Consider the following 57,671-nt stretch of genomic DNA (forward strand, 5'->3'; position numbering starts at 1 on the left):
ACGTGCCGATAAGGGCTACGACTTCGACGTCCATCGCCGCTGGCTGCGTGCTCGCGGGATCGTTCCTCGTATCGCCCGTCGTGGGATCGAGGACCAGAATGGTATGTGCGGGAAGGGACGCTGCGGTGCTGGCCCACATCTCCCCGGCGCACAGTGAGAACATCAATTTCTTCGGCGCCATCGAGGTCCACATCGACGCCGAGCTCGCCCAGCTCGGCCCCACCGGCTACCGGCCGCTACGTTTGCGCGACACCCTGGTCTGATCGGCGCCCGGCCCGGGCACGTGCTGATCGTGAGCGGCACGTCGGCATGGCTCTGTGCAGCCGTTCCAGCGGTTTATATGGGCATGCCGGCCGATCGCGGGGCCGAGGGACCGGAGCACGGCGCGGTCAGGAGGAGTTCGGTCTGGGGATCTGGATGCCGGCGGAGCGGAGTTTTGTCTCGGTGAGCGCCGTCAGCCGGGCTGAGATCGGTGCCCGGTCCTGCCGGTGGTTGTTGATCAGCCTGTACTGGGTGGAGGCATTGGTCCAGATATGCAGGCCGGTGGGATTGCCCAGCAATGCGGGGTTGGCGAGGTAGTGTTCGGCTATGGCGGCTGCGAGTTCTTCGATTCTCGGGTCGTCGGGTCCCCAGGTCTCGGCTTCGGCAGCGCGTTTGGTCAGGTCGATGTAGGCGGGGTCGTCGAGCCGCTGTTCGAGCTGGGCCAGGAAACTGTCGAAGCCTTCCGGCACCAGTGCTCGGGTCAGTACCAGGGCCTCGCGCTGGGCTGCCACGTAGTCGGGACCGAAACCGACGGCGGACATGCGGTCCAGGATCGCGCAGGCCCGGTCGGGCAGCAGGGCTCGGTCGCTGTCGGCGAGCCGGTGCAGCGTGTCACGCCGGGCGATCAGTTCCACGATCTGATCAGTGAGCCGCCGTTCAGCGGCGGCAACAGCGGCGGCGAACTGCTCGGCGTCGGCGTCGAGCAAAGGCCCGATCTCGGCCAGCGGTAGACCGGCGGTGGCCAGTGTTCGGACCTGGACCAATTGCAACAACTCTGCCGATCCGTACCGCCGGTATCCGGAGCGGTCGCGTTCGGGCTCCTCGACCAATCCGAGCTTGTGGTAGTGCCGCACCGTCTTCACCGTGACGCCGACGAATGCTGCCGCCCGCCCGATCGTGACTCCGTTCCTCATCTGCTCAGCCTGCCTTGTGCTCGAGCTCAGCGACCGTGCCCACCGCGGCCGACGGGACTTCCACCGCGACGACCGTACAATATGTCGGCGCCGCACAGTCCAACCACCGCGCCACTAGAAGAGGTCCAGCGCAAGGGCGACGGTGAGTAGCGTCGCCATGATCGAGGTCACGCCGACGTGCATCCCGATCGACAGCCGGATGTCCTTGTTTCGCCAGGCGAACCAGAATCCCGGGAAGGTGAAGATCACCCGCGACACGAACGCCCACGGCGACCAGAAGTGGTACAGCGAGAACAGGACGGTGTTGACAACCGGCGCCCACCTGCCCAGGTGGGCGATGCGGGGTAGCAGGAATCCGCGGAAGTACAGCTCCTCGATGAGCGGTAGAAGGATTCCGGCCAGCGGCAGGCATATCGCCCTCGTGGTGAGCGTGATCGAGTGCGAGTATCCGTCGAGGTATGTGTTGTTGCCGCTACCGCCTGTGTCCGCGTACGGGACCCATGTGAAGAGGTTTTCGAAGAAAAAGTTGTTCACCGGCATCAGCGCGAACCCCAACACGATCATCCACGCGATGAGAGGGATGACCATCACCACAAGCTTCCCACGCGAGATCGGTTTGTCGGTGTAGTGCAGCACGCCGCGTAGCGAGAGGCGGCCGTTGTGTTTGCGGCCCAGCCACAGCAGCCCCAGCTGGACCGGTATCAGGACCAGGCACAAGGCGATCACCCAACCCATGTAGGCCGGATAGTCGATGGCCTTCGCGAACGGTTCGCCGACGAGCAGATAGGCGGCGACGATCAGGGCGCCGGGGACAAGATGTAGCACAACCGAGAGCGGTAGGGAGTGGCGATCGCCCAGCAGCCGCTCGGCTATGCCGTTCGGTCGCGTGTCTTCGCAGGCGCGCATGACAAGAATTCCTCATACGGTTCGTGAACGGGTAGCTGAAATAAGTCGGAATGTGCCCACAGCCGGGCAGAACTCGGCAGCCAGGACATCGACGAGATCCCGACCGGTTGCTGAAGTCACCGTTCGTGTTCGTGACGATGGTCTGCCGACTGTCCCAGGTGCCGATGCCCAAGGTCCGGGCGCTGAGCGGGTTCCGCGGGCAAGCGCCGGGGATGGTGCGGCCCCGGTTCGCGTTCTCGAGGTATGACCGGAAGGGGTCGAATCCGAGGCATACGGGCCACAGGCGTTCAGTCCGCCGACTGAGCCGAATCGGCCGACCCGCCGCAGAACACTTCGTTGACGAGCCTTTGCTGGGCGTTCTGGAACGCTGTTGCCCTGGACAAGTCGGCGTCGTCCACATAGTTCAGCGCTGCGGTCAGCGTCTTGCCGCCGTCAGGCGTGCTGTACATCAGCGCCGCGGAGCCCACGGTGCCGCCGTTGTGGGAGATGACGGTGCCTCCGCAGTCCGTGGTCACCACGAACACTCCCAGGCCGTAGTCCATGTTCTGGATGCCCGTCGGGTGCGGTGTGCGCATTTGGGCCAGCAGCTCGGCCGACAGGAGCTCGCCACTGTTCAGGGCGGCGATGAAGGTGTGCAGGTCTTGGGTGGTCGAGATCATGTCACCGCCGGTGCAGACCCAGGAGGGGTTGTAGCGGGTGATGTCGGTCGTCTTCTGCCGGCCGGCGTCCTCGTACTGGTAGTAGGCGTGGGCGTGCGGCTCGAGGATCTCCGGTGAGGTGTCGGGCACGACGGTGCCCGACAGTCCGAGCGGCCTCAGAATCCGCCGCTGCATCTCCTCGACGAGCGAGCGGCCGGTGACCTTCTCGATCAGCAACCGGGCCAGCACGTAGTTGGTGTTGGAATAGCTCCAGCCCGTGCCCGGCTCGAACCGCGCCGGCCTGGACAACGCCAACTCCACCAGATCCTGCGGCCGGTAGGTCTTGAACCGGTTGTCCACCCACTCTTTGCCTGTGGTGCCGAAGGGTATGGGGATCCCGTGCGCGACTGTCCCGTCGGCGTAGACCTCGCCGGTGAAGTTGAACACCCCGCTGGTGTGCTGCAACAGCATCCGCACCGTGATTCGCTCGTCCAGCCCGAACTCGGGCAGATAGCCCGCCACCGGGGTATCGAGCCCGATCCTGCCCTCGGCCACCAACTGCAGCACCACGGTCGCGGTGAAGGTTTTGGTGTTACTGCCGATCCGGATATGCCCGTCGACCGGCGGCTTTGCGGTCCCGCCCAGCTCGGCGACGCCGGCGCTGCCGACCCACTCGCCCTGCTCATCGTGTATGCGCAGCGTAATCCCGGTCGCACCGGAGTCGACGATCTCCTCGATCGCCTTCTGCAGCTCCGGGCGATCCGGCCCGGCGGCAGCCGCCGACACAGCCCCACTGTGCGCGGTGGCCACCCCGGTGGCATCGAGAGATGCCGTGTGCTCGTCTTGGCCGGAAATGTTGATGGACATGGCGGTTGACTCCTTCGGATAGGTTACGGCCAGGTCGGCGTTGCGCCGATGCGACGAGCCTCCACCCTGACTCAGGGTCAACCTCAACTGTGATACATCTCACGGCAGCATTCTGGCGAGCTCGGCACAGATTCGGGTGACAGTTGAATCTCGCGCGGGCCTGATGGTGTTCCGTAAGGCGATCGCTCAACGGAACAGTACAGCCCCAGAACTCAGGCCCTGGTCACGGTGTTCCGTAGAGGTGTTCCGCGAACTGTTCCGGTGATCCCCTGTCATATGGAACGATCGGACGGTGATCGAGCCCTGCCGCGTCGGATACGTGCGCTGCTCCACCGACGAACAAGACGTCGAGATCCAAACCGACCAGCTGATCGCCCTCGCAGTGCCACGCGAGTGGATCTTCATCGACAAAGGATTCTCCGGCGCCACCCGCCGCAACCGCAACCGCACTGGTCTCGACAACGCGCTCACCGCAGTCACCTCCGCTGCCGCAGCGGTCACGGACCGCCGGGTTGTGCTGACCACGACGAAGTTCGACCGGTTCGCGCGCAACATGGCCGAGGCCGGAGAGATCCTCACCAGCCTGCGCGAACAAGATGTCCTGTTCGGGCTCGGCAGCCAGACCTACGACTGGGCCGACCCGTTCGGCAAGCTATTCATGCAAACCCTCGCCATGGTCGCCGAATTCGAGGCCAACCTCAACCACCTGCGCACCCGCGAGGGCATGGCCAACGCCCGCGCAAAAGGCCGCCTCAAGGGCAAACAGCCGAAATTGCCTTTGGCAGCACGGGAAACGATCCACCGCCGCTACCGCGACCCCGACGACAACGCGAGCCTGGCCGACCTCGCCCAGGAATACAGTGTCGGCCGCTCCACCATCCACCGCATCATCAGCGGCACTGCACCCCGGGCATAGCAGCCACGGCACCCACCTACCCGGCACCCCGAACCCAGCCATCGCCGCTGGTCAAGACAACTTCGTTGTTTTTCGCGCGATTACTACCGAAACCCCGCAAAGGTGGTCCGGAGTGTCCGCGCCCACCTCGGGGCCGGGTTTCCGTGGATTGATCCGCAACAACCGCGGCTGGTCCCGGTTGGAGCCTTCGCTGAGGTGGGTGGGCGGTATGACGCCAGGATGGGCACCGTTCATGGTGATGCCGGTGCCCGCCAACCGGAGGGCCGGACCGTAGACGGACATCGCGTTCATGTTCTTGGTGCGCGCATACAAGAGGAACAGACGAAAACTCGACGGCATCCCGGGAGCCTGCATTTCCCCGCGCCGAGATCGTTCAGATCCACCGGCGTCCTGCGTAGCCCGTCCGGGTCGGCGCCGACCACCACGAACCCGGCGGACCTGCCGGCGGCGGCGAGTGATTCGCCCAAGGATCGCAGTAGTAGGTAGGGCGCAAGATGGTTGGTCGCGAGCATCCGCTGAACGCCCTCGGCGGTGCGATCATCCAAATCGGTGATTACCGCCGCATTGCTGATCACCGCATGCAATGGTGTGCCGCGCGGTTTGTCGGCGAGGGTAGGGAACATCTGCCACCAGCGAGAGGTCGGCCACGGCCGGGCGCCAGGTCGGCCTCCGGCACCGCGCCGCGGATCTGCTACCGCGCCGCGGCCATCCGTCCACTGTCGCGCCCGACCATGATCACCGTCATCCCCTCGGTCGCGGGCGCGCGGGCGATCGCTTCGCCGATACCGCCCGTCGCCCCGGTCGCGACCGCCGTTTCATTGTGTTCCATGTTCGCTCCCACCGAACCCGGCCTTCATTGACAATTGTCAACCTAGCCGGGTTTGGTTGACACCGTCCACCGCCCGCTACTATCGCTGCATGACCGCGAACACTCGCTCAGCGCTACTCGCTTCGGCGATGCGACTGCTCGACTGCGGTGGCGCCGAGGCGGTGACGCTGCGTGAGGTCGGGATCGGCGCGGGAGTATCGCACAATGCGCCCTACAAACATTTCGCCAGCAAGGAGGCGCTGCTCGCCGCCATCGCTGCGCGCGAGTTGACCGAACGGGTCGCCGAGCTCGCCGAGCTGTCCCGTACCCGATCGACTTCGGTCGATGCGCTGCGCGATGTTCTGCATTCCTACATCGCCTGGGCCGTGACACATCCGGCCCGCTTCCGGCTGGTATTCGGCGGCTGGAGTATCGATGCTCCCGAACTCGCCGAGGCCGCCGACGTTGCGCAGGCCGCGCTGACCGACCTCGTCGCCCGCGTTCAGGCCGCCGGGTACCTTCCGACCGGCGACCCCGTTCGCCTCGCCGCCCTGCTCCGCGCTCTCGCCCACGGTGCCGCGGACCTTGCCGCCGCAGGCCATCTCGCCGCCGACGGCAAAGGCAGCACGGATCCCACCGACTTGGTCAATGACATCTTGGCCTATCTCCGCCCACAGCCGCGACCGAATGAACGGGCAGGATAAACGGGCATTGCGTGTAACGGAGTTCACTCGTGCCTGCCTTGATGGCTCGCGAAGAATCTGCAACTAGTGTTCTGCGCCGAGTGCGGCGTCGAGGTCGTCGTATCTGTCGGCGCCGATCATATCGTTGTTGACGAAGAAGGTCGGGGTGCCCTGTACGCCCAGGCCGATGCCGTCGGTGAAGTCGGCCTGCACTCGGGCGAGGGTAGTTGGGTCGCTGTAGGTGGCGTCGTAGGCTGCCATGTCCAAGCCGAGGTCGGCTGCGGATTCGCGGAAGACGTTGTCGAGAGGGGCGCGTTGTTCGCCCCATCCGGCTTGCGTTTCGCACATGCTGGTACATCTGCTCGAGGCGCCCTTGTTGGGCGGGGGCCTCCACGGCCCGTGCGGCGTTGAAGTGCGAGGGGGTGGGGAAGTAGCGCACGACGAAGGTGACTCGATCGCCGTATTCTTCGCGAAGTTTCTCGACGGTGGGATAGGCCGCCCGGCAGGCTTCGCATTCGAAGTCGAGGAATTCGACGAAGGTCACTCGCCCATCGGGAGCGGTTGAGAGCCGGTGGCTGTCGGGTCGCACCACGGAGGCCGGGGCAGTTCCGGGGTCGCCTTGGGCGGCCCTGTCGTCGCTGCTGTGGGCTGCTGTGATCACCGCAGCGGTGATCAGCACGGCGAGGGCGGCGGTGAGGGCGGCCAAGGTCCGCAGTTTTCGCGAAGATCACGCTGGAGCGGTCATGGCGTCACGAAACCGGAAAAGTGGACAAATCGGATAACATGCCGCACACGGCACCGATCCCATGCCGATTGTCCAATTTCGGGTGAACGCAGATTCTTGTGTACGCAGGGTGGCTTTGTGCCGGCGGGACGAAGTGTGCGGCGGCTGGTGGACGGAATTTGGGACCGGCCAACCTTCGGAATCGTTATTGCCCTGATCGCAGGGCTGATAGCCCTTGTTGGCTGCAGCAGTCTGGCGTGCCCATGTGGACACAGGCATCTCGGCCCGGTCGTAGGCCATCCGCTTGTCGGAGAAAGTGGCACCGGGAGGGTCCGCCACCGGTTTGGTCGGGCTGCCTGGTCGCCGAACCGGGAGATGCTATCGGCGGAAAGCTGTTCGGCGCGCGGAGTGAAGGTGGGCGGCAGCGCACCCGGGGCCGGGTCGGATTCATTGCGGTGATCGCTGCGGCCTCGGCTTGGGTCAGTTTCACGGTGACCGTGCTATCTGAGGGTATTACTGATGCTGCTGCCGCCGACGCGCTCGTCAGCAGGAGGCGGCCGAGAGGGGCGGTGAGAACGGTCGGTGGGGCGAAGAGTTTCACAGTATTCCTGGCCGTGTCGAGGACGCGGGGCCCTATCTTCTATATCGCCTCGGTGCGGGCCCGCGCCCGGTCGAGCGCTGAGGAAGGGCCGAGGCGGGTTCAGAACGAGTGGAACGCAGCCACCGCGCGCCCACACTGCATCCAGGTCCGCGTGGGCCGGGAACCGGTTCGCCAGTTCGAGATCCACCAGCCCGTGCGCGATACCCCACAACGCCCGGGCCACGACCTGGTCGCCGTTCATCATCTGCAGCAGCGGTGCGGCCGCGGCGACTTCGACCCCCGGCGCGATCCGTTCCCGGGCCAGCGGCGTGCGGGCAGCGAACTCGTACAGCCTGGGGTGTTCCAGCGCCCACCGGCGATAGGGCGCCGCGAGAGCCGGTAGATCTTCGGCCGGTTCCAGCGCGGCGGCGAGGCGTTGCAGCGCCCGCTGCTGCAACGCCGTCTCGATATCGACCTTGCTCGACACATGCTTGTAAAGCGACGGCGCCCGGATGCCCAACTGCTCGGCCACCCGGCGCATGGTGACCCCGTTCGGACCATCCCGCTCGAGCAACCGCTCGGCCACATCGACGATCTCCTCGCGCTGGCTCATTCGCGGCCACCAGGCGTCCGGGCCGATACCGACACCCAACCGCGGCAGAGCGGGTAGGTGACGAGCAGGACGACCGACAGCCCGCCGTCCCAGGCAAGGATCGCTCCGGCGCCCTCGACTGCGCCGTTTCGGCTGTAGACGAGCGCGGTCACGGTAAGCGCCACCTTGTGGAGGATGACGAGTTCCCAGACACCTCGGTAATCGTTGGGCCGCAGTGTCAGAAGCACGAACAGACCGGCGAAGACCACGTAGCCGTACGCCCGCCAGGTCTCGACCACCTTCACCGCCGGCTCCGCAGCCGCCACCCCGCCCACTGAGCTCGCCGCTGCCGCTGCCGCACCGATTGCCGCCGGCCAGAGCAGCGTGCGCCCGAGACGACTTCGGGTACACCCGGTTATCCTATCCCGCTGCCGATGGGTCGGGCTCTCGGCGACAGTCGTCGACACGGCCATCCCTCCTTCGATTCGGCTAACGCCGTTAGCCCGATAACGGCTAACCGCGTTAGCCGAGTCGAGACCACCGACACGAATGGCCGCACGGGTCCTGATCGCGCCCGAATCTCAGAACACGATGCACCGCCCACGGCAGCGGCGGCCGCAAGGCCCGAAGGTGCCGTGGCGGCCGGCATCGGCGAGGCAGGACCAGTGCACTGTCCGGTGCCGGGACGAGGCGCTCGACCGGACATTGCACGCCCTCGTAGACCCCACATGCTAGGGCCGGTAGCGCCAGATTGTGCGTGGCGCTCTTCAGTTGGATGGTCGCGTATCATCGCACTTCGACTGGCAGTGCAAGTGGTCCGCGGTGCCGGAAGCCGTTGCGCCATACAATCCGACTCGGCTCATCGGTGACCCGCAGACCGGGCCAGCACGTGTATATCCGAGCCAGTACTGCCACAATGACCGGACGTACGAGTCCGGTCCCGACGCAAGCGTGGGCACCGTAACCGAAGCCCAGGTGGGGATTCGCAGTTCTTCCCACATCGAGAAGGTCTGGTTCGTCGAATACCGCAGGATCGTGGTTCGCCGACGCAAGGCTCAGCAGGACCGTCTGCCCGGCCCGGATCCGGCGACCGTTGATGTCGAGGTCCTCAACCGCGAACCGTGGACTGGCGGTCACTTGCGGTGACAGGAACCGAAGCAGTTCGTCGACTGCCTTTGCCCGGTCCGGCACGTCGAGGAACGCAGCGAGCTGAGCCGGCTCCTCGGAGAACGCCGCCACCGAACCGGCTATCGTGTCGGCCAGGATTTCGTACCAGACGAACAGCACATAGAACAGGAGTCCGACGATCTCGTCCCTGTTCAGCAGATCGGTCCGCACCAGCCGTGCGATCACCGAACCGTCGGAGTCTCGCCCGTCTGCTGCACCGTCGATGATGGATTGCATTGTCTCCAGCGTGTCCCGAGCTCGGACACCGACGTCGGGGCGGAACGCCGACTTCGCCCAACGTCGAAGTCTCTCGGCTGTTGCCGGTGACAGGCCGAGGAGATGTTCCAGAACGGCGGCTGGCAGCGGAACCGCTATCCGCTCGACGAAGTCGAACTCGGCAACCGCTCCGACCTGCTGCAGAAGTGGCGAGACCAGGGCATCGACCTGCTCTGCCCGGGCACTCACACGCCCGGGGTGCAGTTCGGCCGTTACCGACCGCCGTAGGCGCATGAGCTGCTCGGCGCTGCTGCGAGCGAACACATCCATGGGCGGCGGAACGGCGAAGCCTCTGTAGTCGTTGCCTTCGGCGTACTGCAGGTTCGTCACCAGGCGACTATCGAGCAGACCCGAGCGCACGTCGTCATACCGGGTGACCAGCCACGCTTCCGGGCCGTCCAATGTCGCCACCCGGTGCACACCGCCGTTGTTCTCACGCAACTCACTCAGCACAGGCCAGGGATTGCGCGCAAAGTCACCACCGAACACATTCAGCATCCTGTCATCGTCTCGGCTCCAGCCCGCAATCCCTCGGCACGAGACCATTTCGACGATGCCGCCCCGCTGGGCAAGGATCTGATCCCACCCCCAGGTGCACGGACGGATCGACTACCGGCCCGATGCACTGGTCATCCTCACAGACGACAACGGCAGGCTACACACAGCATCGCATCGGTGCCCGGTGGCGGGAGAACGGCCGTATCACCAGCCGGTGCTCAACGCCGCCGGCCCGGGTAGCGCACTGTCCGCGAGCTCGGGTTCGGTCATATCCGCGACCGGACCGGGCCGTGTCGTGCATGCCGAGGCCGAGGTATAGATGAGCCTGTCGACGAGTTCGGGCTGGCGGTTGGTTGTGTCGATGATCGTCATAGCGCCCAGGCCGGCGCCCACCAGGATCACCAGCCCGTGCTCTTGCAACCGGGTCACTGCCTCGGCGACCCGGTCCACGTCGTCGTTCAGGGCTCACTTCGGCCGGTGCCGAGGCCGTGACGGCGAGTGCCGCCAGGTCCTGCGATGCCTGATACGACGCCGGATAGTGCGCTTCGAGACCGTAACCGGGAAGACCGACAGCCTGGGAGCGCCGGCCTAGTATTGCCAGTTCATATTGCAGGGCGCCCGCATGAACGAGTTGGGTGCCCGAGCCGTGCACGAGAACGAATATCGTTCTCGTGGAGCTGGATACAGCGGAGACACAGACACAGTGAGTCCTTCACGCGGCAGTTCACTCCTCGTCGGCGATACATCTACCCGCAACTTTCGGCGGTTCGGAACAGTGTCCGACCCACGGACCAGATGAGTGCGCCGACTGTTCGGGGCGCACGCGCACGAAGAACAACAGCATGGGCCACGCGGTGCACACCCTGATGGGGTGGCGTCGACCTCACCCCGCACCGATCGTCCCGCCGGTAGCGCGAACGTTCGATCTACGGCCCCGATGTCGATCATTCTGCGGCAGAGAGATACTGGAGATCGTGTCAGATTCGCCGACCCGGCCGGGCGAACGCGTCGCATCAACGGCTGCGGTTTATCCCACGGCGACATGATGTACCCCGTGTGGCAGGGAAATGCGTTGTACCGGTGTCAGTCCGGGTGATTCGTCCGGCCCGACGCGGAACACCTGGAGCCCTGGGCCGGGCCCGTTGGCATCATGTCCCTGAAAAACTGTGGCCAGGAAGTATTCGCCCGAGGTGTCGAAGGTCCCTCCCTCGGGCAACGCACCGTCGAGGGGGTAGTCGCCGATCTTCGTCAAGGAACCGTTGTCGGGGTCCAGTTGCAGCAGGCTCACCGAGGCTGTCTCGTCGTGGCCGGCGCTCCAGGGTGGAAGGGCGGTACCGCGCATGTTGACCGTGGCTATGTGACGGCCGTCGGGCGAGATGGCCAAACCCTCGGCGGATTTATCCGATTCGACCGAGCCGATGTGGCGATGTTCGGCCGTGGTGCCGAGTTCGCCGAGCCGGATAACGCCGACCTTCGACCGGGTCGACGGCATGCGTTCGGCGAGTGTGGTGGAGTTCAGGTCCCGGCCCCAATCCGATGTCACATAATATCCGCCGTCGGGAGTGAACCGGCCGACGAAGGGATCGGCGCCGGTCCGCACCGGCACACCCCACGGGCGCACGGCCACCGCACCCGACGACGAGATATCGACGCTGAAGAACGCCACCCGGTTCTGAGTGGTGATGTTCACCGCCAGAGCACGGCCGCTCGGATGCCACTGCACATTGGTAGCGAGTACGCCGCCACGCGGTCCGTTCTTATCACCGGTGACGCCGAGGGTTGCGAGGTCGTACCGCACCGGTTCGCCGAACCTCGAGCCATCCCATGGCACCAGTTGCAGCAGGCCGGCTTCCGGTGTGTTGGAGACCACCGCGATATATGTTCCTTCTGGATGCACCGCAAGAGCTTCGGGCGCGGGGGCGACGGTGACGGTGTCGACCGTCGTGGGCGCGCCGGCGTCCGGGAGAGCGAGGGCGAAAAGGCGATTCCCTGGCAGCAACTGCTCGGCTCGGGTGTCGCCGTGGCGGCGTTGCCCCAGCCGTTCGGCGACAAAGGCGGTGCCGGCCTCCGGTGTGAGGGCCAGCACCTCAGGCGCCGCAGTCACCGAGTTGGAAACTTCCACATGCTCCACCTCGACCTCCCCGTTACTCATGCGGATCATGCTGAGAAAATCGCGGTAGCCCGAGTCAGCGGATGCGAGGTTCCCATCGGCATAGGTGCTGGCCAGATAGTCGCCGTCGGAGATCGTGACGATTCGGTCGATCATTACGCCACCGCTCTCCCGGTCCTGCGCACCGCACGCGGTAAGCAATGCCACCGCCAGACATGCCGAGATGATCCTGATTCCGCTCATACAGAAATTTTCAGCTGTGTTGTGATCGATGATCAATCGCCATTTCGACAGCTGTGATAAGGAAGTACGATCACAGCGTGGATCTGCGGTCGATCGAATGCTTTCTCCGGGTAGCCGAAACCCTGCATTTCGGCCGCGCAGCCGAAGAACTGCATCTCAGCCAACCCGCACTGAGCCAACGCATTCGAACCCTCGAACGAGACGTCGGCGCTCCCCTGCTCGATCGCAACCGCCGAAGCGTCAGGCTCACCGCTGCCGGTCGAGCATTTCTCGCGCCTGCCCGAGCCACCCTCGCTCGTGGACAACACGCCGTCGAATCGGCGCAACGAGCCGCGAGAGGTCAGCACGGCCGACTCCGTCTCGGGTTCACCGTGATCGCCTCGTACACATCACTGCCGCAGGCAGTGCAGGCATACCGCAGCAGCTACCCCGAAGTCGCGATGGACCTGGCCGAAATCAACTCTCCCGCAGTGGAAGAAGCGCTCGACCGCGGCGATATCGACCTGGGCGTATTGCATCCGCCGCTGGAACGCCCTCATATGTGCACCATGCCCTTGCCCGCCGAACAGCTGGTTCTAGCAATACCGGCCGGTCACCGGCTCGCCGGATGCCCGAGCATTACCTTCGCCGACCTGGCCGACGAGCCGATGCTCACCGCGCCCCGCAGTGTGGGACCGGTACTGTTCGACAAACTCATATCCCGCTTCCACGACGCCGGCATCGAACCACGCATTGTGCAGGAGGCCACCCCCGTGACAACTCTGGCCGGACTGGTGGCCGCGGGCGCCGGAGTCGGCTTCGTCACCCGCGGTGTCGCTCGATCGACCCGGCCCGGAGTTCTGTTCCGCGACGTCGCCCGCGCCCCTGCCGTACCGATGGCAGCGGCTTGGGTTCCTACCGAACCCGAGCCCACCAGCCACCGATTCCTCGAGATCCTCCGCGGCCACCTCCAGCCCGACGATGTCCGGTCGACCACATGATCAGGCGACCACGCGATGTCACGCCGTATATCGATTCGGTGACCGTGCGGACGAGAGTGGGCCCTGGTGCCACTTCCTGTCGCTAGCACGTCATCCCCGAACCGGCCCAATCTCCTGCGGTGCAGGAGTCGCGGTGGGTACGGTGTTCCGACATTTCCCCACGAAAGCCGCGCTTATCGAGGCGGTGTTCATCGCACGACTCCAACAGCTCACCGCCATGGCGGTGCAACTCTCTCGAGCCGAAGACGCCGGTAAGGCTTTCGTTACGTTCTTCACCGAGTGTGCGGAGCTGGCATCGGCGAAGTTTGCGGTTCGCGGACGCCCTCACGCAGGATGGCGTCGATGTGCGTGCGGCCGCCAGCGATCAGTACACCCGGGTGCGGGCAGAACTCCTCGCTGTCGTCGAGCTGCTGTTGGTTCGGGCCCAGGCGTCCGGGTGCATTCGGACAGATATGACTATCGATGAGATAGATGCGCTGCTGATCGGGGCCGCACGCGCCTCCGAATACGCTGCCGACCGTCCGGATGTCGGTCATCGAACCTTGCAGATAATGCTGCGCGGTCTCGAAAGGGAGACCGACAAGAGGTGATCGTGAACAGCGCTGACCGTCCGACACCATCTCCCGATTTCGGTATCTGCTGGTGCGGCCGGAGTCAGCATCTGCTCGGGGAACACCTCCGCGCGCATTCTTCAGTGTGCGGTTACCCGAGATCGAGGCCGCAGGAGCCGGCGACCCATCTTCTGGGGGAATTTGGTGACCGAACCGTGGCCCGCCGGTGAGCAATTCGACTCGAATTGCGAATCCGGCGACCCGACCGCGACTCGGCGACGGATCCGGTCTCGGAGGTGTGGACCGTGGGTGCCTTGTCCAGGTGTCCGGGATGTCCGCGGAATTGGTGCTGAACTGCACCGGTCTGTGGAGCGCATTCCACACCGACCGTATCCTGGAACGCATACACGGCCAAGGTTATCCGGTGCCTGACACCGATGCGAGCGGCAGTCGGTGTTCATCCACACCCACATCGGCATCGGCATCGACGGCCATTACGCCTCCCCGCCTGCCCGATCTCGGCGGAACTCACCGCCCGTTGCACGACCCCGATAGTTCGGACCGACTTGCCCCTGAGTATTGGATACCGGCAACCGGGCGAAGTGGGTGGCGTCGGATAGGCGCACGACACGGACCTCCGGCGCACGAACCAGATGCTCTGCCAGTCGTTCGGTATCCTCGGCCGACTCCAGAATCGTGCTCACTGAGAACGATTGGTACGGCGTCGGTGATGGTGGCGGCGTGCCACGGTTGACCGCCGATAGGCGGATAGAAGCTGTCCTGGAGTCCCCTGTGGGGGCCCGGACACTCGGTGGCGTGCGGCCGTTGCTGGGCGGTCCGACTCGAGCGCGGCCATGATGTAGGCATCGGCGATGAAGGGATCCCGCCAGATCGTTTGTCCGGCGCCGGTACGGCGTAGTTCCAGGGTCACCGTGCTCGAGGCGGCCGCCCAACCACTACCTGCACTCGTGCTGGACAATATACCCCCGCAGGGACTTCACGAACCAAGGTCGCCGAGTGAGACCGGGAGCCGCACCAGACGTGCGCTCTCCTCCCAAAGGCGGTCGCAGCGCGTGGTGTCGGTCGTGTGGTCGGCTGTGGGAACCGATCTGCGTTCGACGAAGAACTCGCCACTGATACCGGACACCTCGGGCGCGGTGGCCAGCCAGACCGGGGTATCCGCACCCACCTCGGGGCCGGGTCGGCGCGGGTTCCGCCGCAGGAGCCATGTGTAGAACCGCAGCAGACCACGGTTCGAGTCGGCACCGAGCCGGGTGGTGGGGATGACGCCGGGATGGGCGCCGTTCACCGTGATACCGGTGCCCGCTAGCCGGCGGGACAGGCTGTGCACGAACATCGCGTTCATATTCTTGGTGCGCGCATACGAGAGGAATGGACGGACACTGGGCGGCAATCCGGGCACTCGCAGCTTTGCTGCACCGAGATCGTCCAGGTCCACCGGCGCCCTGCGTAGGGCGACCGGGTCGCCGCCGACCACTACGAAGCGAGCGGATCGTCCGGCGGCGGCGAGGGATTCGCCTAGCGAGCGCAGCAGCAGGTAGGGCGCCAGATGATTCGTCGCGAGCATGCGCTGGATGCCCTCGGGTGTATGGTCGCCGATATCGGTGATCACGGCCGCATTGCTGACCACGATGTCCAGTGGTGTACCGCGCAGTTCGTCGGCGAGTGCGCGGACATCTGCAACCAGCGAGAGGTCGGCGAGCGTCGGGCGCAGCGCGGCACCGGGTATAGCGGCGCGGATCCGCTCCTGCGCACCAGTCATCCGGCCAGCGTCCCGACCGACCATGATCACCGTCGATCCCGCGGCGGCGAGTGCTCGGGTGATCGCTTCGCCGATACCGCCCGTTGCCCCGGTAACGACCGCTGTTCCGATGTGTTCCATATCCGCTCCCAGCACGTTAGGTTGACACCGTCAACCTAACCGCCCCGGTTGACGGTGTCAACCAGGTGCTGGGCTTACGGGGCGTCTTACGTGGGTGTAACTCGTTGTCCGGCATGATGTGACCCGTGGTCGACAGGCTTGTTCAGCGACTGGTTCCGGATGCGTTGTGGGACATCGTGAAACCGCTGCTTCCGGGGTTCAGTCCCAGACCGCAGGGCGGCGGGACTTCGCCGGTGGACGAACGCGCCGTGTTCACAGCGGTCGTATTCGTGTTGACCAGCGGCTGCGCATGGCGGCACCTGCCACCATCTTTCGGGGTGAGCCTCCCGACCGCGCATCGACGGTTCATGGTGTGGGCCGATGACGGGGTGTTCGACGCACTGCACCGCGAGATACTCGACCGGCTCGGGGCCGTCGGCGACCTCGACTGGAGTGCGGCAATCCTGGACGCAGCGTCCATACGGGCGAAAGAGGGGGATCGCTGACCGGCCGCAGTCCTGTCGATCGCGGAAAGAAGGGATCGAAACCTCACATCATCTCCGATGCGAACGGAATCCCGCTGGTCACCGGCGTCACGGCCGCCAACGCTCACGACTCGGTGATGCTACAACCCACGGTCGAACGGATTCCGCGGATCCGCTCGAGGCGAGGCCCACGCCGCGGGAAACCTGCGAAACTGCGCGCCGACAAAGGCTACAACTACGACATCCATCGCCGCTGGCTGCGTGCCCGCAGGATCGTACCCGCGGATCGCTCGACGCGGGATCGAGGATCCCACGAAGCTGGGCCGTCATCGGTGGAAGAGCGAGCGCACGATCGCATGGCCGGCGGGCGCTACTCGGGTCGCGGGGGAATACCGTCGTACTTCCTCTTCGAGGCGTGTGACGAGGGCTTCCAGATCTGCCAGGGCAGCATGGGCCTTCTCCGGATCGAATTCCATGACTCCTTCGTTCAGAGGGTGAGCGCTTTATCCGGCGGAGCGGCGTCCGATGGTTCCGAAATATGTTCGGCGGAGCCGACCACGGGCAGCGATACCCTGGCGATACTTCCTACGACCTCGTCGCCGTGATGACTACTTATCAGCAGACCTCGCAGCCCGTCGGCCGTCTCCTCCCCAGCGGCGCGACCGGCCATACCCGCGGCTCCGGACATCGGCACGAAGCCGGGGCCGGTCATTGGAGAACTGGCTGCGGTGCGCACGGCTGCCGAGGAGGTTCGACCGGCGCTGTCTCCCACGTTCGGATTCGCTCCAGCCGAGCCCAACGCTCCTACTGCGGGGACACCCCCGAACGTCCCCATGTGTCGCGGAGCGGCCGCTATCGCACCAGCCCCGAGCGGTGCGCCGCTGGCGATGGATCCGACCGGTGCAGACCGCGTGACTTCCTCCCTGTCTACGGCGTCTTCGTCTTCCTCTTCGCGCGAATGCAGGGTCTCGCTGATAGCCTGTGCGGCACTCGCAGCCGTTCCGGTGAGCGGGGCTACCATTCCCAGTACTTGTGCGATCAACTGCGTGCAGTCGGTCCCCGAGGCCGCGTTGGTGACCGGCACTTTCTGTCCGGTCTGTGTCATGGCTGCGCTGTGCACCGCCAGTTCGCCACGCGTTTCCGCGACCACGGCGGTTGCTTCCGCGAGCGCTTCGGCCGACAACGCAAGGACGAACGTCTGGCCCGCGGGTGTGACGAGGAGTGGTGCGGCGGCGGTCAGCGACGTCAAATACCGTCCGATGATGATCGACATGGCCGTCCCGCCCCGGAATACACTCTCGGAAGCCGAGGTGACCTGCGCCGAAGTCTCGGCGCTCTGGGCGGATATCGCCGCTCCGTCGGTCGCGGCCTGGGCGTTCTTGTCCGCTGCAGCCGTCGCTCCTATGCCCTGCCAGAGCGCCAGCGCCGCTTGCAGAGAGGATGATCCGAGGGTGAGTGCGGTCTGCACCACTGATGATGCCTGGTTGAAGACCTGAGCCGGATCGACCTCTGGTTGGGTGGCGGGTAGCTGTCCGGTACCGAATGTGGCGGCAAGATCCGTAAGCGGCTTGGCCAGGAGGGAAAGGTCGAGAGCCGGCAGTGGCGGCAACTCCGGCGCCGACGGCAACATCGACAGATCGGGCAGTCCGGGAAGGCCCATCTGCATCAGAACATCCTCCACCGGGCGGTCCAGGGCCGGTCCGATCGCGCTGCGCTGGAGGAGATCCAGCACAGACTGATCCGGCTGCGCGTTCATCGGTCGACCGATGCGAAGGCCCGTACGCCGATCTCCTCGTTGAGGACGTGCGCCGCGGTGGCATCCTCTGCCGCCATACCCATCGTGCCGTACACATGAGCAAGTTCGGCGACCGACAGCAGATTGTTGGCCTGCGTGTATGCGAGCGCCATCAGGAAGTCCTGCCCGATGAGCCCGAACACCGGAATGGTGGCCGCCATGACAGCTGCCTGATCGGTCGCGGCCACGGCTACAACATCATTGGCGGCCTGAGCGCACGATGCGCCGAAACCATGGATGACGTCGTAATCGGCAACGATCTTGTCCATCGAAACTCTCCTCGTCTGCGACAGGGTGCTTCCCCGCTGACGAATGCCGACATTCTCGATTGCTCGCAGGGGTTGTGAAGCAACAACTTCCGACACTAGGCAAGACAACCATCTGGGATCACCAGCGTACGCAGGTGCTTCAGGAAAGTCTCAGTATGGAGGGGGATGGCCGGTTGTCGTATGACTGCTAGCGAACAGCTGCGTGGCGATTGCGCTAATGTGAAGGAATACTGAAAATGCCTGAATTGCAAGGATCGGTGGGGCTGTGGGGTGTTAAAAGACCGTTCGTCGAGAATGCGGTATCACATCCGAACACGCCGTCAGAAGTTATGTGAACGGCCGCTGCACACAAATATGTTGAGCCACCGAGGCGCGCGCGATCGGTAGTCTGGTATCCAGATATTCGTTCTCTCTACGCCTATACAAGAATTCGGGGAGCGCCTGCAATGACCGGCAACCGCCAAGCTCAACGCGCATTCGACGCCGGGGTTCTGTCGCTCGGATTGTCCATCGAGGGTCAGGAGTCCGCCCGCGACCTCGAGTACGCCAAGCTGGCGTTCCAGCGCGCCACCGAATGGGATCCCGGTATGTGCGACGCCTGGCTGGGCCGGGCGGCCGCCGGCGAATTGACCAAGGATGTGCTGTTCAACCTGCAGAAGACCTGTGACAGCACGCTGTATCGGGAACAACACCGGGTGGGTCTGCGGCCGCGGGAACTGGCGGGCCGCTTCCAGCCCGGCCTCTACATCGACTACCCGCTGTCGAGCCGCACCGAGATATCCCTCGCCTGGGCCGCGCAGCTCATGGCGGACAATGACTTCGACGAAGCGGAGCGCACCCTGGACCAGCTGGACGAATACCGCAGGGGCGAGCTGGGCGAAACCGAACGCGACGCCGACAACCGGATCGCCGCGTATGTGCGCGCGGTGTTGCACTACACCGCCCAGCGCTGGCCCGATGTCATGTCCGTCCTCGCCGGTTCGGCGGAATGGGACGATCCCTACCTCGTCGCCGGCGCGCATGTGATGGTCGGAACGGCCTGTGCCCAACTGGGTTTGTTCGCCGAATCGATCCGCCGGATGCAGGCCGCCGAACAGGGTCCGATCCCTGCCGCCCGGTCCACCGCCATGTTCTGCCGCGGCCTGTGCCTGCGCGAAACCGGTAACGAGGACGAGGCACAGGCCCTGTTCGAGAAGGTGTACTCCCAGGCACCGGATTTCGAGGCGAATGCTTCGGCCATGCGCGATCGCACCTTCCGGATAACCGTCACCAGCCGCGATGTGATCGCCGCCCGCACAGATAAATGGGACCCGGCCTCTTCACCCACGATGGAGCAGATGAACCGGGCCGAAGTGCAGGACCGGGCCAAGGAAACGCTGGCCGAAGCACGCGCGGAGCTGGATTCGCAGATCGGCCTGGTGTCGGTGAAAACCCAGGTCGCCAAACTGCAGTCGACCGCGCAACTCGCCAGGATCCGTGCCGAGAAGGGGATGGCCAGTGTGCCCCGCGGCCAGCACCTCGCCTTCACCGGGCCACCCGGTACCGGTAAGACCACCATCGCCCGGGTGGTGGCCAAGATCTACTGCGGTCTCGGTCTGCTGCAGACCGAGAAAATGGTCGAGGCGAAACGTGCGGATTTCGTCGGCGAGCATCTGGGCAGCACGGCAATCAAGACCGATAAGCTGATCGACGGCGCGATGGACGGTGTGCTGTTCATCGACGAGGCCTACACCCTCATCCAGACAGGTCTCTCCGGTGGTGACGCGTTCGGCCGCGAAGCGGTGGATACGCTGCTCGCGCGGATGGAGAACGACCGGGATCGCCTGGTGGTCATCATCGCCGGCTACGACGGCGAGATCGACCGGCTCCTCGCCGCCAACGACGGCTTGGCCTCTCGATTCGCCAAACGCCTGCAGTTCCCGTCCTACAGCGCAACCGAACTCGGCCGGATCGGTGAGGTGATCGCGATGAAACGCGATTCCGATCTGTCCGAGGAGGCACTGAAGGTGCTGATCGGGGCATGCGACCGGTTGTACGCGATGGAGAGTACCGATCAGAGCGGACAGCCGCGCCGGGGCGTGGACCTCGCCGGTAACGGCCGGTTCATCCGCAATGTCATCGAGGCGGCCGAGGAGGAACGCGAGTTCCGGCTGGCCAACGACGAGAACCTGGACCTCACCGATATCGACGAGGCGGTGCTGCGTCGCATCGAGGAACCCGATATGCGGCTCGCGCTGGCCACGATCCTGGACTCGCTGGGGATCGGCGGATCCGTTCCCGCTTGATGTGCCGGTATCGATGAGCACCCTTGTGGCGGATTTCGTACCGTCGCTGTACTCCGACCGGGAAGGCCGAATCGGTTGAGGGTTTCGGCGACGAATCAGCAGACCCTGATATCTCTTGCACACGAATTGCAGCACCGTCCGAGAATCGGACCGGCCATCACCGATGAAATTCCGGTGTAGCCGATGAGCGTGCTATCGAGAAGGACAAGAACCGTGAATGATACGACGAGTACACTACCGCCCGACACCCCGGGCGCGGATCCTCGGGACTTCGAGGATGCTCCAACGCCCGCCCGGTCGGCTTATGACACTTTACGGGACCCCGAATTCTGGTTGTTCCGTATATTTCCACTTCGAATTGTTGTTCCCGGCGTTCTCGCCGCGGCGACGATCGCCTGGATCGTGCTCGCCATCGGCAACTCGGTCTGGTATTCGCTCGGTGCCGGGATCGTCACCGGCCTCATCGGTCTCGCCCCCATCGGCGGCCGGGCAATGATCACCCGTATCGGCGGGATACTCGGCCGGCGCGGGAACATTCCCGCTGAGCGGCTGGAACAGGCCGCGGCCTTCGACGTGCCGCTACCCGAGGGCGGCGGATACGGGGTGCGCTGGGACGGGGATCTGCTGCTGACCATGCTGCGGATAGATCCTCCGCCGGACACACTGACCCTGCTGCGGCCGGGATCGCTCACTACCGAGCAACTGTTGCCGCTTCCCGAGATCGCCCGCTGCCTATATCAATTCGATCTGACCCTGGCCGGTATCGATGTGGTGAGCACCGGTGCACGGACCGCGGGCACCGGAATCGCCGCACACCTCTACGACCGGGTACTCGGGCCTCTGCCGGCCATCGCCCACCGAACGTGCTGGCTGGTGCTGCGGTTGGATCCCCTGGCCAATGCCGAGGCCGTCGACAACCGCGGGGGCGGCGGGGCGGGTGCGCTGCGTGCGGCCATCATCGTGACCCGGCGAGTGGCGAACCGGCTGGCGGCGCACGATATCGCCGCCTCCGTGCTCACCGCGACCGAGATGAACACTGCCGTCCGCGAACTCACCCACGGTTTCGCGGTGGACCAGCTCACCGAACCACCGAAATGGCTGGAATCCCAGGGCCGGTATCTGGCGCTGTACCAGATCGATGCCGATATGGTGGGGCCACGCGGGCTGGCCGACATCTGGGCGGTGCCCAGCCTGTCGACCACCGTGACGCTGCGGTTGCGGCCCGGTATCAACCGGGACGATCCCCATACCGAACTGGCCGATGCCGTGGTCCTCAATGCCGTGGTCCGCTTCGATACGGTCGAGCCGCCCGAGAAGCCCCCGCTGGAGGGCCTGCGCGAACTCTACGGAAATCAGCTGCGCATCCTGCTCGATACGCTACCGGTCGGCTTCACCGGGCGCTGGGGGCGTGATGTGGCCTACCGCGGCACCCTGGCCGCGCTGACCGAGTTCACCGTTCCCACCGCGGGGTGTGGGCAGCTCATCGGCGCCGACGACCGGGGCCAGGGAATCGCTGTACCGTTGATCGGCGAGGGCACCCGCCAGCTGGAGGTGATCGGCACCCTGGACCTGGCACAGCAGGTGATCCTGCGCGCCACCGGCCTCGGTGCACACGTGATCGTGCACACCGCGCGGCCGGAGGCATGGCAGACGATGGTCCGCACTGTCGATACCCCGCAGATCCTCACCATCGCCCCCCGAGCCGCGGGTGCCAGTTATCACCCGCCGGGGCCGCCGCCGTTACCCACGGCGCCGTACCCGAGCACCACAGTGCTGGTGTTCGACGGGGTCCCACCGGTGTCCCATACCGGTGGCGCGACCATCGTGCATGTGCGGCAACCCCACGAACCGCCGGGCACGGTCGACGCGGACGTTTCGCTGATCCAGGATCCCGCCACCCTCAACCGCATCACGGTTCGCACGCCGGCCGTGACGACGACGGTGAACATGGTGACGACCCGGGAGGAAATGCATTACATCGGCGAATCACTCGCCGCTCGCTGATCCGGCTGGGTGGTGTGCTCGGACGAAGAGGCGGGTGTGGGGAGAGCTGATCATCCTCGGATGGCTGGGATCATCATGATCGGTCTTGGACTGTTCTCGCTGCGGGGTGAGAGCGACAACTGTATGAGGACCTTGTGAAGAACGGTCGATCGCAGTGGGCCGTATGTGGTCAAGGACTTACTGTTTCTGACGGCGCCTATCCCGCAAGGGTCGATCGTCATGGTCCTGGAATGGTGAGTGGAGGAAGGTTCAGCAGGTGATTTCGGTTCCAGCAAACACTCGTGGCGGCGGAGTTCTGGTGGAGACGACAGGGCAAAGCCCACTCACCCGTCTGTGTGCGGAAACCATTGAGTGGCAACGAGACCCATCCGAGCTCACTGATGCGGTCGAGTCCGAAGTCGAGCCACAGACCTGGCTGAAACCGTAGTGAACACAGGAGTCCGATAATGAAACCGGGTGATGGGCGCACTGGATGCGGGGCCCCGCAGGGGGTCGGATCCGATCCGGGATTTCGGCGGGGGTGGACAGCGGTGCGAGTTGGGGAGACGTCCGCCGAATGCGTGGTGCCGGTGAACGGTGGGGGGCGCTCGTTGCGCTGGGTCTTCTGGTCGAGTCTGCGGCATGCGACTGGCACGGTTCGAACGCGGTATTTGCCGTGAAGAAACACGATAATGGGGAGTTTTTACGCTCGTGACCGATCCGAGTATGCGGACGGTATCCGCTGTGCGTCCAGAATTATGCCGAGTGTCTGTGATCGGCGGCAATACACAAGTGGATTTGGCGCTGCCGGCCGCTGTTCCTCTCGCCGTGTTCATTCAAGAAGTTGTCGAGCTCATCGCTACGCGTGATTCGGACCCCACCGAGCCCGACGAAGATACCCCCTTGCAGACCGAACAATGGACCCTCGCCAGGCTCGGCCGGGATCCGCTCTCCCTGAACCACACCCTCACCGAGGCCGGCGTCACTGACGGTGCATTGCTGGTCCTGCGGTCGGTGACCGACCGGGAGTCACCCGCGCTGTTCGACGATGTGATCGACGCTGTATCACGGCTGACCAGGGCCTCGTTTCGTGGGTGGTCGCCCACAGCGGCTCGGGGAATGGGATTGTTGACAGGGCTGGTCGCGCTGTTGTCCGCGATCGCGTTGTTGCTCGATGCGAAATGCCGTGGTGTGGGTATCTGGCCCGGGTCGACCACGCTCGTCGCCGGTTCGGCGGCCTTCGTCGTCGCCGCCATCGCAGCGCGTCGGTATACCGCCGAACGCACTGCGGCCGCGTTGTCGGCCTACGGTGTGGTGCTGGCCGGTGCCACGGCTGTGCTGCTGGTGCCCGCGAGTCCGGGTAGTGCGCACCTGCTGCTGGGAGGCGTGACCGTACTCGTGACCGGGATCGGCGCCTACCGGGTCGTCGGTGTCGGTGCAATGGGTACAGCGGCCGCAGCTGTGCTGGGGGTATCCGGGGCCTGCGCCGCACTCGTACACATGGTGTGGGGATCACAGCTTTTCCAGATCGGCGCGGGGCTGCTGATCGGTGCATTGGTGTTGATCAGCCTCGCGCCGCGACTCGCCGTGGCCGCGGCGCGGCTGCCGGTGCCGCCTGTACCGAGTGCGGGGGAGGCGATCGATCCCGCCGATCACGAGCCACGACCGACTGTTCAGGATATCGGCGTGGTCGGTGTGACCTCGCTCCCGTCCGCGGTCGGCCTGGAGTCTCGAGCTCGCACCGCCAATCAATTCCAGTCCGGCATGTTGCTCGCTGCCGCGGTTGTCGCGGCGGCGGGAGCGGTGCTCGCCGCCGATCCGTTGGGTGCCGCCGAGTGGCAGGGAATCGTCCTGTCGGTGGTAGCCGGAATGATCATCTGTTTGCGGGGGCGGGTTTTCGCGGATTTGGTACAGACCTCGGCGCTGGTCGCGGCGGGCGCACTGATGCTGATAACGGTCGCGCTGGCCCTGGGATTCGGTCAACAGTGTCCGATCCCGGCGGGCGTTGCACTGTTGGTGGGATCGGTAGCGATGGCGGGGATGGGGGTGGTGGGCCCGAGTATCGAAGTGTCGCCGGTGATTCGGCGTGCCGTTGAGGTCCTCGAGTATCTGCTGATCCTCACCGTGGTGCCGCTGGTGTTGTGGACCATGGATGTGTATTCCGCCGCGCGGAACCTGTGACCGGCCGATATGTCTGATATCACCAGTGCTCGGGCCTTCCGCCTGCTGCTCCGCCTGGCAGTGGCGGGATTGCTGGTCGCAGTGATGAGTGGGGGTCGGCCACACAATGTGTTTGCGGTGTCGCCGCCGCAGATAGACCCTGCCGCATTGGGTGTGGCCTCAGCGGTGCAGGGGCCACTCGAACCGACCGAGCAACGCTGGTTGTGTGCCGAACCACTGCTGACCGGGAGTCCACCGCGGGATCTTCCGGCGGCGCAGCGGATGTTGGAGCAGTCGCAGGCTTGGCAGTTCAGCACGGGCGCAGGACAGAAGGTGGCGGTGATAGATACCGGTGTCAATCGTCATCCACGACTGCCGGCATTGCAGCCGGGCGGCGACTTTGTTTCCGATACCGATGGGACGGTCGACTGTGATGGGCACGGGACGCTGGTGGCCGGGCTGATCGGGGCACGACCGAGTCCGGACGACGGGTTCGCAGGTGTAGCCCCAGATGCGGAAATCGTTGCCATCCGGCAGTCGAGCGAGGCGTTCGAGGCCAGGGGTAACTCACCGGCCGACCCGTCGGGTGAAATCGTGGCCGGCGGTTACGGCAACGTGTTGACCTTGGCTGCCGCGATCGTACGGGCAGTGGATCTCGGCGCGACGGTGATCAACATCTCGGAGGTCGCATGCGGTCCTATCGGCAGCGCACCTCCGGACGCTGCTCTCGGAGCAGCGGTCAAACACGCATATGACCGCAACGTCGTAGTGGTAGTCGCGGCCGGCAATCTCGAGCAGGGCAGAACATGCTCGCAGCAGAACGAGGGAAACGGCTGGGGGGCGGTGCAAACGGTAGTGAGCCCGGCCTGGTTCACGCCTTATGTACTGGCTGTCGCCTCGGTGGAAGCCGACGGCACAGCCTCGCCGTTCTCCATCCGGGGGCCCTGGGTAGATGTGGCGGCGCCGGGACGGGCAATTGTGTCACTGGACAGTAGACCGGGCAGCACCGGACTGGTGAATTCCATCCCGAGCGCCGACGGACCGGGAAACATCGATGGGACGAGTTTCTCGGTGGCGTTCGTCTCTGGGCTGGCCACATTGGTACGCGCGCGATACCCGGAACTCAACGCACAGCAGGTGATGGACAGGATCGTCCGCACCGCGCAGGCGCCCGGGGCAGGCCGCGATGATGCGATCGGACACGGCTTGATCGATCCGGTAGCGGCACTCACCGCCTACCTGCCCGACCGACCGGAAACTGCTGCCGTGACCGCTCGAGCGATCCGACCTCCGGCTCCACCGCCCTCTATCGATCCGACGCCGAGGTACGTGGCAGGTATCGGCAGCGCGATCCTGCTTGCCGGCCTGGCTGCCGGTCTGGGACTGGCGCTGCTGTGGCGTCGGCCTGGGAACGAGCCGATAGATCCCACTGATACCTGAGCAGGATAGGATATGGCAGCCGAAGGATTCGCGCGTAAACCGCGTATTGCGCCACCGCGTGCGCCGGGCGGTGAGGTAGCGCTCACCGCTCCACCGGAACTCGCGCGGCCGGTGCCCCCAAATTTGCTGATGCGGTTGATGCCGCTGGTCATGGTCGTTGCGGTAGTCGGGATGATCGCGATGATGGTGATGATGGGGCGCAATCTCCTTGCGAATCCGTTCATGATGATGTTCCCGCTCATGATGCTCATGTCGATGGTCGGCATGATGGCAGGGTTCCGCGGCGCCGGCGGGCAGAAACAGGCCGCCGAACTGAACGAGGAGCGTAAGGACTACTTCCGTTATCTCGATCAGGTACGCAAGGATGTGCGGCATACCGGAAGTGCACAGCGTGCGGCACTGCTCTGGAGCCATCCACTCCCGGCCGAGCTGCTGTCAGTGGTCGGGACCCGACGAATGTGGGAACGCCGACCCAATGATCCCGACTTCGGCCACGTTCGGGTCGGTGTGGGAAGTCATCGCTTGGCAACAAAGCTGGCCCGCCCGGAAACCGGCCCTTTGGAGGATCTGGAGCCGGTTTCCACGGTTGCGCTCCGGCGATTCGTCCGTACCCACTCGGTGGTGCACAATCTGCCGACAGCGATATCGTTACGAGCATTCCCGGCCATCAATATCGGGGGAAATCCGGCGCAAGCTCGGATGCTCGTACGGGCCATGCTGGCGGAGTTCGCGGTGTTCCACGGCCCCGATCATGTGGCCATCGCCATCATCTGTGCCGATCCCGACGGAGTCGATTGGTCCTGGGCAAAATGGCTACCCCACGTGCAGCATCCGGTCGAGCGTGACGGAATCGGCGCGGTGCGGATGATCTACCGTTCCCTGGGTGAGTTCGAGAGTGCGCTGGCGGAAGATCTGCGGAAGCGCGGGCGGTTCATGCGCAACATTCAGCCCACACCTGGTCGAACCCATCTGCTGGTGGTCATCGACGACGGCTACGTCGAAGGTAGCCAGATGATCGTGAGCGATTCGGGTCTGGACTCGGTCACCGTGCTGGACCTGACCGCCCCCGCGGCCGGTTTGGCCGTGCGTCGTGGTCTGCAATTGCTGGTGGACGATGGTATGGTCGCGGCGAAATCTGCGGCAGGAGTGGAGGAATTCGCCGCTGCCGATGCTTTCGGTGTGGCCGAGGCCGGTGTGCTGGCTCGGAGGCTGGCGAACTTTCGGATCGCAAATGCGCTGCAACTCGTGGAAATGAGTGACCATCCCCGGCCGGTCAGTGATCTGATGGATCTGCTGAAGATTGCAGATGCCGGACTGATCGATCCGATGGATGTGTGGCGGTCCCGCAGCGATCGGGAGCGACTGCGGGTTCCTATCGGCATCACGCCCGACGGCGTTCCGGTCGAGCTCGACATCAAGGAGTCGGCCGAGAACGGGATGGGTCCGCACGGATTGTGTATCGGCGCTACGGGGTCCGGGAAGTCGGAGTTTCTCCGGACATTGGTGCTGTCCTTGGTGACTACGCATTCGCCCGACCTGCTCAACCTGGTCCTGGTGGATTTCAAGGGCGGTGCCACGTTTCTCGGAATGGATGCGCTGCCCCATACAGCGGCGGTGATCACCAATCTCGAGGACGAACTTGCGATGGTCGATCGAATGAAGGATGCATTATCGGGGGAGATGAATCGCCGGCAGGAATTACTCCGTGCGGCCGGTAACTTCGCCAATGTCACCGAGTACGAGAAGGCGCGAGCGGCGGGAGCTCGTCTGGACCCGCTGCCCGCACTCTTCATCGTGGTCGACGAGTTCACCGAATTACTGTCGCAGAAACCAGATTTCGTCGATCTGTTCGTTATGATCGGCCGCCTCGGCAGATCTCTGCGGGTGCACCTGCTGTTGGCTTCGCAGCGGCTTGAAGAGGGCCGCTTGCGTGGCCTCGACAGCCATTTGTCGTATCGAGTGGGCTTGCGGACATTCTCGGCAAATGAATCCCGGGCGGTACTCGGCATCACCGACGCGTATCATCTACCCGGCGTCCCGGGTTCCGCGTTCCTCAGGAGTGACGCCGCGGAACCGTTGCGGTTCAACGGCTGCTACGTGTCGGGCCCGTATGTTTCCCCGATGAGCGGAAGTAGCGGCGATGCGGATATCGATGGTATGCAATCGCCGGTCGTCTTCACCGCGAGCGAGGTCGAACTGCGCGAAGACCTGATCGCGCGGCCTTCTGAAAACCTGGGGGTGAGTGGTGCGCAGCAACTGCCACCGCCCCCCGGGTTGCCCGAGCTGCCGCCACCGCCTGTCCGATCGGAAGGCGCGGACCCGGAGACTGTTCCCGGCACATTGCCGCCAACGCTTCTCCAGACGGTGGTGGGGCGGCTCACAGGACATGGCCGGTCGGCTCACGAAGTCTGGTTGCCGCCATTGGACGAGTCACCGTCGGTGGATATGCTCCTGCCCGAACCGGATTGGCGTTCACCGGTCAATCGGCACGGAGAACTGTGGCTGCCGATCGGCGTGATCGACAAACCGTACGAGCAGCGGCGAGACGTGCTGATCGTCGACTTGTCGGGTGCGCAGGGAAATCTGGCGGTGGTGGGTGGTCCGCAGGCCGGAAAGTCCACTGCCTTGCGGACTCTCATCGTATCCGCGGCAGTCACCCACACACCGGAACAGGTGCAATTCTATTGCCTGGATTTCGGGGGCGGGACATTGGCCGGTCTGGCCGAACTCCCTCATGTGGGATCCGTAGCAGGCCGTCGTGATATCGATCGGGTGCGACGTACCGTGGCCGAGGTGACGACGCTGTTGCGGCGACGGGAGGAGCTGTTCCGCGAGCTCGGTATCGAATCGATACAGGAGTTCCGCCAGCGCAGGGCGACATTGCTGCAGGCACCGGACTACCCGGACGATCCCCTGTCCGAGGACCTGTTCGGTGACGTATTTCTGGTCGTGGACGGGTGGGCGACCATTCGCCAGGAGTTCGAATCGTTGGAACCTTCCTTCCAAGCCATCGCCGCGCAGGGTCTCTCCTACGGCATACACCTGATGATCGCTGCCAATCGGTGGCCCGAGATTCGGTCGGCGGTCAAGGACCTACTGGGCACACGTCTGGAGCTGCGGCTGGGTGACCCGGGGGATTCGGAGATGGACCGCCGTGCGGCCGTCCATGTTCCGCTGGGACGGCCAGGGCGGGGCATCACACCCGATCGATTGCATATGCTGATAGCCCTCCCACGCGTGGATGCCAGTTCCGACACCCGCACTCTGTCCGAGGGGATCGCGGACGTGCGTCGGCAATTGGCCGACATCTACCGCGAGCGGAGCGCTCCCGAGGTTCGGATGCTACCCGCTACGATTCCGCGCGACGAGGTTCTCGCCCTGACGGAAAGACAAGGAGCCGAGCAGGGCCCGACCCGAGTGGTTGTCGGGCTGGGCGAATCCGAATTGCAGCCGGTGGTTCTGGATTTCGATATCCAATCGCATTTCATGGCGTTTGCAGATGTCGAATCGGGCAAAACGACCCTGCTGCGCAATATCGTCACCGGGATCGTCGAGCACTCCGACGCCGAGACCGCACGGATTATTCTCATCGATTACCGGCGGACGCTTCTCGGTGCGGTCGAGGGCGAGCAGCTCGCCGGGTACTCGACGTCGGCAACTACCGCGGTACCGATGATGCAGGAAGTGGCCGCCTATCTGGCCAAACGGCTTCCCGGCCCCGATATCACGCCGCGTGAACTGCGGGAACGCAGCTGGTGGAGTGGACCGGAGATCTACGTGGTGGTCGACGATTACGATATGGTGGCGACGTCGTCGAATCCGCTGGAGCCATTGCTCGAGTATTTGCCCCAGGCTCGGGATATCGGGTTTCATCTCGTAGTCGCCCGGCGGTCCGGTGGTGCCGCGCGGGCGCTGATGGACCGTGTGCTGGGGCGGCTCAAGGACCTGTCGGTGGACGCTTTGATCATGAGCGCCCCGAAGGACGAGGGAAAATTGCTGGAAGTGAGGGCCGGCCGCCTGCCTGCAGGCCGGGGAACACTGGTCTCGCGAAGGCGGGAGCCGGAAGTGATCCAGGTGGCACATCTCGAACCTCTGTGAAGCCCGCGACAAATTCCGAGCTGTTCATACGTCAGGAGGAATAGCCGGCGCAAACCGCAACGAATGAGAATGAGCTTCCCCACCGGAGTGGTTACGTCGATCCGGGAGGCGTCCGATACCTCTTCTCACTTGCGCCCTTGGCGGCAAATCAATATCGCTCATCCTTGATGGCGCGAACCACCTTTGCGATGGGCTCGTTGATCAATGCGATCATTCGGCGTCTGTCCGCGGGAACGGCGCGCAGGGGAGAGCCATCGGCGATTCCGTATCGTCCGTCGCCGATAACATCACGCCAGCCGACCACCACTGCCAGCCGTCCCCGGGGCCCGAAACGTGAGTTACCCTGGCTGATCTCGATGAGTCCGATACTCGCCACCGGCAGCCGCAGGAACTCTTCACTACGGTGCCACACCGGCTCCTCCGCCGCTGCCCATACCGGCGACGTCCCCACCGACCGATCGACCTCGTCTCGCCAGTTGTCCGCCTGTGTGAGAACCACTTCCGAGATCTTTCCCGCATCCTGAGCAGGAAGTTCGTCGACAATGGCCTCCGCGATGGATAGCGGGTCGCATTCGGAGACGGTGTACCCGCCGCTGTGATCGATCGTCTCTCCCGGTAACTGCGTCAGCAGGTAACCCTCGTGGCCACGGCGTGCGGCGAGCACCCTGAGACTGTCCTTCGGGTCGGTGGGGCGGCGCCCATCGAATCCACGCATCATCACACGAATATCCGGGCGGGCGACAGCGTCCAGCACTGTACGGAACCCGTCCCCGACCCGCGCCCACGCGACTTCACCGGCATCACGTTTCTGCCGTTCGTAATCGAGATGGGGATGTGGCCGAGCTGTGAAAACGAAAGGTGCGGGTAAGAACACGTCCCGCAAGGTCTCCCAGATGGCGACGAATTCGAGATCGCTGAACTGCCAGCTACGTGTCATCGGCGTTCGATCACAGGACGAACCGTCAATGGCTCGGGTGTCTCATCGACGAGATGATCGACCGAGTCGAGCCCCTTCGGCCGCTTGCGCTCACTCTGGGCCTGGGGGCCCTGTCCCGCGGCGCCCGGGGGCCCGGCCGGACCGGCCGCCATCGGCATACCCGGCGTTATCGATGCTCGGCCCGGTGCCAACGAAACAGGGTTCGCGGTATTGGCTCGCGGGAACGAACTTCCCTGCGGTGCACCGATACGGCCGAGTGCCGGCGACGAACCTGCCCCGGCAGGAAGCCCGGCGCCCCGTGGGCCACCCACATCGGTACCCGGACCACCAGGAGTGCCGGGAAGGTCGCCCAGCTTCGGTAGGTCACCGGGTCGCGGAACAGCCGAATTCATCGCCTGCTGTGCTGCATTCGCGGCCTGCGTCATTCCGCTCAGTCCTTGCATAGCTTGGGAAAGCTGATCGAGGCCTGCCCCATGCCCCATGCCTTCTACGGGTTGGGGCTCACCTGCACCGTTTTCGGATTCAGGAGTAGCTGAGGACGCACCACCGCTCGGCAAATCGCCGGCCAGCGAACCCGGATCCACAGTGTGCGAGAAACCGCCGAGACCGGTGGTTGCGGGAAGGGCGCCGGCCCCGCCGAGACCAGCGGTTGAGGAGAGCCCGCCAAGACCGGCGCCTGGAGTGGAATGCTCGATCCCCGCACCCGATCCACCGGTGCCGCCTCCACTCCCGCCGCGGTCATCATCAAATCCGCCGCCGGCGGGCCTGTATTGCGGCTTAGGAAACTTTGGAAGGTACGCCGCCGACTGCTCGAGTCCATCATGGTAGGTGTAGCGGTACAGCTCTCGATACGCCGGAGTATCGTCTCTGAAGTACTCCATGGCAGATGATCCGTCAGAGGAGAATGTGGGTGTGAAGTAGGAAACCGCTGTGTAGTCATTGGCCGGATTGTCTTGAACTGGAGGCATCATTCGTTGTGTTCTATCCAGCCAGAGTGCGGTGAAGCGCAGATTCTGATGAAATGCCAGAATCCCTGCCTCCAGTGCATGAACATCCCTGCGGTACGCGACCCTTGCTTCGCGGACGCTGTCCGCGCCGATTCCCTCCCACCCGTCTTGGCTGTTGTGGTCCAATACTGCATCGAATTCGCCTAGGGACCTTGATACTTCATAGGCCATCCATCGTACGATTCCGGATTTATCGGCGATATGTTGTGCGGACCCTTCTATCCGAATCCGCTCGCCGAGATTGTATAAGTCCTCGAAGAAAAGTTCTTCGGGTGCCTCGATCGTCACGAGTCTGCCCTCGAACTCGAATGGAATAGGATTCGCCAACTCCGACAGCCTTCGCTCACCCGCGTTTCCGCCGCCCTGTAGCCCTGTCTCCAGACCCCCGATCGACTCGGGGTTCGACAGGGTCGTAGGTAAAGGTCCGAGAAGATCGGCTTCGATCCCGTCGTAGTGCCGTAATTCGATGCCAGGGACCTGTCCGTCGCCAGGATCGATCTCTCTGATATCGAACCCGCCCCTATCCGGGTTGTAACGCAATTCGTACTCGTCGGTTGCGGCGAAATAGGATCCCGGCAGCGAGGTAGGGGGGGAGTATTCCTCTGCCATAGTTCGGGTTCTGTTGTGAAGTGATGCCATTGGTGAATCGTCGAGACCTTCGGGGTGCCAGATGGGAGTTGTCGACGGCCAGCGATCCGTGCCTTCGGCGGCTCCCACCCACCAGTTTTCCCCGGCGGACCTCGGTGTAGTGATCCCGCCGAGGCTCTCACGTGCCCGGAGCATGCCAGCGGATTCGTCCTCTGTACGCGCGTATGCCAACCCTGCATCCACAAAGGTATCGAGCAGACTGCGCAGCACGTCAATATGCGCATCGATACTGCTCGCCAGCCCTCCTGTCGGCTCACCGCTGAGCGACTCTCCTCCCAGCTTGCCGCTGAGCGACGTGGCGAAATCGCGCCCGGACATCAAATTCGAGATCGGTCGAATATTGGCTGAGTCGATGCTCAGCGCCCGAAGTCCTTGCATGCGTTCGATAAAGTCGGCGCATGCCCTGGCGCAAGCTACCGCGTTTTCCGGATGAAATGAGACCCCGTCGAGCACCGCCCGTTGTATCGTCCCCCACGTGGCCGACTCTTGCGCATCACTCGGACCCGGCTGCGCAGCGGCCAAATCGGCCATGAGTTCGTCATCCGACGACATTTCGTCTCTGACCTCCGACTCAGCAGTTCCCAATGTTCTCACCGTAGATCGTGCACCAGCCGAGTGGGTAACCGCATAGCTCAAAGAAGAAAATTTCAGGTGACTTTCACAAGTGGAGCCGGGATGGCGCCTGCCGGGCCGACCGGAGAATTGCCGACAGTGCTGGTAGCGAGTGGGACCCGGTTGGGATCCGATGGCGTCCGCCCGCTCAGTATTTCTTCAGATTTTCGGTACCTTTTGTCTGGCACACTGAACGTAGTCACAAGATTGCGTCACCCGCATGCTACTGCTGCCTTATGGAAGGACTTCGGTGATGACCACCCAGGGTATTGATCTCGATCTCGAAGGGGTCAAGAATGCTACCGGCGAAATGTACCAGGCCATAGAGAACCTGCGGCTTTCGGTCCGGGCCGTGGATTCGGCAAGCGACGCGGCTCGCGCGGGCTGGAAGGGCGATGCCAATGCGTCGTTCGTGACAACTTCGCAGGCCTGGAGTGACGAATCCGACAGGATCAACCACAAGCTGGACGAGCTGACCAGGGCTACCGAAGACGCCACGCAGTCCATCCTGAGTATGGACGAGGACTCCTTCATCCCAGGTGGCGGTTACACCAGCTTGTGACCGGCCCGACCGCACCATCACCACACGACTCGATCGAGAAGGAATGCGAACATGAGCGATATTTTGTACGACAGGCCCACCATGGAAGCGCTTTTCGATGCGTTGAAAACCGAGGGTAGCAAGATTCAGGGTGAGACCGAAGCCCTGGCCACCGCCAAGAACAACTTCCTCGCGGCCATGGCCAGCCAGGGCGCTCAAGATGGCTTCCAGGCCGCCCATGGCAAGGTCAATACCGAATTGGAGGACACGCTCCACAAGCTGGATCAGCTCGCGGTCGCGGTCCACGACGCGCTTCACCGTGCACTGGAAACCGACAAGAGGATCGGCGACGGTTTCGCCGCATTTGCTTGAGTTGCATGCCCTGATCGGTCCCCCAAAGGGATAATGGCGCGCAGCGGCTTCCGGAGCCGTTGCGCGCCACTGCTGTTTGCGGATCAGCCGCCCAGCCACTGTATTGCGTCCGGCCGAAACGCGTTCGGTCCGCCGACGGTGCGCAGATCGTCTATCATTGCGTGGAGGCGATGGTCGCCGAGTGTCTCGGACCACTGCTCACGAGTCGGTCGAAGATCGCGGCCGAGCGCGCATGTGCAGCCATGGCGGCCGTAGCCGACGTCCGGGGTGAAGTTGTACCCGATGCTGTCGCCCGGATGGCCGCATCACCGGAGCTGCTGAACGGGTTCTTGGCTATGATGGCACGGCTCGACCAGTACACGCTGGATCCTATTCGCCCGGGAAGCGAAGATCATGACGGTACACAACGACTGTCATATCTGCATCGCTCAGCTGCCAGGAAGCTGAGAAGACTCGGCGCCGCGTTCGGCAACCATCTGGTCCCGACTGCGCTGGGCGTCACCGGCTGACTCGGGTCCCGCGGATGAGCGTAAAGCGGGGACTGTGCCTCGTTTTCGACAGTGCGCTCTCGTCACGGATCGGTGCCGGAGCATCGCGCTGATCTACTGGATCGTCACGGTGGTGAGATCGCCGCCCCGGTGACCCTGTCCAGTATCACATCGTGGCTCATCAGCGCGGCCTCGACAGATAAGGTGGGTCCGGCGACGAGTGGGCCGATGAGGGGCCAGGGTGCCGGTCGAGGATCTGCGGGTAGGCCGAGGACCGCGGCGGTGTCGCGATCGGGTACTCCGAATCGAATCCCGTTGTCGGAGATGTAGAACAGTGTGCCGGGACGTGAGCTCGCAGGTTCCGTCCCTGTCGCCTGTACATACTCCCCGGTTCCCGGAGGCAGATAGACTGCGTCGAGCCGATCTCCGACACCGTCTGCGCTGGTCAACGGTACAGATTTCGCGGTGCCGGACAGTGGGAGCTCGCGGCCGGCCGATACGGTGATCGCCGCAGCGAGCGCGTCGGTCGGGCGGGACCAGCTGATGCAGCTGACAGGTGCCTCCTCGGCGGGAAGTATCCGGGGAATCTCGTGAGGGAAATCGTCGATCGGCAACCGGTGCACGAGGGGTACTCCGACCAGCTGGTCGGGTGGGATCTCGGTGATACCGCTCATCCCCTGTGAATCCGCGTTCCGGATGACCTCGGCCGTGAATTCGGAGATCGGCTGTACCCCCTCGGCGAGGACTACATACAAACTGTCGGTATCGACGCCCGGTGCCCGGATTACTCCGCCGATGGGCACCAGCGCCAACCGGCCGGGCCCGGGTTCGCCGATTTGCGCGATGGCGGGCGGTGTCAACGGTGCTACTTGTCGCGATGCGTTGAGCAGGCCGACACCGACTGGGCGCGGACTGTGCTGGTCGAGCCGCAGTGATCGCGAGATCACTGGATCGTTCATGTCGAGCCGGGCGCGTTTTCCGTCGTAGATCAGGTAGGTCGAATCCGCTCGCTGCACGAGTAGTGCCTCGTCGGTGTCCAGCGCCGTCGCCCGCGGGGTGTTGGTATCCGGTCGACCGGCGATGACTGTGGTGACAGCGCCTGGCGATCCGACCGCACTTCCCGTGTCCGAGAGCTCGACCGTGTCGCACAGTGACCAGTTCGCCGGGCCGTCGGAGGCTCCTGGTAGGGCTGCCGGGGCGCCAGGGATGCCCAACAGCGCGCCCCGCGGGAAGTCGTCCAGTTTGGACAGCTTCACCGAGGTGGGTGCTTCGTCGCTGCCGGTGGCCAGCCGTGCGGAGGCCAGGTTCAGCACCGGATGCAGTGTTCCGTTGATCATGGCGAAGAGTGCGCCGCTTTCCTGGGCTACGAGAATCTTCGCGTCGTCGACGGCTCCCTGTGGCCGCAGGAACGACATGATCGCGGCTCCCGCGACCACGAGAACCGCGAGAACAGCGCCGATCACCAGGGAGCGTGCCTGAGAACGCATCGGGTCGTGCAGCATTCGCACATCACGGCGGACCATCGCATGCTCGTATCGTTTCAACAAGAAGCGGTAACCATTGACCTGGGCACGCGTAGTCAACTGTGAGACCACTACGCCTCCGTATTCTTATGGGCCACTGGACAGATCGGCCGCAGTGGCCGGGGCCTCAGCGGCCCCACCAGTATCCGGGCAGGGTGTTGATCAGGTTCGATACTGCTTGCTCGATCCGGTGTTCGGAACCGGGCATCAGCGTGGACCAGACCTGCTGGTCCATCGATGTTGTCGCGCCGGCGACCAAGCGGCCGCGCGCCGTGTCGTAGATCGCGACGGCGCCCCTGGACCGCACGGCTACACCGTCATCGCGGGCGTAGGCGACCACCTCGGCGTGAGCGCTACAGTCGGCCAGGGCTGTTCCCAACGTAGAGGCGTCTTCGTCGGAAAATCCGCTGCGCCGCAGGGTTCGGACGAAATCTGCTGTTTCACCAGCGGAATCGAAGGCACCGGCCAGCTCGGCGGAGGGGGCGGTCAGTGTGGCGACCGTGGCGGGCCGAGCGGGTCCGAGAGCGTCGAGGAGCGGTCGGGCGAGTGTGGTGAGATCGTCGCCGAGATGGAAGCCGTTCACTGCGAACTCGTCGCTGTCGCGGCGGGCGACCGCGTGACGGGCTCCGCGCCTGGCCAGTATCAGTCGCCGGGTTCCCGAGCGCGTGTAGATACGGGCGACGAGTTCCCTGTCCGGATGTGCCAGAACATGGATCGCGGTGGTCAGCTCGTCGTCCACCTGGTCGTAGCGATCGATCACACCGCTTCCCCGTAAGGATTTCAGTGCTCGTTGTCGGGCGGACTGTACGTCAGCGACAGTCGTTTGGCCAGGCCTGATCTCGAGCACGGACGGCAATGCCCGGATGCCGAGTTGCTCGGTCAATGCCAGCAACTCGTCGTTGGTCAAACCCGGCATCAGTGTTCCGTATCGGTCGAGGCCGGGGCGTCGGGCGCTGCGTCGTCACCCGTTGTGGCGACACCACCGAGCACCGCCGGCGCGGCAACGATAGCCGCGTCGAATCCGGAGGCCCCGGTCTGTGTTCCGCTCGCCGCACCGGCGCGCGCCGAACGGTCGGAATTCGGATTTTCTGTGAAGGCATGAACCGGACTGGCAGTGGGCGTGCCGCGGTACAGCGACTCGCTCGTTGCCGGAGTTGCCTGTGTGACGGGCCGGGTCGTCGCGACGGTTGTCTCCGCGGCCACCACATGCCCCTGGTACGGCCCTGGGACTCGCCGAATCGGAACACCGTCGACCGGTGACGCGCTGGCAAGGGATAGTCCGCCCGCTGCCGTCTCAGAGGTGTATCCGGTCTTTTCAGCCGCGGCAACAGGGTTCACGATTACCGGCGGTCGGCGCTGATCCCAGGGCGCGGCGAGGGGCGCCGTCGCCGTCTCGTAACCGCGCATCGCCCGGACGGCGTTCGTGTGGACGGTTTCCCGTTGCGTATCGATCTGGTCGGCCGAGCCGATCAGCGGGGCGCCGATGGCCATTCCGACCTGTTCGAGTCCTCGTTTGGCCGCTTCCAGACCAGCGATCTCGTCGGCGTGGGGCATCGCGAGCCGGGCGACTTCGTATGCTGCCGTCTGCGCACCCGCTCGCGTCGCATTGCCCGTGGCCGCAGCGGCGGTCTCGGCCAGCCAGTCCTGGAGGACGCTCAGCTTTGTGCTCACCGGACTGTTACCGTCCGATTCCCATACCTCATCGATCCTTGTGACAATATGGCCGAACTCGGCGGCAGCCGCCGCGAAAGCAAGGGCCAGGTGTCCCCATGCTGCGGCGGCTTCCGCCATCGGCAGCGCACCCGGGCCGTCCGCCAGCTCGTGTGCCAGCTGGTCTGCCAGCTTGGCTTCCCAGACCACGCCGGTGAAGTTCGCATCCGTTATCTCGGCCATGGATGACTCACGCCCGGCCTGCAGCGAGGCCGAGCGCGTTGTCGCCGTCCATCAGCGTGACCTGATCGGCATGTGATCGCAGTGCCGCAGCCAGATTCCGGATTTCGCCGATGCCGGCCACCGATACATCCTCGAAGTTCGTGGCGACGGTGGTCATGGTCTCGGCGGCCTGTGTGGATACTTCGTCGCGGCCGGCAGGTACTACCTGTGTGGCAGGTGCGTACCGTCGCAAACCCGTTTCCAGTCTGGTGATGAGGGCTTCCAGATCTGCTGCGGCGGTGTGGGCCTTCTCCGAATCGAATCTCATGACATCCTCTGAATGGGGCGTGCGTGGATCGGGTGCTCGGCTCGGTTCTTGTCGCCGTGTTCCTTGTCCACTGTCGCCGATGGGCGAAGAGTTTCGTCGGCGGCCTTCAGCGCGCTCGCGTCTGTTCCGGAGAGCGGCGCGACCATCCCCAGGACCTGGCTGATCAGCTGTGGGGAGTCAACCCCCGAAGTCGTGCCGGTGACGGGAATCTTCCGGCCCGTCCGGGTCATGGCCGCGCTGTGCACCGCCAGCTCACTGGGGATTTCCGCGACAACGAGCGTGGCCTCCGCGAGCGCCTCGGTCGACAGTGCCAAGGCGAACGCCTGCCCGGCCGGCGTAATAAGAAAAGGTGAAGCGGCGACTACTGAGGTCATATACCGGGCGATGATCGCCGCCATTGCTGTCCCGCCCCGGAAGACTGTCCCGGACGCGGCGGTGACCTGTGCTGATGTTGCCGCGCTCTGCGCGGATATCGCGACGCAGTCGGTGGCGGCCTGGATGCTCTTGTCTGCTGCAGCCGTCGCTCCCATACCCTGCCAGAGCATCAGCGCGGCTTGCAGTGCGGACGATCCAAGGGTGAGCGCGGTTTGCACGACCGACGATACCTGGGCGAAGACCTGAGCCGGATCGACCAGTGGTTGTTCGGCAGGTAGTTGCCCCGTGCCGAATGCGCTGGCCAGATCGGTGAGTGGTTTGGCCAGCAAAGACAGGTCCAGAGCTGGCAGCGGCGGCAGCTCCGGGGCCGGAGGCACCATCGGAAGGTTCGGGAGCCCGGGTAAGCCCTTCCGCGCGAGAACTTCCCCCACCGGCTGGTCGAGAGCCGGGCCGACTGCGCTGTCCCGGAGCAGATCCAGCACCGATTGATCCGGTTGTGCGTTCATCACTCGATCGATCCGAACATGAGATCGCCGATCTCCTCGGTGCGGGCATACGCGGTGACCGCGTCGTGCGCCGTCGCACTCATCGTGCCGTACACATTGGCGAGTTCGGCGACCGACAGCAGACTATTGGCCTGCGTGTGGGCCAGTGCTATGAGAAAGTCTTGACCGATCAGCCCGAATACGGGGATGGCAGCCGCCATGACGGCTTCCTGATCGGTCGCGGCTACCGCCACCACATCGCTGGCTGCTTGTGCGCAAGATGCGCTGAAACCACGGATTGCGTCGTAATCGGCAAGTATCCTGTTCATCGAAATTCTCCTCGCCTGTGCGGAGTGTGTCGCCCACCTATCGACCTTGTCGATTTCCCGAAGGCACCGCTGAGCAACAACTCCCAACACTAGGGAATGTCCTCCGTCGTCCTCACCTGCCCGGGCCGGTACTTCAGAAAAGTCTCAGTTCGATTTGTGGCCGGGGTTCTGGTTCCCGCCGCCCACCCCGGTGCTGATCCTCCCCGAAGGCTTGACGCCTTACCTTGCCGAAGATGCTCTATAGGTGCGCGCGGCAGGACAATTCCTGCGATTGATGTCGCGCTGCGCTCCGCATAGAAAGTGGACTCTCTGAAATATTTCTGAAGATTGTTCGCGTCGGTGGTCGGAAGGGATATTGAATGCATTCTGAATAAATGGCCGGGATTCGTAATCCTCCGGGCACGGTGTGGGACTGTTGTGGTTCGGGCAGAGCATGGTGGCCACCGCGAACCGCGTCAGGGAAGGGGCGGCCCGGTGATCAGCGAGGGAGTGGGTTACGTGGGCGATCGGACCGGAGATGAACCGGAACGCGGGGGCGAAGAGGTGCCGGACGTCGGTTTCAACCTGGTGACCGAACGTCGCGACGAGCCGGTGGTCGGCGCTGCTTCGAGCGGGGACGTGGCGGGGCGGGACCGGGTTGTCGCTCGTGAGATCGCGGTGGCGCTGGCCGGGGCGGCTCCGACGGGGTGGCAGGAGCTGGATGCGGTTTTCGCGCTGACTACGACGTCCAGTTATGCCGTGGTGGCGTACTCGGATGGTGCGCGGTCCATGCGGGCCGAGCCGACATCACCGGTTCTCGATCGGGTGCGTGAGCATCGGGGCCTGGTGGCCGAGCTGGAGGGTGCACCGTGGTGGCGGATGTTGATCCGATACACCTCCGAGAAGGAACTGGAGGTCGACTACGACTACGGAGATGAACCCTTTCCTGAGGGGCAGTTGTTCGAGCCCGAGGCGTATCGCGCGGACCTCGAGGAGTACCCGCGTGAAATGTTGCCGGTGTGGCTGGCGGCGTACGTGCATCATGGCGATCGTCAGGTTCGCAGCCCCCAGGATGCCGCCCGAAGCGCCCGAGCCGATCGGGTGGGCAAGCGCTGGCCGGTGTTGACCGAGAACGAGTTCCCGGAGTTTCCCGAGATGTGGGCGCGGTGGGCAACAATGTCCGCCGCCTTCGTCGCCGCCGCATCGGACCGGGGGCCACGGGTCATGCCGGGAATGGGCTGGTTCGAGAGTACCCGGCGTGGCGGGAGCACTCTGTACTCGCTACCGGGTGGTCGTGCGGTGCTCTCCGGCGGGGTCTGGGAACCGCCCGATCTGAACGCCGCCTACAACCTCGGCGCGGATATGCCGGGCTACTACACCGGTGCCCCGGATTGGGTTGCGAGCCCGGTGTTGAACCCGCGTGCCGCAACCGGATTGCTGTCGTTCGTGTACTGGTGGGACGCGGGCCGCTGGTATCGGGGAGATTCGCCGACGGCCGCCGAATGCGCGACCGCGGTTCCCGGTATATGGACCGCGGATACGGTCGTCGATGTCATTGCGGGTCTGGCCGGTCGGCCCGCCGGACCGGAGCAGCGATCGGCGGCCACCGCCTTGGTTTCGGCGGCTGAGGTCGGTGTCGTCACGCGGGAGGCGGTCCTCGAGTTGTTCCCGGATGAAGACCGCTGCGATGTCGATGGCGCGATGTATCAGTTCTCGCTGGCGGGTGTAGCGGCCACGATTCCGGAGCCGTTGCTGCTAGAGGAAGCTGTCTTCCGGGTGCGTAGCTATATCGAGAGCCGGGGGCTGGACACCACCGGGTATCCGTTGGATCAGCTGGTGGGTGACCGGTTCAGTTGCGGATGGATGGTGTACGTCCCGGTGCCGCAGGGGGAGATCGCTATCGGGCGGGCCATTTTCTATATCGCCGATGACGGGGTGCTGGAGCACTCGTCGTCATCGGTGCCGCCGACGACATTTGTGCAGACATTCGAGCAGCGCTACCAGGGACGGCAAGGCGCGCAAGCCTGACAACGAGGAGGATGGTATGGCTGATCGGGTCGAAGTCGACAGCATGCGGTTGGCGGGCGTCGCGAGTGAGGCGGGCGCGGTGGCAGGGAGATTCGACGCCCTGCTGTCCATGCTGGAGGAGCGGGCGGCGTTCTATGAGGGGCGAGAGGGTAACGATGAAACGGGACTGAATATCGCTCACGGATACAATTCGTCGGCCGCGAATCTGAAAGATGCCGTCAGATACGTGCGTGATCAGTTGCTCCAGCACCAAGTCGGCTTGCAGGACGCCGCGGTCGAGTTCGAGCGGACGGAGCTGGCCAACGAAGTGGGCTCGAGCTAGTGGTCGAGAATTCCTCATCGAGCCCGGAAGAATCACAGTCCGGGCCGGATCGTCCTGTCCAGCCGTCGCAATCCGGGCCTGGGGAGCTGTCACCCACGGTGGGGCTTTCAGCTGCTGACCAGGGGCGGGAGCTTTTGCACGCCATTGCGCGTGAGCTGTCCGCGATGGCGCCGGCCGGGTGGCGGCGGCTGGATGCGGTATTCGCCATCACGCTGGCGGCAGAAGTGGCGCATGTGGTGTTCGAAGATGCCGAGCACACAGTGTCGATACAACCTCCGGAGTCGGCGCTGGCTTTGGTGCGCGCCCACCGCCAGGTTGCTGCCACGATGAGCGCCGGGCCGTGGTGGCGGCTGCTGATGGGACTCACCGCCTCGGGCGAGTTGGATGTCGACTTCGACTACGGTGACGAACCGTTTCCGGACGGCCAGCTGTTCGCCCCCGAGGTGTACCGGCATGATCTGGAGTCGTTTCCGCACGCGGAGGTGTCGATCTGGTTGGCTGCGTATATCGGACATGACGGCAGGCAGCGGCGCACCCCTTCGCAGGCTGTCACGCAGGCGCGGGCCGACCGGGCCGCGGAGGTGTGGCCGCGGTTGGTCGATACCGAGTTTCCGCCGTTCCCGGTGATGTGGGCGCGCTGGGCGACGCTGGCGGCAGGCTTCACCGCCGTGGGTTCCGCGGTGGGGCCGCGGATGATGCCCTGGCTGGCAATCTTCGAGGGCGCGGCGCGCAGCGGTGCGACGTTGCAGCCGTTGCCGGGTGCGCGTGCGGTGTTGTCCGGTGGGGTGTGGAACGCGCCCGAGCTGCATACCGCGTACCGTCTCGGCGGACCGCTTCCGGAACTGTATGCGGGCGCACCGGAGTGGGTGGCCGGACCTACGCTGAATCCCCGCGCGGCCAACGGCCTGCTGTCGTTCTGCTACTGGTGGGAAGCGGGCCACTGGTATCGCGGTGAGTCGCCGTCCGCGGACGACTGCGCGCAGGCGGTGCCGAGCATCTGGACCTCCGCGACGGCCGCGGACATGGTGGTCTCGCTGGCCACCGCGGAACCGGAGGAGCGAGCGCGTGCTGCGGCCGCCGAACTGGTTTCTGCTGCCGAACAGGGTGCGGTCACCCGCGGCGCCCTCGTCGAGGTGTTCGGCGACGGTGAGCCGGTGGATATCGATGGCGCGTTCCATCAATTCGTGCTGGCCGGACTGGCTGGGGCCATGGCGCGACCGATGCCGGAGAACGAGGCGATCTCCCGGGTACGCGACTTCATCCGGGGTCTGGGACCCGATAGCTCGGGCGTTCCGGCTGCGGACCATCCGTCGTTGTCGGAGTTGACCGCGAAAAGACTGGATTCCGGATGGATGGTATCTGTGCCACTGCCCGGAGGGCAGGCCGGCATCGATCGGGCGGTATTCCACCTCACCGACGAAGGTGTACTGCGGCATTCGTCGATGTCGCACAACGACAGCAGGTCCGACAGCGGCCCGGTTCGGCTGTCGCCGGCAGGAGCTCCCGATGGCCGATGAACTCACCGCTGGGCAGCTGACCGAACTGCTCGATGTGATCAAGGGGGGTATTGCTTCGATCCGGCAGGCGAATGAGCAGGCTGCCGCCCTGACTGCCACCGTGTCGGAGGCGCGTGGTCAGGTAGCGGTGTCGGTGAACGCCGAAGGTGTGGTGACCGATGTCGAATTCGGCGACGCGATAGACCAGTTCGGCTACGGCGAGATCGCCCGCGCGGTGTGTACCGCCGCGCAGGCCGCGGCGGTGGAGGTGCGGAACAAGCGTGCGGCGGTGATGGCGCGACTGGATGAGAAGCAGGCGCGGATGCCGAAGCTCTCGGAGTTTCTGCCCGGCATGCCCGATGTGCTCGATATGATTTCGCCCGCACCCGTGGTTCCCACCACACCGCCGTCGGCCGCCGTCGAAGACGCCACTGACGTGGATGCTCCGATGGGGTTCACCGAGGTCGAGCCGTGGGACCACGACCGGTCCCCGAACCGCTCCGGCATCATCGATGCGTAGTGGTGAGTGCCTGATGACGTGGGCGGGGCGGTAATTCGATGGCGGGTGTCGATATCGCGGGGCTGGTCGATTTCATTCCGGCGTGGCTGTTGGAGGCATTGAATTTCGGCTTCGAGTATCCGGACACTGATCACCAGGCGTTGTTCGCCCTCGAGGATGAGGTTTGGCGGTGGGCTGCGGAGGAATTCCGGGAACTGATTCCTCTGGTTGAAGCCCTCAGGGATTCGGTGGTGGGGGTTTACGAGGCCGGTGAGGGGCGGGACGAGATGGAGCGGGAGTTCCGCGCCTTCATCGATGGCGAGGGTGACCGGCCGGCGCTGGCCGATATCTCGGCGGGTATGGACGGGCTGGCCGATTTCACTGGCCTGAATGGTATCGATGTGGAATACACCAAGATCTTGATGGGTGTGTTCGCGGGAATCACCGCGTATATGGTGTTCGCCTTGTTGCGGTCGATGTGGACGGCACCGTTCGTTCCGCTGGTGATCGGGGCAGGGCGAACGGCGATCGCGACCCTCGTTCGGGGGGTTACGACGAGGGCTGGTTTGCGGACCGCTGTTCAGGCGTTGAAGCCTGCGCTCGTCACGGCGGTGAAGGAGATCGGTGTCAAACCGCTGCTGGTGCAGGCGGGCAGAACTGGTCTACGAGCCGGTATGGCGGGGGCTGCGTTGGATGCCGGTATCCAGGCTTATCAGCTGACCGGGCATCGCGACTCGATGAACTGGGCTCAAACGGCGCGTATGGCGGCAGGATGGGCCGGCGGCGGTGTGGTGGCGGCGCCGGTGGGGATGATCCTGTCCCGCGGTCTGGGCCGGGAATTCATGGTGGCCGGCGGGCGGCGCAGTAGGGTGGCCGATTTCGTGCGTCCGGTCGCGGCGGGGGTCGGTGCAGGTGCTGCGGGTGCGGGCGGTGCGTATTTGGCGGATCTGGCCTTTCAGTACGTAGTCGGCGGTTTCGACGCAGGGGAAGTCAATACAACTTTCCATCCCCAAATGCTCGCGGCCGGTGTGGCGTTGGGGGGCTTGAGTGGTGCGCGGCAGCGTGTGCTGTCGGTGGCGGAAGGGGATTCGTCGCACCCGGCGGTGGTGGATGGGCATTCGTCGCGGCCGGCGCCGGGCGATGGTGGCTACGAGACGGGCACGGCGCGCAACGGCACGGCGCGGGAGCTCGATATCCCCTCTCGCGACGGTGGTTTCGGAGATCGACCCCTGGATCCGGGGCGGCTCGAGCTGAGATCTGCTGAGCAACACGCCGCCTCGTGGAATGAGATGGAGCTCGCCCGATTGCGTGCACTGCTCGGTGGTAACGGCGGTGGCGATGGGCCGGCGCTACCCAGTGGCGGGCCCGGTCCGGTGACACCACCGGGAGGTGGCGGCGCATCACCTGGCGGCGGTCCGGGCGGTGGCGGTACCACATTCGGCGGTGCGGGGGGCGGTCCGGCGACTGCGGGTGGTGGCACGCGAATGGCCGTGGCTACCCTGACCGACACCGCTACCCGCGCGAGGACGAGCGGGGCCGGTGCCGAACCCGGTGCCAAGCCGACTCCCGAACCGCGCGCCCGCGCCGTCGAACAGCAGGCAGATATCCCCGCGCCGCAGACGCAGCGAATGACGGAACCGCCCCCCACGCCGGCGCCCGACCGCGGCTACATCCACCACACCGAACAACTGCGGGGCGTCGTCCCCGACCCGTCCCACGAGTCCCCTCCGACCACGTCCGCGGACGGCGCCGGTTCCGCATCCGTACCGGTCGCCGGCGGCAACTCCGTGGACAGTGGGGGTCCCATCCTGCCCGGCCACAACAACAACGAGGACGAGCCGAACAGCCGTCCCGCTCCGCCGAATTCACCTGACAGCCCGAACGAGCCCGACGTCGACAGCCCGAATACTCTGCCGGCCACCGTGGATCAGCAGCGACACCAGTCCGAACCCACCCGCCAGCCCTATATCTACAACCCCGGCCGCAGCAGCCCGAACGAGGACGACCCACTGGAGTGGGCACCACCATCGCCGTCCTATATCCCGGATCCGCAACGCGCCCACGCAGATCCGCCGCCCCCCGCGACGTTCCCGTCACCGCAGGACCGGCCACCAGACTACGAAATACCGGCCCCCGGCTACGTGACCGACCCGCACGACCCGGGTCCACCGCAACCCGATATCCCACCGGACGCAATGCCGGCGATACCCCACACCCCGGCCACACCCCCGGACGAGTCGTCGAACACCCCGGTCACCCCACTGCACCCACCACTGCTCGGTGACCCCGACTCGGACCGATCGGAGCCCAGACAGCCCGCTGAGTTCGGGCCGGCACCGGAGTCCACCGTGACGGCACCACTACACCTCCCCGCCCTTCCTGGGGGCCGACCGACCGATTCCGGCGCTACGAAACGGTATGCCACACCGCCGGATACGCAAGCACCCGGCTCTCCCGACGATCCCGGAGCTGACCTGTCCGGTCCCGGCGCGCCCGAGGACCCGCCGGTCGACTCGATGGAGCCGGTCGCTCTGCACCGCCCGAAGCTCAGCGATTTCGACCTGAAGAAAGAATGGGCGCGCAGCGGCGCCGAACCCACCCCCGACATTTTTTTCGGGGTCCCGACAGGCCCGGAACCGGAGTACGGCACAGATAAACAAGCCCGGAAACTGAGGAATGAGCTGGTCAACAATGCTCACACCGATCGCCGACCGGATGGAATGGACCCGGAGCGGTGGAAGGAGTACACCGATCGGCGGTCGAAAACCTCTCGCCAGCAGGAGTTCGATCCCACCGGATACGAGAAAGAACACGAAGAATTCACGCGGCGCGAAGACTTCACGAACCGGGTCAACGCTGCCTACGAGGAGGTCTTGGCCAGCGAACTGGGGCTCTTGGCCAGCGAACAGGAGCGTCGGGTCAACCTGACACCCCTGCGATTATTACAGGAAGAGTGGAACCGCACCGAACACAGCGGACTCGAACCACACCTCAGCCACGCGCCGCCGGTCCTCGGCCGAACCACCACAACCACAGCTGAGCGCAGGGCGAACAGGAACGGCGGCAACCGCGGACACAGTGATGGCGTGGCGCCGTACGAGCTACCGCGGACTCGGTCGACACCCGGTAATGCCGGCTCGGGCACGACCGATGCCACAACGGATGCGGACCGATGGCTGGTGGAGGCAGAGCGCTGGCGTGACGACGTGCGCAGCGGCGCAGAGGTGGGGTTGCCGCCGGGACAGCATCCGGCTCCCGCAGCGCTGGAACCCGAGTCCGTGGATGCGCCGGGTACCTTCCAAGCGTGGGCCCAGCGCCCGGATTTGCAGTCGGTGTGGCGAGGTACCGATGGCGGCCCGGTCTACGTCCCGGGGGCGAGCACTGGGGGTTTCGACCAGGGTCTGGCTCCGAACTCAGGTGCTTTCGGGGTGCCGGGCTCGGATCCGGTGTTCGGTCCGGATTGGGCGGGGGAGTTCGGTAGGCGTGTGGCCGACCGGTTCGGTACAGGTGTGGATAACCCGTTCCGTGGGTTCGGTCGCCGCACCCTGCAATGGATGCTCGATGGCGCGATAACCCGTGGTGCCGATCCAGCGGGCGGCGAGAGTGGTGCTATCGGTGGCCGTGGGTCGGGGGAGTCGGAGTCGGATCGGTCAGCCGAGGATCGAGCACCTCGGTCGGGGGCGCCGACCTCCGGTAGTTCCGACCGACCGGAATCGGGGGCCGCGATCGACAGGGGTCCCGGTGGTAGTCGGAGTGTCGAGCGAATGGCGGATCCGGCTGGGCCCGATCCGCTCCCGGCGGACCCAGTTCCTGCGACCACTCCTTCAGCGGATGGTGTCGGCGAACCGATCGATCCCTTCGATACCGATCGGTTGAGCAACCCGTACCTGCGTAAGTATGGAACACCCGACTTCGATCAGCTGAATTATTCGCCGTCTCCGCTGCGGCCCGAGGAACGACCGCCGCACGATGGTGGCGCGGGTTCAGTAGATGAGTCGAAGTCTCAGGGCATCGATGAGATCGCCACGTCCGAACAGGAGGCCCGGATCACAGAGTTACTGACAGAGTTGGGGGTTGGGACGGGGAACGGACGGCTCCTTGAAGCCGGGTTGTTCATCGACGATCATTTTCTCAGCGTCGCGGCTGTATCAGGCCAGCCGCGGCCGGAACTTATATTTGGGGTTGACGAATGGATCGCGTACCTGCTCGCCAGGGTAGCTGCTAGGCGTTACGGCCACCGACCGTTGACTGTGGATTTCATAATCGAGTCACATAGGCGTTTGTCGCAAAAAACAAGTCCCACGCTAGCAGGGAATCTCGCTCCGAATAAATCAGGTGGCCTGTTGCAGCCTTTGACGGAGTCGCAACTCGCTGCAGTCGCAGAAAATCCGCGGCTGAGTTATCGGGAACCGACATTCTCGAATCCGTACGGCGGAATAGACTACACTGATTATGTAACGACGGATGGGGTTCGCAATGAACTGGAATCGTTGTGCAGCTGGTACAACGAGGCAGTCAGCGCTCCCGAGTGTAATGCCATTGCGCTCGCGGCGACGTTGCAATGCCAATTTATTTCGATTCATCCTTTTAGTGATTACAACGGTCGTCTTTCCAGGATTCTGATGAATTGGTCACTGGAGAGTAGTGGCCATTCCGCGAGTGCCATCGAAGAATTTGGCGACGACTACCTGTCCAGATTGCCGGACTGGGAAGAAGGGGTTGCACGGGGAATCCGACGCTACGAACAGTGGAAATCTCGACTTGAGGAGTTCGGCAACGAAGTTGACCCGGTATTATTGTTCGATCTTGGGAAGCAGTATGCAGAATATCATCTGCTGGGCGGTCCGATCGCCCCCTTCACGCCAGGTGAGAACCATAGCGATTTGTATTTCCGGCAGGTGCACGCGAGAATTATGAAGTCACCGATGGACTGGGTTGATTATTCACACGATGAGAGACAAGGACACCCGAAATCTCCCCTCCGTAGCGATACATTGCCGCCGATTTTGATCTCGCGACTCCACCTATTGTCTTACGCGGAAGCCCCGCGAGCGCTGTTCGGTCAGCCTGCAGAACACGTAATTTTGCCGGTCGAAGTCGAGGGGCAGAAATTTCAGATATTATTGGAGGGTGACGACAGAGGGTGGTGGCGAGTGGCAGCGACAAATGAAACTGGGAGCTTGTCCGGAAAACTCGCCAGGCGCTTCGGACATCTGCAGTCGGAACGGCCTGAAATGCTGGCAGAAGTAATTGCGGCCGAGCTCCCGATACCTCCTGCGGTTCCAGAGTCTCGACGCGACCTGGGAAAGCTGCTAGCTGACGTTCAGGGCGCGCCAGGAAAAGTCACTATCATTTTCAAAAGAGGTCACGGGAGTAGGTCGGCCGCAACACCGCCGCCGCCTCGAACTATACTGGTCGATACCAACGCTTTCGCGCTTCCTGACGTTCAAACGGATCTGCGCAACCTCAAGATGTTTCCGGACGAATTTTCCGATGAAGTCTTGTGCTGGTACTCAAGTCTCGACCCGTTCAAAGAAGTTCCGATTGTAGGCCCGGTTGAAATATTTCGCATTTTGAAACCTGGCGGAATGTTACGTGTGAAAGTCTGGTTCACTGCTGGTCGTCTGGATTCTGAAGAATTACAGGGGACGATAGCTGAAAACCTTTCGAACGCCGGGTTTGTGCAGTGCGTGTTCGACATCAGTCGTTATGAGATCAGAGCCTCAAAGCCTTCACCCCCTCCGCATCTTTTTCAGCCTGGCCCGTTTGGCGACGGTACAGCCGATTTCGCTCGGGACGTGAACGACCGCCAAGCATTGGAGCCTCCGCCGAGCGGCGAGCCGGAGACTGGCGGCAACACAAACCCTGAACAGATTGATCTGGGTGTGAGCGGTGACGGTTTCTCCGCGATTTCGGAGACGGAGGGCATTCAGGTTGTGAGGGCCTCGAATGGCCCGCGTGTGGAAGACCCATTCCGTGGGTTTGCTCACCGCACCCCACCATGGGTGCTCGATGGCGCGATAGCCCGCGGTGCCGATCCGGACGGCGGCGGGAGCGCTTTCGGTGGCCGCGGGTCGGGTAGGCCAGCGCCGGATCGGTCAGCCGAGGATCGAGCACCCCGGTCGGGAACGCCGACCTCCGGTAGTCCCGACCGACCGGAATCGGGAGCCGCGATCGACAGTGGTCCCGGCGGCAGCCGGAGTGTCGAGCGAATTGCGGATCCGGCCCCCGGAGCCGCCACCGGCGCCGACCGCCACGGTACCGAACCCGGCGAGGAAGCGATGGAATTCGGCAACCGAACCGATCCGGTGCCACAGGCAGGGAGTGATCCGCACGCAGCCGAACACAGAGCCGCCGAATATATTCGGGGGCTGCGGGACCTGCGTGCGACACTGTCGCCCCTGCTGGACGAGGAGAAGAATCTCGAACTCAATCCGGCGTGGGCCGCCCGGGACGTGGTCGAGGCATTCCTCAACGAGCGGATTCTGGCGTACCGAGAATCCGGCAGGGGCGAGAGTGCCGTACGTGCAGGCGACATACTGCGGCTTTTGCAGTCCGAGAGCTTGACCGAAGGCCAGCTGCAACAACTCGCGGACCTGCTACCGCGCGAATCCGAGCGCGGGAGAACTTCCCGGTTCGGTCGGCAGGAATCGGAAGCCCACTTTGTCGATCGGCTTCGCCGCGCGGGGGACGCCTATCTGGAACGCTATGGCATTTCCCACGTGATGTTCAAGGAGCGGAACTCCGAGCCGGCGCTGGCCGGACTACACGAGATCTCGGCCCGAGTTCTGCGCGCACACAGCGACAGGCTGCGCGCGGATCTGGATTCGGACGTGCCGACAGCCGAGGTTCTGAATGATCGAATCACGGCGGAAGTCGCCGATATCGCGCGTGCGACCGTAACACAATGGGCCTCCTTCGCGGAGAGCGAGATCTACATCGATTGGTCGAGCGGACAGGTACGGTCTACTATTGGCCCCCGCGTCGCATTTGATCGTGTCAAGATCATGGATCCTCTTCTCAAAGAACTGGTTTCGGCTCAGCGCACCACCGGAGATCTGATCGCCGATCTGGCGCGATTCCGGATTCCGATGAGTATGTGGGATGTTATTCGTCGCTGCGAAACGGCGACTACCGAGTCCTTCCTCGCGGCGATCACCGAAATGTCGAGGGCGGGAGTCGCCCCGCGGAGCGACCTACGCCGGTTGGTCGACGAGTACATGTCGGCGCTCGCGGATCTCCGTCAATTGATGGGGGACACCTATTGGGCCGCCTCACCGGACGAGATCATGGATCGCCTCCGTACGACCGCCGATGCTGTTCTCGGCGACAGCGCCGACGATACGCCCTCGTCGGATTCGGGATCCGGAGTGTCGACCCGCACATCCGTGGGTCATCCGGATGCACCGATCGCCGAGGGGGCCGTTCCTTCCGATCGAACGACTGAAGCGGAAACCGGCCTTCGTCGGGATCGGGACCCCGAGATCGACGATCTGGTGCAGGACCTGGTCGAGCTGTCGGGGATCCTCTCGCGCCACAATTACTCCGCAACGGAACACACCGTGTCCGCGGGAAGTGCCCTCGAACAGTTGCGCTATGAGTTCGACGAAGTACTGAGCAATCGTCGCGAGGACGAGCGCGGACCGTCCGGCTACAAATACTCGATGGCGCGACAGGCTCGTGCGATATCGGATCTGATCGCCCAGGAAAAACTCACCCGCGCCGACGTTCGGAATCTTGCCCGCCTATACGATGACGGCACCGGCCTGGATAAGAAAAAGATATTCACCTCGATGTCCGCCTATCGCGAAGCGCTGATCTACCGCGCCGCGGTAGCAGCAAACTATGACGCGGCCGATCGCATTGCCATCGAAAATGCACACGCTGAACTCTCCTACGGCGTATCGGGAATCGAAATACAGATCGGAAACAATTCGACCGCCGGTCGATTGACCGAGGAACTGAACGAATTGTTCGACCACGTTCGGCGGCGGACGATGTACTCCTGGCTATCCGCCGATCCCGAAATCTGGACCGACATCGAGCTGATGAATATCCGGGGATCTCGGATCGTGGAGGAATCCTTCGAAGGAATCAAGGAATCATCCGGTCGGGTAGCCATAGGAAATGCGCTGGAGGTAGCTCTCGCGGCAACCGATCGTGAGCTGGCCCGGCGGATCGCACAGCAGATGTCGATATCCGGGTTGCGGGATACCAGCCGGTGGGAGACGGAAATTCAGCGCTACTCGGAGTCCGTTTCCGCACTCCGACGAGAGCTGAACTACGACCTCGCGACCTCCCTCGACGATATGGCGAGACTACGCAGGGAAATCGCGACCGCGGTCGCAGCCGTGGCTGGTGGAGACCGGTCCGGCACCCGGTCCGTCACTGACGACACGGCGGGTGTCGCCGAGTTGCCCGGCGGGGATTCCGGTTCGCCGGCTCCGCAACACGTGGGCGATCCCGAGGTCATCGCTCTCTTACCGGCGGTGCTGTCCGGCGATGTCGAAGCGCTGGGAAAGTTGCGAGGCGCAGTCCACAGTCTGTTCAGGGATCTGATGGACGAAGCATCGGGCGATATGGCAGTGTCGTCCTGGCTGCTCGATCGCGTATTGGAGCGGGTCATCGATGCGGATGCCCCGGCCGAGGCTGCCGTCGCCGGGTGGGCGGAGAGCCTCGCACACCAGGTGACAGCCGAGTATCGGGAGGGCGTAGCCGCAGTAGCGCAGGCATGGGTGCGGTGGGCGCAACACGCTGACAGTTCGGCGGTGCCGGGCTGTATTGCCGAACTTCCCCGGGAACTACAGCCGGTGGCCAGGGCCTTGTACCTGTCGGAGAACACCGCTTCCGCGGTGGCCGTGCCGTGGCCGGACCAACGACGAACAATGGTCGGACTGGTCGAATTGTTGCGCAATCGGTTCGCCGGGGCGCGACCGGTCGACACCCGGTTGGTGCGGGCCAGGGGCGGGGAGGTGCCGGAGGATACTCTCATCCGGCTCGCCGCCGCCGATTCCCCTGTTCCGTCTATGCCGGGCAGCGATTTCGATACCGCAGGATTGCTGCTCGCCCGGGTGGGTCTCCCACCACGGGATACCGACCCGAAGATCTCGGGCCGACCTGATGCGGTGGACAACCCGGCACTATTGCGGACGCTCCTGCGACGGTCGGACTTCGTGCTGCTGTCGCTCGACGGCGCGGTCCGTAACCCGGATTCCGGTATTTCGGCCGCCGAGATCGCCAATGGTCTACGCGAGACCCTCATCGAGCTCACCGGCGGTGCCCCCCTGCCTCCGGAGATCGCCGCCTCCGCCGACCCCTGGGCGATCGTCCGCTTCGCTGCATCGATCGGGGCCGAAGTGGAAGCGAGGATGCGGTACTGGCTGGCTATATGGGAGATGACGGCGGCTGATGGAGCCGGTGCGCGACCGTGGGCGTCGGGGCTGATGAAATCCCTACGGCGCGACGGTATTCCCGTGGTAGTGGTCGGTCGAGCGGATGAGATCGCGGTAGCCCGGTTCATGATGCGGCAGGGTGAGGGGCACCCGGGAGGCGGTCCCGGGGTCCTGTATGTGAGCAGCAAGGACGGGGGAGACATCAGGGCGGTCTCCGATTCGATATCGGCAGCACTGCGTGTCCTCGCTGATCCCGATCCGGCCGACGGCCTGTTCATCGGTGACATACACGATGTGTGGGAAGCCAAAAGGCTCGGCCTGCGGACAATAGGTGTTGCGCACCGACCGGAGGATGTCGAGCGTCTCGCTGCTCAACGCCCCGATCTCGTCCTCACCGACCTCGGTCCGCTTGCTGCCGAGGCCGCCCGGCCGCTTCCGCTACCGCCTTCGCCAGCACGTACTCCGTTCGGGGTGCATCAGCCCTGGGACTATTTGGTCACACCGGGCCAGGGCGGCTTCCATATGCCCACGCCCCATGCCTTCGCCATGGTGCAGGAGGCCATTCGGTACGGAACGAGACTGCGCGGTTTCAACACTGAGATCTATGTGCTGGGTCGGGTCATGGTCCGGGTCCGGATGGATGTCCCGATGGTGGACCCGGAGTACTTCGACGAGGACTGGATCCTGGAACAGGTCGCCGCGCACGGAGTGCGCGGGGTCCCGCGCCTCCTGGCCGTTCTCGAGCCGGAACAATTGGCGAGCGCGGGTATCGTGCTGCCGGAAGGCGCTTCGCTCACCGCGCGGGTGCAGATCCTGGTATGTGAGCAGGGTGCGGTGCCCACCAAGGAGGAATGGCTCCGCTTCCGTCCCCAAATTCTTCGCGGTACAGCAAAGCTGGTGAAGCAGCTGCAAAAGGTGCCGGTGGATCTGCTCCGCAACAAGGTGTTGGAGCGGTATCCGGATTTCCCGGAGGACGGAGATGTTCCCGGCCTGGTGCGTTTCCTTGTCGCCAGGTCGATGGAGCACTACCGCAAGCTGCGTGAGAACCCGGAACTGGCCGCCGTTTTCGACGCGCTGGGTACACCCGACGACCTCTTCGCCCCGGTGGTGCGGATGGCGGAGACTTCAGCTGTCCCGGAGAAGTCGCAGCTGATCCACCGCGACATCAAACGCAGAAACGTCCTGATCGATGCACAGACCGGCGAAGATCGAGAGACCGGCGAAGTGGAGTGCGTTATCGATCTCGGGCTGATGGCGCCGTATCCGGTGTCCTACGAGTGGGCGGTTGTCAATCATCGGGAGTCGCGGGATTATCTGCCGTCGGAAGTGCACGGCCCGAACATGGACATCTGGATGGCGCTCCTGGACGCCGACCGGTTCGTGAACGACGTCGGCCGCGGAATCCTCGACCTCGATGCCCTCATTCGTTTCTTCGAATTGCACGGCCGGCCGGCCGCCGAAGCGGAGCGGCTCTACTCCGAGGTCTTCCCGCCGGCGGATCACCTGATCGAACAGGAGAGTCGATAGAACTCTCGAGTCCTGCCCAGGATCCGAATGGTTCCGCCGATAACTAGGCCCTCGTCGGCCGTCGCTCGGGTCCCCGGTCCCCGCGATGGAGCCACTCCGTGGAAGTCCCGGGTTTCGACGACCCCCTCGATGGTGGTAGGGGGAAGTCCTGGGATCACGGTCTCGAGCCGGCTCGTGGGCAGACGTGGATCGACAGGTTGGCGCAGGTGGACGCCAGCGGCGGTGGTGGCGCCCGGGGTGGTCGAAAGCCGGGGGTACCGCATACGCAAGCGCTGGCTTCTTGCGTGGGTGTAATTCGTTGTCCGGCATGATCTGACCCGTGGTCGACAGGTTTGCTCAGAGACTGGTCCCGGATGCGTTGTGGGACACCACGAAACCCCTGTTGCCGGAGTCCGCACCCAGACCGCAGGGCGGTGGCACCGCGCCGGTGGACCAGCGCGGTCGGTGTTCACTGCAGTGGTGTTCGTGTTGACCAGCGGTAGCGCGTGGCGGCATCTGCCTCCGTCGTTCGGAGTGAGTGTTCCGACAGCACACAGATGGTTCATGGTGTGGGCCCGAGCCGGGGTATTCGATGCGCTGCACTGGGAGATCCTCGACCGGTGCGGAGCCGCCGGCGAGCTGGACTGGAGCGCGGCGATCCTGGACGCGGCGACCGTGCGGGCGAAAAGGGGGATCGCTGACCGGCCGCAGTCCGGTCGACCGCGGTAAGAAAGGGTCGAAGATCCACGTCGTCTCCGACGCGCACGGGATACCGATGGTTACGGGCGTTTCTGCGGCGTACACCGACGACTCGGTGTACTTACGGGCGATGTCGAGCCATTCCGGACTGGTATCGGGCCCCGCCCACGACGCGTTCAGCCGTGCCGGTCCGGCGAGATCCGCCATCGGCGCTCAAATTCGATACAGCTCAGGACTCAGGTGGGCGAGCAGCCCGGTGAGCACCTGGGGGCTGTACTGCCGCATCGCACGAACGAACTCCCCGTTCACGCGCGCCAAGTAGGCCGGCAGGCTCTCGCCGTCGGCGAACACGGCCCCACCGTGCGCGTCCCGGTTGCCCGAGATCCGCCGCAGGTAGTCGTTGAGGATATGCGCGGACACATCGGCCGCACTCCAGCCAGGACATACCGTCGGCCTCTTCCCGTCGGCCGTGTCCAACGACCGTAGCAGCACGAGCAGCAACTGCCTTTCACGCCGGAACAGCGGACGGGTATTGAGTGGGATCATGGTTGGGTAGCCGACCGTTCTCGCCACCACCGAGCCGCCGTTTTCGCGGCCTGGCAGACAGGACGTCTCCCCGCGGGGCCATACAACCGGACCACCGTTGTGGGCTACGCCTGCGAACTGCCCAACGGGGGATTAGCGCCTGGCTGGTGTATGTTGACGGCATGCGCACCGAAAGTGTGCACACCTGCTGCAAACTCAGTGTTCTGATCCCCCTCCGGACACTTCCTCAACCTTCTGACCTGCGATTATATGCAGATTCTATGAATCGGTTTCGACATATCCGCAGGTCAAGACAGCGTGTAGGTGTTAGCGCTCAACCCGGACACCATTTCTGTGGCATTTCTGCGCCAGCAACCGTGTCTTGGCACCAGCACCTACACCGCCGCGACCATCGCCGGAGTCGGCGCCGCCCGGCGCGAGTGGGGGACCGCGCTTCGGCGTCGGGGGCGAAGCTGTGTCGCCAGGCATGGGGCCGGAAACCCATTGAAGATACTGCTCGGAGGAAGCGGGTTCGATGTAGGCCTTCGGCCAATCGATCAGTTCAGAATGAGAGCTGAGAACGCCTTGCACCGGCGCCGCCGGGACGCCCTGGGATGGTCACGCTGACCGGGCCCGGCGCAATGGCTCCGATGTCTTTGAGCGCGGACGCATTCTCGCCAAGACACCTGGCTTTCTGTACTGCGAGCTGGCGTTGGCATCGGCCTCCTTATGGCCCGGTGCCTGCTACGCCCAGCATGTTCTCACCGCCACCCCGTAGGCCCGCTGAGGAGAGGGCGCATCGACGAGCGGACCTGGATGGGCTGTCAAGTCGCCAAGGATGCGGTTGATGGTGGTATCGAGGTCCCAGGTGGCATCGATACGTGTTTCGGTGCTGAAGTGGAGTGGCTGCCAGCCGTGGTACCGGGACCGCATTTCTTCGATGCCGAATTCGGCGGCCTGTGGTCGCTGGGCGTGTCGGTGCACGGTTTCGAAGAATGTCAGGTCCCAGGCGTAGAACAGCGCTCGCCGTGCGTGGCCGGCGATCCGCTGCAACGCCGCGCCGTAGCGGTCGGCGTCGAGGATTCCTTCCGCGATGACCAGCCGTCCGGCGGTCAAACATGTGGTGGCCATGAGCTCGAGCAGGTCGATGTTGAACGCGTGGGCTGTATCGGGTTCGCGGAGGATGGTGCGGCGGAGTTTGTCTTGGGCGATGAGTGCGGTCTGGGCGTGGTCGTAGTGGAGTTGCAGGGCTCGGGCGACGGTTGATTTGCCGGATCCGGAATTGCCACGCAGCACGGATGAGCGCGCCGACCCGCGGAGACGGGGGAGTGGGAGCTCTCGTGTCCTGGCAAGCGGCCGCAATATTGGTGGTTCCGGTCGCAGGCGGATGGTCTGAACCTGGGGATGGATCGGTCGGATCCCGCATCATGCGGTCGACCATAGCTCCGCGCGGGTGCGGTCGCTGTGGGCCTGCTACCGCTATGTACTATATTGCACCTATTTCGATATGCGCATCTATTCCAGGGCCTGGCCGCCAACCCCATGAGCAGTCAATAGAGGGACGGGTACCCGAATCCGCCAATGGTGCCCACAGCGC

Annotated in this window: 42 protein-coding genes and 6 pseudogenes; 23 read left to right on the forward strand and 25 right to left on the reverse strand. The window is 64.4% G+C overall.

Features of this window, described 5'->3' with window-relative positions; all coding sequences use genetic code 11:
* Window positions 1-91 (forward strand): annotated as a pseudogene (locus tag ACWEWT_RS27920) (IS5/IS1182 family transposase); the annotation flags it as partial.
* 34 nt (window positions 92-125) lie between these two features.
* Window positions 126-263: a hypothetical protein gene (locus ACWEWT_RS27925; protein ID WP_452563427.1), complete on the forward strand. Its 138-nt coding sequence runs from the start codon at window positions 126-128 to the stop codon at window positions 261-263.
* 126 nt (window positions 264-389) lie between these two features.
* Here the strand turns inward: ACWEWT_RS27925 and ACWEWT_RS27930 are convergent, their stop codons facing one another.
* The 3 genes from ACWEWT_RS27930 to ACWEWT_RS27940 form a co-directional block, all read right to left on the reverse strand.
* Window positions 390-1,175, reverse strand: a complete 786-nt coding sequence (locus ACWEWT_RS27930) for a MerR family transcriptional regulator (RefSeq protein WP_452563341.1) — start codon at window positions 1,173-1,175, stop codon at window positions 390-392.
* A gap of 114 nt (window positions 1,176-1,289) precedes the next feature.
* Entirely contained in the window at window positions 1,290-2,081 is a 792-nt protein-coding gene (locus ACWEWT_RS27935) for a CPBP family intramembrane glutamic endopeptidase (protein WP_452563343.1), read from the reverse strand.
* Window positions 2,082-2,368: 287 nt separating this feature from the next.
* Entirely contained in the window at window positions 2,369-3,586 is a 1,218-nt protein-coding gene (locus ACWEWT_RS27940) for a serine hydrolase domain-containing protein (RefSeq protein WP_452563344.1), read from the reverse strand.
* Between the two features lie 292 nt (window positions 3,587-3,878).
* Here ACWEWT_RS27940 and ACWEWT_RS27945 point away from each other — a divergent pair, with 292 nt between their 5' ends.
* Window positions 3,879-4,502 carry a recombinase family protein gene (locus ACWEWT_RS27945; protein ID WP_452563345.1) on the forward strand — a complete coding sequence of 208 codons (624 nt, stop codon included), beginning with the start codon at window positions 3,879-3,881 and terminating at the stop codon, window positions 4,500-4,502.
* Window positions 4,503-4,789: 287 nt separating this feature from the next.
* Here ACWEWT_RS27945 and ACWEWT_RS27950 read toward each other — a convergent pair whose 3' ends face one another.
* A complete protein-coding gene (locus ACWEWT_RS27950) occupies window positions 4,790-5,125 on the reverse strand; it encodes a hypothetical protein (RefSeq protein WP_452563347.1) in 336 nt (111 codons plus the stop codon).
* Between the two features lie 68 nt (window positions 5,126-5,193).
* The gene (locus ACWEWT_RS27955; protein WP_452563349.1) at window positions 5,194-5,331 is read right to left on the reverse strand and encodes an SDR family NAD(P)-dependent oxidoreductase; all 138 of its coding nucleotides are present in this window, start codon (window positions 5,329-5,331) and stop codon (window positions 5,194-5,196) included.
* A gap of 89 nt (window positions 5,332-5,420) precedes the next feature.
* On the opposite strand from ACWEWT_RS27955, the gene ACWEWT_RS27960 reads away from it, so the two are divergent.
* Complete coding sequence (locus tag ACWEWT_RS27960; protein WP_452563350.1) at window positions 5,421-6,014, forward strand: TetR/AcrR family transcriptional regulator; 594 nt, start codon at window positions 5,421-5,423, stop codon at window positions 6,012-6,014.
* A gap of 63 nt (window positions 6,015-6,077) precedes the next feature.
* Here ACWEWT_RS27960 and ACWEWT_RS27965 read toward each other — a convergent pair.
* From ACWEWT_RS27965 to ACWEWT_RS27990, 6 genes and pseudogenes are all read right to left on the reverse strand, one after another.
* Window positions 6,078-6,708, reverse strand: a pseudogene (locus ACWEWT_RS27965) (DsbA family protein).
* A gap of 509 nt (window positions 6,709-7,217) precedes the next feature.
* Entirely contained in the window at window positions 7,218-7,910 is a 693-nt protein-coding gene (locus ACWEWT_RS27970; protein WP_452563351.1) for a TetR/AcrR family transcriptional regulator, read from the reverse strand.
* Window positions 7,907-8,194 (reverse strand): hypothetical protein, encoded by a 288-nt coding sequence (locus tag ACWEWT_RS27975; protein ID WP_452563353.1) that lies wholly within the window; start codon window positions 8,192-8,194, stop codon window positions 7,907-7,909. Before ACWEWT_RS27975 ends, ACWEWT_RS27970 begins: the two co-directional genes overlap by 4 nt.
* Window positions 8,195-8,675: 481 nt before the next feature.
* Complete coding sequence (locus tag ACWEWT_RS27980) at window positions 8,676-9,830, reverse strand: cytochrome P450 (protein WP_452563355.1); 1,155 nt, start codon at window positions 9,828-9,830, stop codon at window positions 8,676-8,678.
* A 204-nt stretch (window positions 9,831-10,034) separates the two neighbouring features.
* Window positions 10,035-10,259 (reverse strand): hypothetical protein, encoded by a 225-nt coding sequence (locus ACWEWT_RS27985; RefSeq protein ID WP_452563357.1) that lies wholly within the window; start codon window positions 10,257-10,259, stop codon window positions 10,035-10,037.
* A gap of 598 nt (window positions 10,260-10,857) precedes the next feature.
* On the reverse strand, window positions 10,858-12,183 hold the full coding sequence (locus ACWEWT_RS27990) for a lactonase family protein (RefSeq protein ID WP_452563359.1): 1,326 nt from the start codon (window positions 12,181-12,183) through the stop codon (window positions 10,858-10,860).
* Window positions 12,184-12,260: 77 nt separating this feature from the next.
* Between ACWEWT_RS27990 and ACWEWT_RS27995 the strand changes: the two are divergent.
* The 4 genes and pseudogenes from ACWEWT_RS27995 to ACWEWT_RS28010 form a co-directional block, all read left to right on the forward strand.
* A pseudogene (locus ACWEWT_RS27995) lies at window positions 12,261-12,386 on the forward strand (LysR family transcriptional regulator); the annotation flags it as partial.
* Between the two features lie 168 nt (window positions 12,387-12,554).
* Complete coding sequence (locus ACWEWT_RS28000; RefSeq protein ID WP_452563423.1) at window positions 12,555-13,163, forward strand: LysR family substrate-binding domain-containing protein; 609 nt, start codon at window positions 12,555-12,557, stop codon at window positions 13,161-13,163.
* Window positions 13,144-13,344 (forward strand): annotated as a pseudogene (locus ACWEWT_RS28005) (hypothetical protein); the annotation flags it as partial. The gene ACWEWT_RS28000 and the pseudogene ACWEWT_RS28005, both read left to right, overlap by 20 nt.
* Window positions 13,345-13,507: 163 nt before the next feature.
* Window positions 13,508-13,753, forward strand: coding sequence for an SbtR family transcriptional regulator (locus ACWEWT_RS28010; RefSeq protein WP_452563360.1), 246 nt, complete (start codon window positions 13,508-13,510; stop codon window positions 13,751-13,753).
* 958 nt (window positions 13,754-14,711) lie between these two features.
* Here the strand turns inward: ACWEWT_RS28010 and ACWEWT_RS28015 are convergent.
* Window positions 14,712-15,617, reverse strand: coding sequence for an SDR family NAD(P)-dependent oxidoreductase (locus ACWEWT_RS28015; RefSeq protein WP_452563361.1), 906 nt, complete (start codon window positions 15,615-15,617; stop codon window positions 14,712-14,714).
* A 125-nt stretch (window positions 15,618-15,742) separates the two neighbouring features.
* Here ACWEWT_RS28015 and ACWEWT_RS28020 point away from each other — a divergent pair.
* Window positions 15,743-16,435 (forward strand): annotated as a pseudogene (locus ACWEWT_RS28020) (IS5 family transposase); the annotation flags it as partial.
* Here the strand turns inward: ACWEWT_RS28020 and ACWEWT_RS28025 are convergent.
* From ACWEWT_RS28025 to ACWEWT_RS28035, 3 genes are read right to left on the reverse strand one after another with little or no spacing between them, the layout of a single operon-like run.
* A complete protein-coding gene (locus ACWEWT_RS28025; protein WP_452563429.1) occupies window positions 16,408-16,557 on the reverse strand; it encodes a hypothetical protein in 150 nt (49 codons plus the stop codon). The pseudogene ACWEWT_RS28020 and the gene ACWEWT_RS28025 sit on opposite strands and share 28 nt — an antisense overlap.
* Before the next feature lie 11 nt (window positions 16,558-16,568).
* Window positions 16,569-17,837 carry a hypothetical protein gene (locus ACWEWT_RS28030; RefSeq protein WP_452563363.1) on the reverse strand — a complete coding sequence of 423 codons (1,269 nt, stop codon included), beginning with the start codon at window positions 17,835-17,837 and terminating at the stop codon, window positions 16,569-16,571.
* Entirely contained in the window at window positions 17,834-18,145 is a 312-nt protein-coding gene (locus tag ACWEWT_RS28035; RefSeq protein ID WP_452563365.1) for a hypothetical protein, read from the reverse strand. Before ACWEWT_RS28035 ends, ACWEWT_RS28030 begins: the two co-directional genes overlap by 4 nt.
* Window positions 18,146-18,591: 446 nt before the next feature.
* Here ACWEWT_RS28035 and eccA point away from each other — a divergent pair, with 446 nt between their 5' ends.
* From eccA to eccCa, 5 genes are all read left to right on the forward strand, one after another.
* The gene (gene eccA / locus ACWEWT_RS28040; protein WP_452563367.1) at window positions 18,592-20,430 is read left to right on the forward strand and encodes a type VII secretion AAA-ATPase EccA; all 1,839 of its coding nucleotides are present in this window, start codon (window positions 18,592-18,594) and stop codon (window positions 20,428-20,430) included.
* Between the two features lie 333 nt (window positions 20,431-20,763).
* The gene (gene eccE, locus ACWEWT_RS28045; RefSeq protein WP_452563369.1) at window positions 20,764-22,434 is read left to right on the forward strand and encodes a type VII secretion protein EccE; all 1,671 of its coding nucleotides are present in this window, start codon (window positions 20,764-20,766) and stop codon (window positions 22,432-22,434) included.
* A gap of 690 nt (window positions 22,435-23,124) precedes the next feature.
* Window positions 23,125-24,594 carry a type VII secretion integral membrane protein EccD gene (gene eccD / locus ACWEWT_RS28050; RefSeq protein ID WP_452563371.1) on the forward strand — a complete coding sequence of 490 codons (1,470 nt, stop codon included), beginning with the start codon at window positions 23,125-23,127 and terminating at the stop codon, window positions 24,592-24,594.
* A 9-nt stretch (window positions 24,595-24,603) separates the two neighbouring features.
* Window positions 24,604-26,013, forward strand: a complete 1,410-nt coding sequence (gene mycP, locus ACWEWT_RS28055; protein ID WP_452563373.1) for a type VII secretion-associated serine protease mycosin — start codon at window positions 24,604-24,606, stop codon at window positions 26,011-26,013.
* A 12-nt stretch (window positions 26,014-26,025) separates the two neighbouring features.
* Window positions 26,026-30,111: a type VII secretion protein EccCa gene (eccCa, locus tag ACWEWT_RS28060; RefSeq protein ID WP_452563374.1), complete on the forward strand. Its 4,086-nt coding sequence runs from the start codon at window positions 26,026-26,028 to the stop codon at window positions 30,109-30,111.
* Window positions 30,112-30,259: 148 nt separating this feature from the next.
* Here the strand turns inward: eccCa and ACWEWT_RS28065 are convergent, their stop codons facing one another.
* Together ACWEWT_RS28065 and ACWEWT_RS28070 are read right to left on the reverse strand one after the other, a co-directional pair.
* Window positions 30,260-31,048, reverse strand: a complete 789-nt coding sequence (locus tag ACWEWT_RS28065; RefSeq protein ID WP_452563375.1) for an ESX secretion-associated protein EspG — start codon at window positions 31,046-31,048, stop codon at window positions 30,260-30,262.
* Window positions 31,045-33,288 carry a hypothetical protein gene (locus tag ACWEWT_RS28070; protein ID WP_452563376.1) on the reverse strand — a complete coding sequence of 748 codons (2,244 nt, stop codon included), beginning with the start codon at window positions 33,286-33,288 and terminating at the stop codon, window positions 31,045-31,047. The genes ACWEWT_RS28065 and ACWEWT_RS28070 overlap by 4 nt, the downstream gene beginning before the upstream one ends.
* A gap of 280 nt (window positions 33,289-33,568) precedes the next feature.
* Between ACWEWT_RS28070 and ACWEWT_RS28075 the strand changes: the two genes are divergently transcribed.
* From ACWEWT_RS28075 to ACWEWT_RS28085, 3 genes are all read left to right on the forward strand, one after another.
* On the forward strand, window positions 33,569-33,877 hold the full coding sequence (locus tag ACWEWT_RS28075; protein ID WP_452563378.1) for a WXG100 family type VII secretion target: 309 nt from the start codon (window positions 33,569-33,571) through the stop codon (window positions 33,875-33,877).
* A 51-nt stretch (window positions 33,878-33,928) separates the two neighbouring features.
* Window positions 33,929-34,228, forward strand: a complete 300-nt coding sequence (locus tag ACWEWT_RS28080; protein WP_452563380.1) for a type VII secretion protein EsxR — start codon at window positions 33,929-33,931, stop codon at window positions 34,226-34,228.
* A 161-nt stretch (window positions 34,229-34,389) separates the two neighbouring features.
* A complete protein-coding gene (locus ACWEWT_RS28085) occupies window positions 34,390-34,737 on the forward strand; it encodes a hypothetical protein (protein WP_452563381.1) in 348 nt (115 codons plus the stop codon).
* Window positions 34,738-34,841: 104 nt separating this feature from the next.
* Here the strand turns inward: ACWEWT_RS28085 and eccB are convergent, their stop codons facing one another.
* From eccB to ACWEWT_RS28115, 6 genes are read right to left on the reverse strand one after another with little or no spacing between them, the layout of a single operon-like run.
* A complete protein-coding gene (gene eccB / locus ACWEWT_RS28090) occupies window positions 34,842-36,311 on the reverse strand; it encodes a type VII secretion protein EccB (protein ID WP_452563383.1) in 1,470 nt (489 codons plus the stop codon).
* Window positions 36,312-36,366: 55 nt separating this feature from the next.
* Window positions 36,367-37,155 (reverse strand): ESX secretion-associated protein EspG, encoded by a 789-nt coding sequence (locus ACWEWT_RS28095; RefSeq protein ID WP_452563385.1) that lies wholly within the window; start codon window positions 37,153-37,155, stop codon window positions 36,367-36,369.
* A complete protein-coding gene (locus tag ACWEWT_RS28100; RefSeq protein ID WP_452563386.1) occupies window positions 37,155-38,132 on the reverse strand; it encodes a PPE domain-containing protein in 978 nt (325 codons plus the stop codon). The genes ACWEWT_RS28095 and ACWEWT_RS28100 overlap by 1 nt, the downstream gene beginning before the upstream one ends.
* 7 nt (window positions 38,133-38,139) lie before the next feature.
* A complete protein-coding gene (locus ACWEWT_RS28105) occupies window positions 38,140-38,439 on the reverse strand; it encodes a PE family protein (protein ID WP_452563387.1) in 300 nt (99 codons plus the stop codon).
* Window positions 38,436-39,320 carry a hypothetical protein gene (locus tag ACWEWT_RS28110; protein ID WP_452563388.1) on the reverse strand — a complete coding sequence of 295 codons (885 nt, stop codon included), beginning with the start codon at window positions 39,318-39,320 and terminating at the stop codon, window positions 38,436-38,438. The genes ACWEWT_RS28105 and ACWEWT_RS28110 overlap by 4 nt, the downstream gene beginning before the upstream one ends.
* Complete coding sequence (locus ACWEWT_RS28115; protein WP_452563389.1) at window positions 39,320-39,628, reverse strand: hypothetical protein; 309 nt, start codon at window positions 39,626-39,628, stop codon at window positions 39,320-39,322. Before ACWEWT_RS28115 ends, ACWEWT_RS28110 begins: the two co-directional genes overlap by 1 nt.
* 474 nt (window positions 39,629-40,102) lie before the next feature.
* On the opposite strand from ACWEWT_RS28115, the gene ACWEWT_RS28120 reads away from it, so the two are divergent.
* The 6 genes and pseudogenes from ACWEWT_RS28120 to ACWEWT_RS28145 all read left to right on the forward strand — a co-directional run.
* Complete coding sequence (locus ACWEWT_RS28120) at window positions 40,103-41,635, forward strand: hypothetical protein (RefSeq protein WP_452563391.1); 1,533 nt, start codon at window positions 40,103-40,105, stop codon at window positions 41,633-41,635.
* Between the two features lie 16 nt (window positions 41,636-41,651).
* Window positions 41,652-41,957, forward strand: coding sequence for a hypothetical protein (locus tag ACWEWT_RS28125; protein ID WP_452563392.1), 306 nt, complete (start codon window positions 41,652-41,654; stop codon window positions 41,955-41,957).
* Window positions 41,958-42,121: 164 nt separating this feature from the next.
* Window positions 42,122-43,474 (forward strand): hypothetical protein, encoded by a 1,353-nt coding sequence (locus tag ACWEWT_RS28130; protein WP_452563394.1) that lies wholly within the window; start codon window positions 42,122-42,124, stop codon window positions 43,472-43,474.
* Window positions 43,464-43,973 carry a hypothetical protein gene (locus ACWEWT_RS28135; protein ID WP_452563396.1) on the forward strand — a complete coding sequence of 170 codons (510 nt, stop codon included), beginning with the start codon at window positions 43,464-43,466 and terminating at the stop codon, window positions 43,971-43,973. The genes ACWEWT_RS28130 and ACWEWT_RS28135 overlap by 11 nt, the downstream gene beginning before the upstream one ends.
* A gap of 38 nt (window positions 43,974-44,011) precedes the next feature.
* Window positions 44,012-54,871, forward strand: coding sequence for a Fic family protein (locus ACWEWT_RS28140; RefSeq protein WP_452563398.1), 10,860 nt, complete (start codon window positions 44,012-44,014; stop codon window positions 54,869-54,871).
* Between the two features lie 319 nt (window positions 54,872-55,190).
* Window positions 55,191-55,841 (forward strand): annotated as a pseudogene (locus ACWEWT_RS28145) (transposase); the annotation flags it as partial.
* On the opposite strand, the gene ACWEWT_RS28150 reads toward ACWEWT_RS28145, so the two are convergent.
* Window positions 55,763-56,095 (reverse strand): maleylpyruvate isomerase N-terminal domain-containing protein, encoded by a 333-nt coding sequence (locus ACWEWT_RS28150; RefSeq protein WP_452563399.1) that lies wholly within the window; start codon window positions 56,093-56,095, stop codon window positions 55,763-55,765. The pseudogene ACWEWT_RS28145 and the gene ACWEWT_RS28150 sit on opposite strands and share 79 nt — an antisense overlap.
* 723 nt (window positions 56,096-56,818) lie before the next feature.
* A complete protein-coding gene (locus ACWEWT_RS28155; RefSeq protein WP_452563401.1) occupies window positions 56,819-57,370 on the reverse strand; it encodes an AAA family ATPase in 552 nt (183 codons plus the stop codon).
* Window positions 57,371-57,671: the final 301 nt, after the last annotated feature.

The sequence above is a fragment of the Nocardia sp. NPDC003963 genome (genome assembly GCF_053605105.1).

What these genes read in the sequence shown, in the direction of transcription:
- ACWEWT_RS28030 (WP_452563363.1), bottom strand. Translation starts at nt 17,837, where the DNA reads ATGAACGCGCAGCCGGATCAGTCTGTGCTGGATCTCCTCCAGCGCAGC.
- ACWEWT_RS28080 (WP_452563380.1), top strand. Translation starts at nt 33,929, where the DNA reads ATGAGCGATATTTTGTACGACAGGCCCACCATGGAAGCGCTTTTCGAT.
- ACWEWT_RS28025 (WP_452563429.1), bottom strand. Translation starts at nt 16,557, where the DNA reads ATGGAATTCGATCCGGAGAAGGCCCATGCTGCCCTGGCAGATCTGGAA.
- ACWEWT_RS28125 (WP_452563392.1), top strand. Translation starts at nt 41,652, where the DNA reads ATGGCTGATCGGGTCGAAGTCGACAGCATGCGGTTGGCGGGCGTCGCG.
- ACWEWT_RS28105 (WP_452563387.1), bottom strand. Translation starts at nt 38,439, where the DNA reads ATGAGATTCGATTCGGAGAAGGCCCACACCGCCGCAGCAGATCTGGAA.
- ACWEWT_RS28110 (WP_452563388.1), bottom strand. Translation starts at nt 39,320, where the DNA reads ATGAACGCACAACCGGATCAATCGGTGCTGGATCTGCTCCGGGACAGC.
- ACWEWT_RS27980 (WP_452563355.1), bottom strand. Translation starts at nt 9,830, where the DNA reads ATGCTGAATGTGTTCGGTGGTGACTTTGCGCGCAATCCCTGGCCTGTG.
- ACWEWT_RS27930 (WP_452563341.1), bottom strand. Translation starts at nt 1,175, where the DNA reads ATGAGGAACGGAGTCACGATCGGGCGGGCGGCAGCATTCGTCGGCGTC.
- ACWEWT_RS28150 (WP_452563399.1), bottom strand. Translation starts at nt 56,095, where the DNA reads ATGATCCCACTCAATACCCGTCCGCTGTTCCGGCGTGAAAGGCAGTTG.
- ACWEWT_RS28075 (WP_452563378.1), top strand. Translation starts at nt 33,569, where the DNA reads ATGACCACCCAGGGTATTGATCTCGATCTCGAAGGGGTCAAGAATGCT.
- ACWEWT_RS27990 (WP_452563359.1), bottom strand. Translation starts at nt 12,183, where the DNA reads ATGAGCGGAATCAGGATCATCTCGGCATGTCTGGCGGTGGCATTGCTT.
- ACWEWT_RS28135 (WP_452563396.1), top strand. Translation starts at nt 43,464, where the DNA reads ATGGCCGATGAACTCACCGCTGGGCAGCTGACCGAACTGCTCGATGTG.
- ACWEWT_RS28065 (WP_452563375.1), bottom strand. Translation starts at nt 31,048, where the DNA reads ATGACACGTAGCTGGCAGTTCAGCGATCTCGAATTCGTCGCCATCTGG.
- ACWEWT_RS27935 (WP_452563343.1), bottom strand. Translation starts at nt 2,081, where the DNA reads ATGCGCGCCTGCGAAGACACGCGACCGAACGGCATAGCCGAGCGGCTG.
- ACWEWT_RS27940 (WP_452563344.1), bottom strand. Translation starts at nt 3,586, where the DNA reads ATGTCCATCAACATTTCCGGCCAAGACGAGCACACGGCATCTCTCGAT.
- ACWEWT_RS28035 (WP_452563365.1), bottom strand. Translation starts at nt 18,145, where the DNA reads ATGGACAAGATCGTTGCCGATTACGACGTCATCCATGGTTTCGGCGCA.
- ACWEWT_RS27950 (WP_452563347.1), bottom strand. Translation starts at nt 5,125, where the DNA reads ATGTTCCCTACCCTCGCCGACAAACCGCGCGGCACACCATTGCATGCG.
- ACWEWT_RS28100 (WP_452563386.1), bottom strand. Translation starts at nt 38,132, where the DNA reads ATGGCCGAGATAACGGATGCGAACTTCACCGGCGTGGTCTGGGAAGCC.
- mycP (WP_452563373.1), top strand. Translation starts at nt 24,604, where the DNA reads ATGTCTGATATCACCAGTGCTCGGGCCTTCCGCCTGCTGCTCCGCCTG.
- ACWEWT_RS28140 (WP_452563398.1), top strand. Translation starts at nt 44,012, where the DNA reads ATGGCGGGTGTCGATATCGCGGGGCTGGTCGATTTCATTCCGGCGTGG.
- ACWEWT_RS28115 (WP_452563389.1), bottom strand. Translation starts at nt 39,628, where the DNA reads ATGAACAGGATACTTGCCGATTACGACGCAATCCGTGGTTTCAGCGCA.
- ACWEWT_RS27955 (WP_452563349.1), bottom strand. Translation starts at nt 5,331, where the DNA reads ATGGAACACAATGAAACGGCGGTCGCGACCGGGGCGACGGGCGGTATC.
- ACWEWT_RS28130 (WP_452563394.1), top strand. Translation starts at nt 42,122, where the DNA reads ATGGCGCCGGCCGGGTGGCGGCGGCTGGATGCGGTATTCGCCATCACG.
- ACWEWT_RS28095 (WP_452563385.1), bottom strand. Translation starts at nt 37,155, where the DNA reads ATGCCGGGTTTGACCAACGACGAGTTGCTGGCATTGACCGAGCAACTC.
- eccCa (WP_452563374.1), top strand. Translation starts at nt 26,026, where the DNA reads ATGGCAGCCGAAGGATTCGCGCGTAAACCGCGTATTGCGCCACCGCGT.
- ACWEWT_RS27970 (WP_452563351.1), bottom strand. Translation starts at nt 7,910, where the DNA reads ATGAGCCAGCGCGAGGAGATCGTCGATGTGGCCGAGCGGTTGCTCGAG.
- ACWEWT_RS28015 (WP_452563361.1), bottom strand. Translation starts at nt 15,617, where the DNA reads ATGGAACACATCGGAACAGCGGTCGTTACCGGGGCAACGGGCGGTATC.
- eccA (WP_452563367.1), top strand. Translation starts at nt 18,592, where the DNA reads ATGACCGGCAACCGCCAAGCTCAACGCGCATTCGACGCCGGGGTTCTG.
- ACWEWT_RS27960 (WP_452563350.1), top strand. Translation starts at nt 5,421, where the DNA reads ATGACCGCGAACACTCGCTCAGCGCTACTCGCTTCGGCGATGCGACTG.